This is a genomic window from Lysinibacillus telephonicus (assembly GCF_039654155.1).
GTDB classification, from domain to species: Bacteria; Bacillota; Bacilli; order Bacillales_A; family Planococcaceae; genus Ureibacillus; species Ureibacillus telephonicus.
In genome coordinates this window covers 4,230,344-4,288,014 of record NZ_CP155468.1, presented here as the reverse complement: position 1 = coordinate 4,288,014, position 57,671 = coordinate 4,230,344, and the positions used below count along the sequence as shown (strand labels likewise).

62 protein-coding genes and 1 pseudogene (2 of these 63 running past the window's edge) are annotated in these 57,671 nt (G+C 33.9%); 50 read left to right on the top strand and 13 right to left on the bottom strand.

Features of this window, described 5'->3' with window-relative positions; all coding sequences use genetic code 11:
• The 7 genes from MKY04_RS20670 to MKY04_RS20640 all read left to right on the top strand — a co-directional run.
• Positions 1-694, top strand: the 3' portion of a protein-coding gene (locus MKY04_RS20670; RefSeq protein ID WP_346235071.1) for a PLP-dependent aminotransferase family protein. Its footprint begins 716 nt before the window's first position; the window shows 694 of its 1,410 coding nt (coding positions 717-1,410); the start codon falls outside the window, past its left edge; its stop codon occupies positions 692-694.
• Between the two features lie 222 nt (positions 695-916).
• Positions 917-2,398: a serine hydrolase domain-containing protein gene (locus tag MKY04_RS20665; protein ID WP_126295865.1), complete on the top strand. Its 1,482-nt coding sequence runs from the start codon at positions 917-919 to the stop codon at positions 2,396-2,398.
• 565 nt (positions 2,399-2,963) lie between these two features.
• Complete coding sequence (locus MKY04_RS20660) at positions 2,964-3,698, top strand: SDR family NAD(P)-dependent oxidoreductase (protein WP_126295866.1); 735 nt, start codon at positions 2,964-2,966, stop codon at positions 3,696-3,698.
• Positions 3,699-3,846: 148 nt separating this feature from the next.
• Positions 3,847-4,329, top strand: a complete 483-nt coding sequence (locus tag MKY04_RS20655) for a hypothetical protein (RefSeq protein WP_126295867.1) — start codon at positions 3,847-3,849, stop codon at positions 4,327-4,329.
• Positions 4,330-4,836: 507 nt separating this feature from the next.
• Positions 4,837-5,706, top strand: coding sequence for a DUF1259 domain-containing protein (locus tag MKY04_RS20650; RefSeq protein WP_126295957.1), 870 nt, complete (start codon positions 4,837-4,839; stop codon positions 5,704-5,706).
• A 210-nt stretch (positions 5,707-5,916) separates the two neighbouring features.
• On the top strand, positions 5,917-6,264 hold the full coding sequence (locus tag MKY04_RS20645; RefSeq protein ID WP_126295958.1) for a PadR family transcriptional regulator: 348 nt from the start codon (positions 5,917-5,919) through the stop codon (positions 6,262-6,264).
• Positions 6,251-7,249: an HAAS signaling domain-containing protein gene (locus MKY04_RS20640; protein ID WP_126295959.1), complete on the top strand. Its 999-nt coding sequence runs from the start codon at positions 6,251-6,253 to the stop codon at positions 7,247-7,249. The genes MKY04_RS20645 and MKY04_RS20640 overlap by 14 nt, the downstream gene beginning before the upstream one ends.
• Before the next feature lie 157 nt (positions 7,250-7,406).
• Here MKY04_RS20640 and MKY04_RS20635 read toward each other — a convergent pair whose 3' ends face one another.
• Positions 7,407-8,072, bottom strand: a complete 666-nt coding sequence (locus tag MKY04_RS20635; RefSeq protein WP_185807814.1) for a YczE/YyaS/YitT family protein — start codon at positions 8,070-8,072, stop codon at positions 7,407-7,409.
• Entirely contained in the window at positions 8,072-8,512 is a 441-nt protein-coding gene (locus MKY04_RS20630; protein WP_346235070.1) for a GNAT family N-acetyltransferase, read from the bottom strand. The genes MKY04_RS20635 and MKY04_RS20630 overlap by 1 nt, the downstream gene beginning before the upstream one ends.
• Positions 8,513-8,626: 114 nt before the next feature.
• Between MKY04_RS20630 and MKY04_RS20625 the strand changes: the two genes are divergently transcribed.
• The 8 genes from MKY04_RS20625 to MKY04_RS20590 all read left to right on the top strand — a co-directional run bounded on the left by MKY04_RS20625 (position 8,627) and on the right by MKY04_RS20590 (position 16,549).
• On the top strand, positions 8,627-9,079 hold the full coding sequence (locus MKY04_RS20625; protein WP_126295962.1) for a MarR family winged helix-turn-helix transcriptional regulator: 453 nt from the start codon (positions 8,627-8,629) through the stop codon (positions 9,077-9,079).
• Positions 9,080-9,338: 259 nt separating this feature from the next.
• Positions 9,339-10,826, top strand: a complete 1,488-nt coding sequence (locus tag MKY04_RS20620) for a DUF5050 domain-containing protein (protein WP_126295963.1) — start codon at positions 9,339-9,341, stop codon at positions 10,824-10,826.
• A 46-nt stretch (positions 10,827-10,872) separates the two neighbouring features.
• The gene (locus tag MKY04_RS20615; protein WP_346235069.1) at positions 10,873-12,237 is read left to right on the top strand and encodes a stalk domain-containing protein; all 1,365 of its coding nucleotides are present in this window, start codon (positions 10,873-10,875) and stop codon (positions 12,235-12,237) included.
• 424 nt (positions 12,238-12,661) lie between these two features.
• On the top strand, positions 12,662-13,633 hold the full coding sequence (locus MKY04_RS20610) for a metal ABC transporter solute-binding protein, Zn/Mn family (RefSeq protein WP_126295966.1): 972 nt from the start codon (positions 12,662-12,664) through the stop codon (positions 13,631-13,633).
• On the top strand, positions 13,630-14,385 hold the full coding sequence (locus MKY04_RS20605) for a metal ABC transporter ATP-binding protein (protein ID WP_126295967.1): 756 nt from the start codon (positions 13,630-13,632) through the stop codon (positions 14,383-14,385). The genes MKY04_RS20610 and MKY04_RS20605 overlap by 4 nt, the downstream gene beginning before the upstream one ends.
• Positions 14,366-15,286 (top strand): metal ABC transporter permease, encoded by a 921-nt coding sequence (locus tag MKY04_RS20600; protein ID WP_346235068.1) that lies wholly within the window; start codon positions 14,366-14,368, stop codon positions 15,284-15,286. Before MKY04_RS20605 ends, MKY04_RS20600 begins: the two co-directional genes overlap by 20 nt.
• Complete coding sequence (locus MKY04_RS20595; protein ID WP_126295969.1) at positions 15,283-16,158, top strand: metal ABC transporter permease; 876 nt, start codon at positions 15,283-15,285, stop codon at positions 16,156-16,158. The genes MKY04_RS20600 and MKY04_RS20595 overlap by 4 nt, the downstream gene beginning before the upstream one ends.
• Before the next feature lie 16 nt (positions 16,159-16,174).
• Complete coding sequence (locus MKY04_RS20590; protein WP_126295970.1) at positions 16,175-16,549, top strand: metal-dependent transcriptional regulator; 375 nt, start codon at positions 16,175-16,177, stop codon at positions 16,547-16,549.
• Positions 16,550-16,955: 406 nt separating this feature from the next.
• Here MKY04_RS20590 and MKY04_RS20585 read toward each other — a convergent pair whose 3' ends face one another.
• Together MKY04_RS20585 and MKY04_RS20580 are read right to left on the bottom strand one after the other, a co-directional pair.
• Complete coding sequence (locus tag MKY04_RS20585; protein WP_126295973.1) at positions 16,956-17,666, bottom strand: Fe-S oxidoreductase; 711 nt, start codon at positions 17,664-17,666, stop codon at positions 16,956-16,958.
• A gap of 83 nt (positions 17,667-17,749) precedes the next feature.
• Complete coding sequence (locus tag MKY04_RS20580; RefSeq protein ID WP_126295971.1) at positions 17,750-18,703, bottom strand: rhodanese-related sulfurtransferase; 954 nt, start codon at positions 18,701-18,703, stop codon at positions 17,750-17,752.
• Between the two features lie 355 nt (positions 18,704-19,058).
• On the opposite strand from MKY04_RS20580, the gene MKY04_RS20575 reads away from it, so the two are divergent.
• Positions 19,059-19,235 (top strand): hypothetical protein, encoded by a 177-nt coding sequence (locus tag MKY04_RS20575; RefSeq protein WP_185807816.1) that lies wholly within the window; start codon positions 19,059-19,061, stop codon positions 19,233-19,235.
• Between the two features lie 125 nt (positions 19,236-19,360).
• Here MKY04_RS20575 and MKY04_RS20570 read toward each other — a convergent pair whose 3' ends face one another.
• Positions 19,361-19,849: an STAS domain-containing protein gene (locus tag MKY04_RS20570; RefSeq protein ID WP_346235067.1), complete on the bottom strand. Its 489-nt coding sequence runs from the start codon at positions 19,847-19,849 to the stop codon at positions 19,361-19,363.
• Positions 19,850-20,063: 214 nt separating this feature from the next.
• On the opposite strand from MKY04_RS20570, the gene MKY04_RS20565 reads away from it, so the two are divergent.
• From MKY04_RS20565 to MKY04_RS20530, 8 genes are all read left to right on the top strand, one after another.
• The gene (locus MKY04_RS20565) at positions 20,064-20,465 is read left to right on the top strand and encodes a hypothetical protein (RefSeq protein WP_126294563.1); all 402 of its coding nucleotides are present in this window, start codon (positions 20,064-20,066) and stop codon (positions 20,463-20,465) included.
• 187 nt (positions 20,466-20,652) lie between these two features.
• Positions 20,653-21,798 (top strand): diguanylate cyclase domain-containing protein, encoded by a 1,146-nt coding sequence (locus MKY04_RS20560; RefSeq protein WP_126294562.1) that lies wholly within the window; start codon positions 20,653-20,655, stop codon positions 21,796-21,798.
• Positions 21,799-21,896: 98 nt separating this feature from the next.
• The gene (locus MKY04_RS20555) at positions 21,897-22,664 is read left to right on the top strand and encodes an SDR family oxidoreductase (protein WP_346235066.1); all 768 of its coding nucleotides are present in this window, start codon (positions 21,897-21,899) and stop codon (positions 22,662-22,664) included.
• A gap of 652 nt (positions 22,665-23,316) precedes the next feature.
• Positions 23,317-24,279 (top strand): bile acid:sodium symporter family protein, encoded by a 963-nt coding sequence (locus MKY04_RS20550; protein ID WP_126294559.1) that lies wholly within the window; start codon positions 23,317-23,319, stop codon positions 24,277-24,279.
• Between the two features lie 121 nt (positions 24,280-24,400).
• On the top strand, positions 24,401-25,588 hold the full coding sequence (locus MKY04_RS20545) for an MDR family MFS transporter (RefSeq protein ID WP_185807727.1): 1,188 nt from the start codon (positions 24,401-24,403) through the stop codon (positions 25,586-25,588).
• Positions 25,589-25,845: 257 nt separating this feature from the next.
• Positions 25,846-26,082, top strand: a complete 237-nt coding sequence (locus MKY04_RS20540; protein WP_126294558.1) for a hypothetical protein — start codon at positions 25,846-25,848, stop codon at positions 26,080-26,082.
• A gap of 93 nt (positions 26,083-26,175) precedes the next feature.
• The gene (locus MKY04_RS20535) at positions 26,176-26,604 is read left to right on the top strand and encodes an SRPBCC family protein (RefSeq protein ID WP_126294557.1); all 429 of its coding nucleotides are present in this window, start codon (positions 26,176-26,178) and stop codon (positions 26,602-26,604) included.
• Complete coding sequence (locus tag MKY04_RS20530; protein WP_346235065.1) at positions 26,604-26,939, top strand: metalloregulator ArsR/SmtB family transcription factor; 336 nt, start codon at positions 26,604-26,606, stop codon at positions 26,937-26,939. The genes MKY04_RS20535 and MKY04_RS20530 overlap by 1 nt, the downstream gene beginning before the upstream one ends.
• Before the next feature lie 172 nt (positions 26,940-27,111).
• Here the strand turns inward: MKY04_RS20530 and MKY04_RS20525 are convergent, their stop codons facing one another.
• Entirely contained in the window at positions 27,112-27,363 is a 252-nt protein-coding gene (locus MKY04_RS20525) for a hypothetical protein (RefSeq protein ID WP_126294555.1), read from the bottom strand.
• Positions 27,364-27,468: 105 nt separating this feature from the next.
• On the opposite strand from MKY04_RS20525, the gene MKY04_RS20520 reads away from it, so the two are divergent.
• The gene (locus tag MKY04_RS20520) at positions 27,469-28,311 is read left to right on the top strand and encodes a DUF2268 domain-containing protein (protein WP_126294554.1); all 843 of its coding nucleotides are present in this window, start codon (positions 27,469-27,471) and stop codon (positions 28,309-28,311) included.
• 227 nt (positions 28,312-28,538) lie between these two features.
• On the opposite strand, the gene MKY04_RS20515 is transcribed toward MKY04_RS20520, so the two are convergent.
• Complete coding sequence (locus tag MKY04_RS20515) at positions 28,539-28,997, bottom strand: DinB family protein (protein ID WP_126294553.1); 459 nt, start codon at positions 28,995-28,997, stop codon at positions 28,539-28,541.
• 234 nt (positions 28,998-29,231) lie between these two features.
• Here MKY04_RS20515 and MKY04_RS20510 point away from each other — a divergent pair, with 234 nt between their 5' ends.
• The 5 genes from MKY04_RS20510 to MKY04_RS20490 all read left to right on the top strand — a co-directional run bounded on the left by MKY04_RS20510 (position 29,232) and on the right by MKY04_RS20490 (position 33,962).
• On the top strand, positions 29,232-30,209 hold the full coding sequence (locus MKY04_RS20510) for an aromatic ring-hydroxylating oxygenase subunit alpha (protein ID WP_126294567.1): 978 nt from the start codon (positions 29,232-29,234) through the stop codon (positions 30,207-30,209).
• Positions 30,210-30,557: 348 nt separating this feature from the next.
• Positions 30,558-31,715: a betaine/proline/choline family ABC transporter ATP-binding protein gene (locus MKY04_RS20505; protein ID WP_126294552.1), complete on the top strand. Its 1,158-nt coding sequence runs from the start codon at positions 30,558-30,560 to the stop codon at positions 31,713-31,715.
• Positions 31,712-32,359 (top strand): ABC transporter permease, encoded by a 648-nt coding sequence (locus MKY04_RS20500; RefSeq protein WP_126294551.1) that lies wholly within the window; start codon positions 31,712-31,714, stop codon positions 32,357-32,359. The genes MKY04_RS20505 and MKY04_RS20500 overlap by 4 nt, the downstream gene beginning before the upstream one ends.
• Positions 32,356-33,273, top strand: coding sequence for an osmoprotectant ABC transporter substrate-binding protein (locus MKY04_RS20495; RefSeq protein ID WP_126294550.1), 918 nt, complete (start codon positions 32,356-32,358; stop codon positions 33,271-33,273). Before MKY04_RS20500 ends, MKY04_RS20495 begins: the two co-directional genes overlap by 4 nt.
• On the top strand, positions 33,273-33,962 hold the full coding sequence (locus MKY04_RS20490; RefSeq protein WP_126294549.1) for an ABC transporter permease: 690 nt from the start codon (positions 33,273-33,275) through the stop codon (positions 33,960-33,962). Before MKY04_RS20495 ends, MKY04_RS20490 begins: the two co-directional genes overlap by 1 nt.
• Positions 33,963-34,014: 52 nt before the next feature.
• On the opposite strand, the gene MKY04_RS20485 is transcribed toward MKY04_RS20490, so the two are convergent.
• Positions 34,015-34,869: a manganese catalase family protein gene (locus MKY04_RS20485; RefSeq protein WP_126294548.1), complete on the bottom strand. Its 855-nt coding sequence runs from the start codon at positions 34,867-34,869 to the stop codon at positions 34,015-34,017.
• Between the two features lie 193 nt (positions 34,870-35,062).
• On the opposite strand from MKY04_RS20485, the gene MKY04_RS20480 reads away from it, so the two are divergent.
• From MKY04_RS20480 to corA, 3 genes are read left to right on the top strand one after another with little or no spacing between them, the layout of a single operon-like run.
• Positions 35,063-36,400 carry a hydroxysqualene dehydroxylase gene (locus MKY04_RS20480; protein ID WP_126294566.1) on the top strand — a complete coding sequence of 446 codons (1,338 nt, stop codon included), beginning with the start codon at positions 35,063-35,065 and terminating at the stop codon, positions 36,398-36,400.
• A gap of 36 nt (positions 36,401-36,436) precedes the next feature.
• Complete coding sequence (locus MKY04_RS20475) at positions 36,437-37,228, top strand: alpha/beta fold hydrolase (RefSeq protein ID WP_126294547.1); 792 nt, start codon at positions 36,437-36,439, stop codon at positions 37,226-37,228.
• A 30-nt stretch (positions 37,229-37,258) separates the two neighbouring features.
• Entirely contained in the window at positions 37,259-38,218 is a 960-nt protein-coding gene (gene corA / locus MKY04_RS20470; RefSeq protein WP_126294546.1) for a magnesium/cobalt transporter CorA, read from the top strand.
• Positions 38,219-38,236: 18 nt separating this feature from the next.
• Here corA and MKY04_RS20465 read toward each other — a convergent pair whose 3' ends face one another.
• Entirely contained in the window at positions 38,237-38,503 is a 267-nt protein-coding gene (locus MKY04_RS20465) for a YqhV family protein (RefSeq protein ID WP_126294545.1), read from the bottom strand.
• A 340-nt stretch (positions 38,504-38,843) separates the two neighbouring features.
• On the opposite strand from MKY04_RS20465, the gene MKY04_RS20460 reads away from it, so the two are divergent.
• On the top strand, positions 38,844-40,202 hold the full coding sequence (locus MKY04_RS20460) for an IS1182 family transposase (RefSeq protein ID WP_346235861.1): 1,359 nt from the start codon (positions 38,844-38,846) through the stop codon (positions 40,200-40,202).
• A gap of 166 nt (positions 40,203-40,368) precedes the next feature.
• On the opposite strand, the gene MKY04_RS20455 is transcribed toward MKY04_RS20460, so the two are convergent.
• Positions 40,369-40,596 carry a phosphate-starvation-inducible protein PsiE gene (locus MKY04_RS20455; RefSeq protein ID WP_126294544.1) on the bottom strand — a complete coding sequence of 76 codons (228 nt, stop codon included), beginning with the start codon at positions 40,594-40,596 and terminating at the stop codon, positions 40,369-40,371.
• A 183-nt stretch (positions 40,597-40,779) separates the two neighbouring features.
• Between MKY04_RS20455 and MKY04_RS20450 the strand changes: the two genes are divergently transcribed.
• Positions 40,780-41,280 (top strand): pyridoxamine 5'-phosphate oxidase family protein, encoded by a 501-nt coding sequence (locus tag MKY04_RS20450; protein WP_126294543.1) that lies wholly within the window; start codon positions 40,780-40,782, stop codon positions 41,278-41,280.
• 53 nt (positions 41,281-41,333) lie between these two features.
• Here MKY04_RS20450 and MKY04_RS20445 read toward each other — a convergent pair whose 3' ends face one another.
• Complete coding sequence (locus MKY04_RS20445) at positions 41,334-41,636, bottom strand: YunC family protein (protein ID WP_126294542.1); 303 nt, start codon at positions 41,634-41,636, stop codon at positions 41,334-41,336.
• 146 nt (positions 41,637-41,782) lie between these two features.
• Between MKY04_RS20445 and MKY04_RS20440 the strand changes: the two genes are divergently transcribed.
• From MKY04_RS20440 to MKY04_RS20420, 5 genes are all read left to right on the top strand, one after another.
• The gene (locus tag MKY04_RS20440) at positions 41,783-42,517 is read left to right on the top strand and encodes a sulfite exporter TauE/SafE family protein (protein ID WP_126294541.1); all 735 of its coding nucleotides are present in this window, start codon (positions 41,783-41,785) and stop codon (positions 42,515-42,517) included.
• 109 nt (positions 42,518-42,626) lie between these two features.
• On the top strand, positions 42,627-42,761 hold the full coding sequence (locus MKY04_RS20435) for a YpzG family protein (protein ID WP_185807730.1): 135 nt from the start codon (positions 42,627-42,629) through the stop codon (positions 42,759-42,761).
• A 151-nt stretch (positions 42,762-42,912) separates the two neighbouring features.
• On the top strand, positions 42,913-44,121 hold the full coding sequence (locus MKY04_RS20430; RefSeq protein ID WP_126294539.1) for an MFS transporter: 1,209 nt from the start codon (positions 42,913-42,915) through the stop codon (positions 44,119-44,121).
• Between the two features lie 133 nt (positions 44,122-44,254).
• Entirely contained in the window at positions 44,255-45,838 is a 1,584-nt protein-coding gene (locus tag MKY04_RS20425) for a BCCT family transporter (RefSeq protein WP_346235064.1), read from the top strand.
• A 96-nt stretch (positions 45,839-45,934) separates the two neighbouring features.
• Positions 45,935-46,072, top strand: coding sequence for a hypothetical protein (locus MKY04_RS20420; RefSeq protein WP_346235063.1), 138 nt, complete (start codon positions 45,935-45,937; stop codon positions 46,070-46,072).
• A gap of 47 nt (positions 46,073-46,119) precedes the next feature.
• On the opposite strand, the gene MKY04_RS20415 is transcribed toward MKY04_RS20420, so the two are convergent.
• On the bottom strand, positions 46,120-46,482 hold the full coding sequence (locus MKY04_RS20415; protein WP_126294537.1) for a hypothetical protein: 363 nt from the start codon (positions 46,480-46,482) through the stop codon (positions 46,120-46,122).
• 284 nt (positions 46,483-46,766) lie between these two features.
• Here MKY04_RS20415 and MKY04_RS20410 point away from each other — a divergent pair, with 284 nt between their 5' ends.
• From MKY04_RS20410 to MKY04_RS20360, 10 genes and pseudogenes are all read left to right on the top strand, one after another.
• Positions 46,767-47,324: a hypothetical protein gene (locus tag MKY04_RS20410; protein WP_126294536.1), complete on the top strand. Its 558-nt coding sequence runs from the start codon at positions 46,767-46,769 to the stop codon at positions 47,322-47,324.
• A gap of 136 nt (positions 47,325-47,460) precedes the next feature.
• The gene (locus tag MKY04_RS20405; RefSeq protein WP_346235062.1) at positions 47,461-48,723 is read left to right on the top strand and encodes a cytochrome P450; all 1,263 of its coding nucleotides are present in this window, start codon (positions 47,461-47,463) and stop codon (positions 48,721-48,723) included.
• A gap of 247 nt (positions 48,724-48,970) precedes the next feature.
• On the top strand, positions 48,971-49,492 hold the full coding sequence (locus tag MKY04_RS20400; RefSeq protein WP_126294534.1) for a YfiT family bacillithiol transferase: 522 nt from the start codon (positions 48,971-48,973) through the stop codon (positions 49,490-49,492).
• 374 nt (positions 49,493-49,866) lie between these two features.
• The gene (gene abc-f / locus MKY04_RS20395; RefSeq protein WP_346235061.1) at positions 49,867-51,504 is read left to right on the top strand and encodes a ribosomal protection-like ABC-F family protein; all 1,638 of its coding nucleotides are present in this window, start codon (positions 49,867-49,869) and stop codon (positions 51,502-51,504) included.
• A 218-nt stretch (positions 51,505-51,722) separates the two neighbouring features.
• Positions 51,723-53,332 (top strand): annotated as a pseudogene (locus tag MKY04_RS22335) (spore germination protein).
• Entirely contained in the window at positions 53,322-53,870 is a 549-nt protein-coding gene (locus MKY04_RS20380) for a GerAB/ArcD/ProY family transporter (RefSeq protein ID WP_346235060.1), read from the top strand. The pseudogene MKY04_RS22335 and the gene MKY04_RS20380 overlap by 11 nt, the downstream one beginning before the upstream one ends.
• Entirely contained in the window at positions 53,857-54,423 is a 567-nt protein-coding gene (locus MKY04_RS20375) for a GerAB/ArcD/ProY family transporter (RefSeq protein ID WP_346235059.1), read from the top strand. The genes MKY04_RS20380 and MKY04_RS20375 overlap by 14 nt, the downstream gene beginning before the upstream one ends.
• A complete protein-coding gene (locus tag MKY04_RS20370; protein WP_346235058.1) occupies positions 54,420-55,622 on the top strand; it encodes a Ger(x)C family spore germination protein in 1,203 nt (400 codons plus the stop codon). Before MKY04_RS20375 ends, MKY04_RS20370 begins: the two co-directional genes overlap by 4 nt.
• A 302-nt stretch (positions 55,623-55,924) precedes the next feature.
• The gene (locus MKY04_RS20365; protein WP_126294530.1) at positions 55,925-56,188 is read left to right on the top strand and encodes a CD3324 family protein; all 264 of its coding nucleotides are present in this window, start codon (positions 55,925-55,927) and stop codon (positions 56,186-56,188) included.
• A 152-nt stretch (positions 56,189-56,340) separates the two neighbouring features.
• The gene (locus tag MKY04_RS20360; protein WP_346235057.1) at positions 56,341-56,973 is read left to right on the top strand and encodes a FusB/FusC family EF-G-binding protein; all 633 of its coding nucleotides are present in this window, start codon (positions 56,341-56,343) and stop codon (positions 56,971-56,973) included.
• Positions 56,974-57,080: 107 nt separating this feature from the next.
• Here the strand turns inward: MKY04_RS20360 and MKY04_RS20355 are convergent, their stop codons facing one another.
• On the bottom strand, positions 57,081-57,671 hold the 3' portion of the coding sequence (locus tag MKY04_RS20355) for a TSUP family transporter (protein WP_346235056.1). 180 nt of this gene lie beyond the right edge of the window; only the last 591 of its 771 coding nucleotides appear in the window; the start codon falls outside the window, past its right edge — the gene reads right to left on this strand; it ends in the stop codon at positions 57,081-57,083.

Sequence of the window (57,671 nt, the reverse complement as noted above, 5' to 3'; positions counted from 1 at the left end):
AGAAAAAGGAAAAAATATTTTATATACTATTCCAACCTTTCATAATCCAACAGGTATTTTAATGGAAGAGAAAAGAAGAGAAGAGTTAATTGAATACTGTGTAAGAGAACAACTTCCTGTAATAGAAGATGATGTGTACCGCGATTTATGGATCGATAATCCGCCACCGGAACCACTGAAGGCAATGGATTTTCATGGGAATGTATTGTATTTAGGAAGTTTATCAAAAACATTAAGCCCTGGATTACGGATTGGTTGGATAGTTGGAACAGAATCAGTAATTAACCGGTTAGCTGATTTGAAAATGCAGTTGGATTACGGATCAAGTACGTTGTCTCAGCTTGTTGCAGCAGAGTGGCTATCCAGTGATTTGTATGACCTTCACGTTGGAAATGTAAGAGAAAAGCTTTGCATTCGTAGAAGAACGGCTTTGGATGCTTTAGATAAATATTTAGGTTTATATGCTACATGGGAAATTCCAAAAGGTGGTTTTTTCATATGGATTAGGATAAAATCACCTTTTAAAGTAAAGAGATTGTTTGAGAAAGCATTAGCCAAAGGGATTCTAATAAATCCCGGTAGTATTTATGCTGAGCACTCAGGACAGTTTATCCGGATATCCTATGGGTTTGCTTCACTGGATAACATAAAAAAAGGTATATTTGAATTATGTGAAATTATTAAAAATCAATAACTATTCAAGGAAAGCTTTATTTCGATCAATGTAATTGAAATGAAGTTTTTTTCGCTTTTTATGACCAAATTTTTAACTGTGCATTCAGTCTAAATATGTGCATGGTTAATAAAATACAAGATATTTACATAATATGCATAATTTGATAACGTTTTTTTGTAAAAATGATATATAGAAGTATATTAAATTTATGAAGTCAAGGTAAAAAACTTTGGAGGATTTATGGACATTATAACTCGGGGATTAAAGCATATAGGCATAAGAAAACTCATTCTAATAGTTAGTTTATTTTTGATTATTTCGGTAAATCAATCTACTTTGGCAGTGGGAACCGGTAACAGTGTAGATAGCTCTAAAATCGATGCATTTATTAATAGGGAAATAGAAAGGCTCAATATACCTGGTGCATCGGTAGCGATTGTTAAAGGTGATCAAATTGAATATTTGAAGGGTTACGGCAAATCTGGCCCCGACAAGAAAATGACTCCGCAAACTCCTATTGTCATTGGTTCAGTAAGTAAATCGTTTACGGCGCTCGCTATAATGCAATTAGTGGACCAAGGGAAACTCGAATTGACCGAACCTGTGAACACATATTTACCTGGGTTTAGTTTAGCAGATAAGGATGCATCAAAAGAAATAACAATTCAACATTTATTAAACCATACGAGTGAATTGTCTACGTATGACGGCCAACGCTCAATAGCTGAGGGTAATAAATCATTAAAAGAGCATATAGAAAGCTTGGAGAATATACAATTAGTAAACGGTGTAGGTGATACTTATCAATATTCAAATCTAAACTATGATATTTTAGGTTTAGTAATCGAAGATGTAGCAAATATGCCATATAAAGAGTATGTAAACAATCATATTTTTAAACCACTTCATATGAACAATAGTTACGCTGATCCTCGTGATGATGTGAATAACACTATTGCAACAGGGTATCAAACTATGTTTGGATTTAAAGTGCCAACAGAGCAATTAAATCATGAAGGAAATATCCCTTCTGGATATATCATCTCAAGTGCCGAAGATATGGCTAATTATATGATTGCACAGTTAAATAATGGGCAATTTAGTGGAGAAAGCATTTTATCAAAAGACAGAATGGACGAAATGCATCACCCCTCCTCTCTTATGTGGGAGGATACTTATTATGCAATGGGATGGACTGTAAATAATAATGTAATATCCCATGATGGCTCTACAGAAAATACTTATTCAAAGGTAGTGCTTGATGGTGAGTATGGGATTAGTTTACTTATAAATTCCCTAGATTACCTCAATGTTGATCAATATGATAACATCATGACGGGTTTAAATAATATTGTTCAAAATGGAGAGCCCTTAATCTCCAATGAAAGCAACCCTTTTACTATATATATCATTATCGATATAGTTATATTAATTGTTTTAGCTTTGATTGCTTTTTCAACTTACAGGATTTTTAAACAGAAAGAGCATAAAGCAACCCGAATCCGTACTATTATAAATATACTATCAATAACTTTAATTAATTTTTTTATACCAGTGATTATTTTATATTTTATTCCTAAAATAACTCCCTGGTCCACGGTAACATTATTTGTTCCTGGAATAGGACATGCATTATTCATAATCCCAATACTTTTATTATTGATAGGAGTAATGAAAGTTGGCAAGATGATTCGCAACAAAGTAAAAGTTACCTCACCTTAAAAATAACCTTCCTTTAATTTTGTACTCATAGAGTGCTATTGTCTTGATGCAGCAATTTGTTGGATACAGTGGAAAGGTATTTTACAAAGGAATTGTCTTAATATAAGGAGCTAAATTAAACATCAATGACCGATCAATCGCATGGATTTGCATGTGGTTGTTCGGTTTTTTTATGTAAAAAAACTTTATAAAAGTTGTATACTTTTTTATTTTACAATTGTTATATAGGCTAGGCTAGTAATCACTAAGAAGGAAAAATGAATATCCAGAAGTTGGTGAAGTTTTAAAAATGAGTAAGAGTAACTTAACGAATTTTTCTCTCCTATAGTGAAAAGTAGAAAAGCAGGAGAGTTCTTAACCGAATTTGCTCCTACTTTATTTATGTATTTAACATTTCAAGTGTAAGCATTGATAGGTATGGATGATTAATTCTTTTATATAAAAATAGCTTAAGAGGATAAATTTACCTTTAGATGGGTGCGATTATAAATAAGAATAGGTAATGCTATGATATAATTTAGTTAAATTTGGAAATTTTTATAGAAAGTGAGGGAATTTTTTATAAATGCTTAAAAATAGAAAGATAATAGTAACTGGTGCCGCTTCGGGAATTGGAAAAGAAATCGTGAAACAATGTTTGCATGAAGGCGCTTCAGTAATTGCATGTGATATTAATGAAAACTCCTTACATGAGTTAAAACGGTCAATGGACAATCAGGGGATTCTGCACACATACCAATTAGATGTAAGTAATTATGAAGAAGTTGCTAAATTTTTTATGCTTATTGAAATAGAACATCCTGATGTAGATAGTTTAGTTAATAATGCAGGAATATATTTGGCGAAGAATATTTTGGATTATCAAGTAGATGAAATTGATAGAGTATTAGATATAAACATTAAGGGATTTATATTTTTCTCACAATTGTTGGGAAGGAAATTACTCCAAAGTAAACGCAAGGGGGTAATTGTGAATATGTCTTCAGTGTCAGGCATTGAAGGCAGCTCAGATGCAATTTACGGGCTGTCAAAGGCTGCTATAATAGGCCTAACTAAGAGTTGTGCGATGAATTTCTCACCATTCGTTAGAGTTAATGCCGTTGCCCCTACAATGGTTAATACACCAATGATGGATTCAATTCCTAATTGGAGGAAAGAGGAGTATTTAAGTCATCAACTTATTGATACACCTGTAATGCCTGAAGATGTGGCTCATTCTGTCATATTCTTATTATCAGATAAATCCAGACACTACACTGGAGCAACATTCGATATAAATAATGGAGGATACCTTCGATAGCTCTAGCTTACCTAGAATAGCAAGAGCTAATGGAACAACATAGATAGAAAGTGTAAGAATTTGTTATAAAACTTAGACTTCATGGATAAGAATCCATTTTATTTTCAAAATGGGTTCTATACTAGGGTTTTACATAGGGGGAGATAGTTTGAAAATAGCTATTTTTCTATCCTTTATATTGTTTCTTTCATTCATTTTATTGTTTCTTTTCTTAAACAATGAAAACCGAAAAGAAGAAAATAAAGATAGTATACTGCTAATTATTTTTGGATCGCTTTTGTTTTCGTTAATTATTACAGCTGTAGTAGCATTCTTTTTATTTCTTGTTATAGGATCTACAAGAATTATGGATACATTGTTCTCTTTAAATATAACTACCAATCAATTAATTGTTATAGGAATATTTTTTCTTATTTATTGGCTTACAATTGATAATATCTTTGAAAAGTTATTTGAATATTTATTTGGCGAAAATATCTATGCGATTTTATCTGTAGCCTTAACTAGGATAGCAGCCTTCTACATAATTGGAATAATCATTAGTTTGAATAATAGCGTTAACATAACCATTTCAATAGGTGTATCTATTATTTTGTTAGTTATTGATGCGTTATTTATTTTCAAAAAATAAACAAGAATCGTAAAGGATTATGTAATATCTTTTATCTGATCTATCCAAGGATAACCGTAGTTATATACCGAATTATATTCAATAACTTACCTAATATAACCGTTTATAAGTCTTAAACTACAAAAATCGTTTTGCTTTAAAAATATTCTCCACTAAGAGATTAGGGCTTCCACTACCAAAAACAGTGTTTCGTATTGCAAATACAATTGTACTGCCACTTTTGCTGTATCATGATTATATTGAAAAGGTACCCTTCTCATAGGAACTGATGTTATGATGACCATTTTTTGTAATCCCAGTAAAAGAAGTATAGAAATTGTCTGTGCAAAGCAGGTTTTAATAGTTTTTATGAAATGCCACTAAATTTGCGAGATAAATAGTACAAAACAATTAAGACCAAACAGTTATCAAGGTATTTACTTAAGGCATTGTATCAAAGCCCTAGTACTATAAATTTACTTGAATAGTATTTACTATAAGTAAATTTATAGGAAAGGAAAATTAAACATGAATGATATGAATACTGTTCAGCCTAGTGCACTTTGCCAGGAATTTGCTAAAATTTTAGGTGCAACGCCATCTGTTATAAATGGAGTTTGTACAGCAACACGTTCTAGGACAAACTTACATCCAATAGTACTGGGACGTAGAGCTGAATCGTTTATGTTTGTACCACAAGCATTTTCATTTGAAAACATAGACCGTGAAGGTAGGGCGTTATGTCTAGGGGAGACTGTCATTCTCCAAGAAGAAATTAACCCATTTATTTCAATCTTGAGGGAAAATGGAATTATTGTAACAGCTTTGCACAATCATTGGTTATTTGACGAGCCTCGGCTTATGTATATTCATTTCGAATCCATTGATGAGCCGCTAACTTTTGCTAAAAAAGTGAGAGAAGCGCTTAAAGTATTGACTAATAAAGAGTTAGGCGGTCCGCGAAATGTTTTCCGACCTTCAAATAAAAACGCGGAAGAACTTTGCGAAGCATTCCATAAAATACTAGGTGGTATGCATACTTTCGAAAATGGAGTTTGTACAGTCATGGATTCAAGGCTGAATATAAAACCTTGTGTCTTAGGAAGGAGAGGCAGGTCATTTCTGCTATTACCTCAAATGTTTGTGTTTGAATCACTAACACCTGACGGGAAGGCACTTTGCAGCGGAGAGACTGTTATTCTTCAAGAAGAGCTAAACCCATTCATTAGTAAACTCCGAAAACATAATATTCTAGTAACAGCATTCCATAATCATTGGTTGTTTGAAGATCCAAGATTAATGTATATCCACTTTATAAAAATTGATAATCCAGTTAACTTTGCAAAAGATGTAAGAGATGCTTTAGAAGTACTTACTGACAAAGTTGTAAGGTTTTAAATAAAATTATTGATATTACAATGGGCATTGATCCATGTGAAAAAAGTAAGTAGGAGCCACATTTTAGACAATCTAATATGTGGTTTCTTTTTTTGCTTAACTACTTTATAAAGTTTTTTATTTCAATTGCTTTTGTAACAATAATAGTGTACGATGCATAGTATAAAACAAATACTGTATGACATATAGTAATGACGATGAGGTGGAGCAATGAGTAATTTATTGAATTCTTTAACGACAGAGCTTAGGAGGGGAACGTTGACATTAGCAGTTTTAAGTCAATTAAGAACCCCTCAGTACGGTTATTCACTCGTTCAGCTGCTGGAGGGTTCAGGTATTGCCATTGATCAAAGTACATTGTACCCATTGCTTCGTAGGTTAGAAAAACAGGAATTGGTATCAAGTAGTTGGGATACATCTGAGAGTAGGCCTCGTAAGTACTATGTTTTAAGTGGGTATGGGCAAGAAGTCTTTATGCAGTTAAAAGAAGAATGGATTAAAAGTTCAAAAGAGCTTTATAGCTTATTAAAAGAGGGGGAAGAAGATGAATTTAATTGAAGTTTATATTCAAGAAGTTACCCGAAGACTGCCTGAAAAAAATCGTGAGGATATATCACTTGAGTTAAGATCAACGATAGAGGATATGCTGCCTGATGATTACAGCGAAAATGATGTAAAGGGTGCTCTAGAGAAATTAGGAAGCCCAGTATCATTGGCTAGCGGTTATCTAGATCGTCCAATACACCTAATTGGTCCACGTTATTTTGATATATATTTAACGCTGCTCAAAATGATTTTACCAATTGCTGTTATCGTTTCGTTAATTTCTATTATTGCCGAATATTTTATTGGATACGATGGCAAGGAAGCTGTTCTTAATGTAGTTTTAGATGTATTTGCATTTGGCATATGGAGAAGCATTGAGGTAGGAATACATGTATTCTTTTGGTTAACACTTGTGATTGCTATTGCAGAAAGAACAGACAAAGGTAAAGATCAGCAGCCATTAACAACAAGCCTTAAAAAATGGACTCCTGATGATTTGAAAAATATAGCGTATATTCCTAAGAAAAAAGCCGTTTCAAAGTTTGAGGTATTTGGAAGTTTAATGTGGACTGCCATCTGGGCAACTGTTTATTTTTATGCAGATCGTCTTGTAGGTATATACGAAAACAACGGAGATGGACTTCAATTTGTAGCTCCGACTTTCAACCATGAAGTTTTGCTTCAGTATTGGCCAATTGTTATCATAATGGTTGGTCTTGAAATAGCATTGGCACTCTATAAATTGGTTCAGGGTCAATGGACAAAAAGAATGGCAATATATAATGCTATTCTTCAGCTAGTTGCAACGATTGGATTTATAGTAATAATCATAAATCCAAATCTACTAACCGAAGACTTTAATGTGTATACTGCTGAACTGTTTAACATTACTACACAGCAGTTAAATGCATGGATAGTTGGCGGTGGTATTTTTATCTTTATATTATCCGCGGCAATTAGTGTATATGATGGATTCCGTAAGGCTAGCATCTATTAATTTATATGTGCTTATACGTAAGGGAGTAAAGAATTGTCCCTATCGGTTTAAATACTTATCTAATTAGTGATCAGGATTAAATCGGAAGTAGAAGTAAATACAAAGGATGATCCAAAATGATTAGTCTTGGGTCATCCTTCTTTTGACTAAAGCCATCCTATATAGAATCGTTTTTTTCTGTATGATAATTAGATGATGTATAGGTATCTTCCTGTAAACATTCTAAAAAATTCTTAGTTAATGCCATAAAGTAATTTAGAATTACCCCTCCTAAACAAACGGTCAGTATAGTTCCAATACCAATTGGACCATTAAATAGTTTTGCCATTACCAAGAATACGAGGTAAATAACTGTTCTAGAAATAAATATATTTGTTCTAGTTAACTCTTGTATAATTAGTGTTAAACGGTCAATCGGCATCGGTGCAAAATGAGTTTGTAAATAAATTGCAGTCCCTAATCCTGTAACAACTAAGCCGACAACAAAAAATATGAGTTTACTAATCCAAAGCTCTGGGGAAATCAAATTGTGCAATAAAAAAAGCCACATATCAATACTAATGCCAGTGATAATGGCAGTTAACACCCCTAATAGTTCAGGTCTCTGTCTTCTTAAAATTGAATTAATACATATTAGTATTAAAGCGATTATAATTTCCCAGCTTCCAACAGTTAGCCCCACGCTTATAGATAGTCCTACTAAAAGTGCGTCATAAGGCGAAGTTCCAAGGTCCGATTGTATAGTAAAAGAAATGCCGAGGGTTAATATCAATATTCCTAATACATAAAGTGTATATTTCGCTTTTCCTGACATCTTCAACATTACACAGTTGACAATTCCTTTATCATTAAAACGTGTGGAATTCCATCCTCCATAAATGGATCAGATGAAGTACGATAGCCAAGTTTTATGTAAAAGCCCTCTGCCTGTGTTTGGCCATGTAATTTAACCTGGGATACACCCTTTTCTATTGCGATTTCTTCTAACGATTTAATAATTTCCTTACCTAGACCAAAATTTCGGTAAGGTTCTAAAATACAAATTCTCTCTAGTTTACCTAGACCTTCATGAATTCTAATTCTACCAGTTCCCACAGGCTGTTCATTGTAAAAGACCAATATGTGCTCACATTTTCCATTCAGTTTATCAAAATCATCAAATTCATCTTCATGTGGTACTCCTTGTTCCTCAACAAAAACTGCCTTTCTGATATGAAATGCTTTATTTAAGTCAATCTCTTCTGTTATTTTTTTTACTTTCAATTTACCTTCACCTTTCTGGATTTATTTAATTAGACAAGTCATAATTGAAGTTATTAATGAAAAGTATATACGAAATTTTGTTGTAAATGCAACAAAAAGTTGAGGGAGGTTTTTATGAAGGAAATTCTTCGTGAAATTGGTATGATAGCACGTGCGTTAGATTCTATCAGCAATATTGAATTTAAAGAATATGACCTTACTAAAGGACAATATTTGTACCTTGTTCGAATATGTGAAAATCCTGGAATAATTCAAGAAAAGCTAGCAGAAATGATAAAAGTGGATCGAACAACAGCAGCTCGTGCAATAAAGAAATTGGAAATACAAGGGTTTATAGAAAAAAAGGATGATGAGTTTAATAAAAAAATTAAAAAATTATTCCCAACAGACAAAGGTAAGAAGGTGTATCCATTTCTAAAAAGAGAAGGGGATTATTCGAATAAGGTTGCACTATCCGGATTTTCTCCGGAGGAAGCAGATGCTATTTTTCATCTTCTTCAACGAGTTAGGAAAAACATTGAGGTAGAGTGGGACTTTGTAAAAAAGGGAAACAAGAGAGAGTATTGAGACATATTTAAAATAAAGTTGCGTTGAACTGTTTTACCCTTTTGGTTGAATTGCCAAAAGGGTATTTATTATGTCAAAAAGAAGTTCTTTAATACTATTAAAATTAAATTATAGGAATTTTGCTGTGATAAAAGAGTTTAACCATATAAGAACTTATTACTAAAATAATATAAAAATAGATGGTTCTTTATATGTATAATTTAGTATAATTTTCAGGTGAGTCTTATTTAAAACAATATAAGTAGAGGGGCATTTGCTTATGAAAAAAGGAATTATATATACACTGATGATTTCTTTAGCTTTAGTTGGTTGTGCTGATTCTAAAGATACTAAAACTCAAGTAGAGGATAAGGATGAGAATTCAACTACTAAAGCTGAGGAACAAATAGTCGAAGAGGATGCTTTAGCTGTAATTACGGGGAATACAAGCGGCAATATTCAAAATGGTGGAGTAGCCGCAGAATATGGGAATATGGTTTTCTACTCGGACTCAAAAAGATTAATTGCCTCTCCTAGAGATGAAATTTCTGATATGGAGAATAACGGAGATGTACTTGATAGTGTAGAAAATGAAGAAGGGTTAATTGCCTCCATTAATGTAATAAATAACCGTGTATATTACGTTAAGAACGAAAAAATTTACAAAGTGGACTTGGATGGAGAGGGAAAGGAAGAAATACCAACTTCGGTTTCTGTATCACGCATGATTGTTTATAAGGAGCAAATTATTTTTTCCTCTTATGATAGCGAATATGATTCTTTTAATCTTTATACGATGGGGATTAATGGAGAAAATGAGAAGGAAAAGGCAACTGGTATTAAAAGCTTTTATATTGATCAGGGAAAACTATATTGGTCTGAAAAAGTTAAAAACCGTGACTATCGATTATACATAGATAATTTAGAAAATGCTGATGAGCCATTAGTAAAATCCCATTTCAACTTGGAGTCATTTCAGGTAAATGGTGATGATCTTTATTATCTAGAAAACGGGGATAATTTTAAAATGAGCATAGATGGAGATGGCGGGGATATAAGAAACTTAACTGCTAATCTTAAGGAAAACGGTGCTTCAATTGACATGCCTAATATTGCAGGTGACACGATTTATTATACAGAGAATCAAAAAATGTTTGCGATGGATTTAACTGGTTCAAAGCATTGGGAGGTTCCTACAAGCTCTGTCTATGCTTATAGTATTGCAGGTGGCCATTTATTCTATTGGGGCTTTGGGCAAGGACAATATTCGCTGGCGGTTTTTACTAATGTTATAGATGCCTATAATAGTGCAATGGATTCATATAGCCAATCAGCAGCAGCCACTGAAGGATGGGGAACACCACCGGAATTATTAAAACTATATGATGATTTGTTTTATTTAGAAGAGCCTATTTCAATTAGAGAATTAGAAGAACAGGAGAGTGCAATTGTTGGGGGAGAGATTCTTTTCCCACAAGAGCATGTAGTTGGTGCTACAAAAGCGCTGCTTTTTGGTCTTTCCAATCAAAATGAAGATCTATTAAAGACATTACTTACTGACCCGGAAGGCCAATATATTGACCTTTTTATGGAGGCATTAAGTTCTTCCCCGCTTAAGGGTGAGCCATATGGTGGCTATTACGATTATGAAATTACCGTTACCTCGGATAATTCAGTTTATATTTTTAGAGAAAAAGACGGTTTAAGTATTACTGCGGTATTTAAAGAAATAGATGGTAAATATTATTTTGATAAATTTATAGATTAGTAAATTTTCCATATTTGGTATTATGTTGGAAATTAGGAGATATTACATGAAAAAACTATTGATTGCATTTATTTTGTTATTTTCTTTAGTAGCACCCACATTTGTACAGGCTGAATCTGCGTCTGTACTTTTAATGGTAAACAATAAAAAAGTAGAAATCAGTCCGTTTACAAGCAATGGGAATATTTATGTCCCTTTAGATGAAGTTGCTAAACAAATGGGAGATGAAGTAACTTCTAGTTCCTATCAAAAGAAAGTGCATATTAAAGGAGAAACAGGATTTTTAGTTGTTATACAAGATGGACAAACTACTGGAATCGTAAATGGGAAGCTCTACCCATTAAAGACCAAAATGGTAGACGGCGAACAGGTAAATGCCAATGTGAAAGCCATCTATAAAAATGGACAAGTATATGTGCCGATCGAATTTCTTTCGTCCGGAAATGGTATGACATATCCTGTAGAGGTAGTAAAAGAAAATACGAAAACAATAATATATGTTGGAAAGCTTCCTGGAAGTTTACAACAATCAATTAGTAACACACCTATCGTTTTAAAAGTTAACAACAAACAAGTTAATAGCAAATATAATCCATTTATCAGCAATGGTACAACATATGTCCCTTTAAATGAAATCGCTAAACAAATGGGTGGTAGACCTATTTCTAGGTCGAAAGAAGTTACTGTTGAGCTAGACGGTCTAACTTTTGCAACTGTAACTGATGGTGAATCGAAAGCCGAGATCTATGATTCGCAATTGATGAGTAGAGAAAGAACTCATTTTGTTCCGTTGAAGACTGAAAAAGTAAACGGCAATACAAAGGATGTAGATGCGAAAGCACTTTATAAAAATGGCCAAGTCTATGTACCAGTAGAATTTATTTCTTCAGAAAACGGGTTAAATTATTACGTTGAGACAGTAAATGAAAAATCAAAGACAACGATTTACGTTGGCGAGCTTCCTGTTGAACTTGCAGAGACTGTTAAAAAGACAGGGTATGCAACGAAATGGGCGCTTGTCTCTCCAGCTCCAGGAAGTATAACAGATGTTACAGCACTAGTGAAAAATCAACAAGTATACATTGCTCGAGCACAGGGCAATTGGTATAAAATTAAAGTTGGAAATCAAAGTGGCTTCGTAAAGAAAGATGCACTTAAAATAGGGAAATCACCTGCTACAGGTAAGATGTATGATGATGGATGGTTTGCTTCTACCTTGAAATCAAAGTGGAGTAAAGACCCACAAGTAAACAAAAAAACACTTGAAAATGAATTAGGATTTGATAAAGGTGGAATAACTTATAGTATTTTTGGTAAATCGAAGGTTATCCAAGTAATTGATCAAGGACCAACTGCCTCATATGAGGTTGGAATATCGTTTTATGGATGGCAAAGTAGTGCTTTACAATAATCTTACCGCATCCCAATTGTAGCGAAAGAGCTGTTTAAATTATATTTTGAAAAGGATGCAAATCGTGTTTGGAACTACTTTAATAAAGGTGATATTCCAGAGCGTTTTACTGCAAATGGAAGAACAGTGACAGCAAGATTTGTAGAATCTACGGGTTCTATTTATCTAACAGTTGGCCACAAAAAATAATAATATAAAATTGTATGGTAGGAGGGCAACCTAAAATTTTTTAAGGTTGTCCTCTTTTGGTATTAAAATTTCTAATCAAAAAATGGAAAAAACTATTGACAATTGTTACCTTATGCACTAAATTTTCCTTAAGGAAACAATTTGTCTGTAAGGAAAGCTTGTCTGCTTTTCTATATTTTTTAGCCAAAAAGTTTCCCTAGTGCAACATTTGTGACCTAAACCAAGGAGGATGGAAATGAACAAATTAAAACTTTTTATTTTATTGTTTATTGTAATTTTAGGAATAGTTGCTTTCATTTTAGGGGGGTGTCAAGACTCGAAAGAGCAAAATAATACTGTGTCAAATGGTGAAAATTCATTAAAAGAACCAATTCAAATTGTTACAACAATTGCCCAAATTGGAGAACCAATTGAAATTATCGGTGGGGACCGTGTTGAAGTGAAGAGTCTGATGGGACCAGGTGTTGATCCACATTTATACACAGCAACTCAAGGGGATATTACTACCCTTCAAAATGCAGATATTATTTTATATAATGGGCTTCATCTTGAAGGAAATATGGATGAAATTTTCGCCAAATTAAAAGATTCGAAAACAACGTTTGCAATAGGAGAATCAATTAATGAAGAACAATTATTAAAAGACGAAAATGGCGCAATTGACCCTCATATTTGGTTCGATTTAGATCTTTGGAAAGATGCGTTAGAGAGCGCAACAGAATTATTAAAAGAATATTCACCTGAAGATGCAGATTACTTTGAACAAAATAAAGAGAGTTATTTTGGCAAAATTGATGAACTAAAAGCAGACGCTATAGAAAAGTTATCAAGCATTCCCGAGGAGCAGCGCGTTTTAGTAACAGCTCATGATGCATTTGGTTATTTTGGTCGTATGTTTGATATTGAGGTGGTCGGGTTACAAGGCTTAAGTACAGAAGATGAGGTTGGTCTATCGGAAATTCAAACTACTGTTGATTTGTTAATTGACAAGCAAGTCCCTGCAGTTTTTGTAGAAAGCAGTGTTAACCAAAATTCAATAAAAGCAGTAATTGAAGGGGCTGGTAAAGAAGGGCTAAGTGTTAATCTAGGGGGAGAACTGTTCTCAGATGCTATGGGTGAAACAGGAACTGAAGAGGGTACTTACCTTGGCATGTATCAACATAATGTAGTAACTATTTATGAGGGACTAACAGGGGGTACACAATGACGGATGTACTTCAAGTCGAAAAATTAAGTGCGGCGTATAGAAAAAACATTATTCTGAATGATGTTTCGTTCACAATCCCCCAAGGGACGCTAACATGTATTGTAGGACCAAATGGTGCAGGCAAGTCGACATTAATTAAAGTACTACTTGGTTTACACCCAAATCTATCAGGTGATGTTTCATTTTTTGGAGAGCTCTTAAAAAATGTAAAAAAGAAAGTAGGGTATGTTCCTCAGCGAGGTTCTGTTGACTGGGATTTTCCAACCGATGCATTAGATGTTGTAATGATGGGAATGTACGGTCAAATTGGTTGGGTAAAATGGCCGAATAAGAGTCATAAGGAGAAAGCACTTGATGCATTAAGGAAAGTCGGCATGGCGGATTATGCTAATCGTCAAATTAGTGAATTGTCAGGTGGTCAACAACAAAGGGTATTTTTAGCAAGAGCTTTAATACAGAATGCAGATTTATATTTTATGGATGAGCCGCTTGCTGGTGTCGATGCCGCAACAGAGAGAGCAATTATGGCAATTTTAAGGGAATTAAAAAAGGAAGGAAAAACCGTACTAGTTGTACATCATGACCTTCAAACAGTAGAAGATTATTTTGATCAAGTGTTATTTTTGAACCGAACTGTTGTTGCACATGGGGCCATTACCTCTACATTTACAGCTAATAATATTAAAAAAACGTATGGAGGAACCGTTCGCTGGTTGAAGGAGGGAATCGGAATTGTCCATTCTACTATCTAGCAACTATCAATGGGTACTTTTAAGTACACTCCTCCTCGGTTTTGCTTCTGGATTAATTGGTTGTTTAGTTTATTGGAGGAAGCAAAGTTTGATGAGTGATGCACTTTCACATGCTGCATTACCAGGTGTTGTAATTTCTTTTCTAATTTTTCAAGAAAAGGATTTTTTTCTACTAATCATTGGTGCTACTATTAGCGCACTACTCGGTGCATTTTTAATTATGCTTATTAAATCAACAACGAGAATAACTTCAGATACAGCGATGGGATTAATTTTAGCAGTATTTTTTGGTGGAGGAATTGTCCTATTGACTGTTGTTAATCGCAATAGTAATGGAAATCAAGCTGGGTTAGATAGTTTTATCTATGGCCAGGCTGCTTCTATGATATGGTCGGACGTTGTAATAACAACCATCCTTGCAGCCACTGTAATATTAATTATACTAATTGGTTTTAAAGAATGGAAATTACTTTTGTTTGATCCGAACTTTGCAAAAGGTTTAAACCTTTCAATTAAAGGGATGAATACAGTATATTTAATTATTTTAGTTTTAACTATTGTTATTGGGATTCAAGCAGTGGGTGTTATTTTGATGTCAGCATTACTTATTATTCCTCCAGTAAGTGCTAGATACTGGACCCATTCTTTTAAGAAAATGATGTGGTTATCAGGGCTATTTGGGGGAATGGCTGGTACGATTGGAACTACTATTAGCGCTTTAGGCTCCGGATGGCCAACCGGACCGTTTATTGTAATGATATCTGGTTTGATATTTTTACTTTCCTTATTTTTTGGAGCAAAAAAAGGAATAGTTGTTGAGTACCTAATTTTTCGAAATAAAAAAAATGAAGTACTTAAACTTATGCCTCCTGCTCAAATTGTAAGGGAGGGAAAACGATGACATATTCAGCATGGATACTATTGACAGCTTCACTAGTAGGAATTTCTTGTGGAATTGTAGGAGTGTTTTTAATTTTAAGGAGAATGGCAATGATGGCTGATGCTATTAGTCATTCCGTATTACTTGGGATTGTGGTTGCTTATTTACTTACACAAAGTTTAAGCGGTATACACATGTTAATTGGTGCAGCGTTAGCGGGTGTATTTACAACTTTTCTCGTTCAATGGCTCCATTCAAATAATGTACAGCATGAAGCATCAATTGGTGTTGTATTTACAATTCTTTTTGCACTAGGAGTCATTCTAATTGCAACTAAGGCTGGAAATGCACATCTTGATGTTCAACATGCTTTGATGGGAGAGATTGCATTTATTCCTTGGAATACAGTTGAAATTCCAATGTTTGGGGATATGCCTGTGGCTACTCTAATTTTATTACTTGTATTAGCGATAATAATATTAATCATTGGGCTATTTTATAAGGAGTGGAAAATTACGACTTTCGATTCTGCACTTGCAGCTAGTATCGGAATTCCAGTTCTTGGGATGCATTATTTGTTTATGACACTTGTTTCAGTCACAACTGTAGCAGCTTTTGATGCTGTGGGGGCAATTATGGTTGTTGCCATGCTAATTGCTCCAGCTGCCTCTGCCTATCTTTGGACAGATAATCTATTTAAAATGATTGTTATAAGTAGTATTTTTGGAATTCTTTCTGCTATAGCTGGTTATTATTTTGCAGTATGGATTGATAGTTCCATATCAGGTTCAATGGCGTTTGCAACCGGTATTGTCTTTTTCATTAGTTTTATCTTTTCACCACGACACGGACTGCTTTCTAATAAGATTAGACCTTCTACAATGAAATCATAAATAAGGAGGTTTTCAAATGGTGATTTCCGCTAATAAAGAGAAATATTTAATAGAGATCTATAGCAATCAGGATAACGAGGGCTATACTCGTGTTTCAGATTTAGCGAAATCATTACAAGTCTCAGTTCCTTCTGTTTCGAAAATGGCTAAAAAGTTAAAAGACGAAGAATTAATTGAATTTCAGCGATACAAAATGATAAAGTTGACAGAAAAAGGAGAAGAGGTATGTAAGCATCTACTTGAAAATCGACATGTGCTAGTACAATTTTTACGATATATCGGTGTAGATGAAGATAAGGTTGAGAATGAGGTTAAATCAATCGAAAATACTTTTAGTCGAGATGTTATTCATCTAATTGATCGCTTTTTAAAAAACACATCGATGGAATAATTTTCAAAGGTGTTTATAATGTTAACAAAAAGCTAGTATTATATATTTTCTCTTTCTTTAAAAGGCTTATTTAGCACCTAAACTGTAAGCAGAGAAATTATTAAATAGTTTCTCTGCTTATTTTTTGCCTAAATGTAGCTGAAGATTTAGGTCCAACATAATAACATACAACAACGAGAGGGTATAAGTTGAAACTAAAATTAAAAAAAGACTTTTATATTTATTTACAGGGAAAGAAGCTTTACTTGTTTTTTTATAAGCCTTTTAATTAACAAGATCTATCCAAACTTACGATTATATTCACTTTTGACATGTATCTCTTTTAGAATTTTCTCCTCGTTAATGCCCCTTATTACAAATAGAAACAGGGAGCACACAGCCAAAGGGTTTTTGTGCTTTTCTTTTTCTAAGCTCTTGGACAATAGCCGCATGCTGCCAGCCCAGGGATGTCCATAGAAAAGCAGCAACTTTTCCTTTTAGGATGACTAGCTAGTTGCGAAGGGTTTTTACCTTTCGTAAATTCATAGAAAAGCGATTTATCACTAAAGCGTTTCCATAACTCTGGGTTTTCCAGCAATTCAATATCATCCATAGCTTGGGTTGCGGTTGCTGGATTTTCTAACAACTTATCAAAAATATTAATCATATGGATAAAGAAGTTCTCCCAAATGGTTAATGGTGAGATTGTTGTTGTCTTCCTTAACTGCTGCACAATCTCATACCCTTGATAATACAAAATTGAGCTTATTTTATATTGCCGTTCCTCTGGTATTACATAACGGTAGTCATTCGGATTTATAAACATAGCAACCGTATGTGTGCCAAATTCTTCTGTAACATCAAATTGTAAATCAATGAATTTACCGTCCCAAACTAAATCGTAAGCAGCCAACATATGAAACTGCATAGCAAAAAACATTCCGTAGCGTTTGGCAAAGTGTGAAACAGCAGCTGTTGCATTTTTTGAGTCTGTAATTCCTTGCATGAGTGGAGCAAAGTCGTCATGGAAAAATTCCTTGCTTAAACGTTCCAGCGTAAAGAGCGCACGTTTTGGCGGAGTCGTATAAATTCGGTATTTATTTAACATCTCGACCTGTTCAAAGGTTAATGCGGGCATATTATCACCTACTAATAGAATGTTCGAAAGCAGCAAGTGGAGTGAAATTCCACTTGCTGCTTTATTTGTACAAAATTATTTAATTATTTTGCTACTTGTTCTAATTTTGCTATTTGTGCATCAACAAATTCTTTTGATAAATTATGCTTTGCAACATAGCGATTACGTTCATGTTTTGAACATTCAATTGTACAACCACCTAGGTGTTCGCGTTCATTTTCTTCTGAACATAAAATTTGTTTATTACATTCTGGGTTTGCACAATTAATATAACGTTCACATGGTGTACCATCAAAGTGGTCACGACCTACAACAACGTGTTCAACTTTGTTAACCGGAACAGTTAATCTTTCGTCAAATACATACATTTGACCGTCCCAAAGTTGCCCTTTTACGACTGGGTCTTTACCGTAAGTAGCAATACCACCGTGTAATTGGCCAACATCTTCGCCAATACCTTCACGTTTTAACCAACCTGAGAATTTTTCACAACGAATACCGCCTGTGCAGTATGTTAGTACACGTTTACCTTCAAATAATTCTTTGTTATCACGTACCCATTGCGGTGTATCTCGGAATGTTTCAACTTCTGGACGAATCGCTCCACGGAAATGACCAACATCATACTCGTAAGTGTTACGCACGTCTAATACAACTGTATCTTCGCGTTGCATTTCTTCAAAGAATTCTTGAGGTGTTAGATAACGGCCAGTAACTTCATGTGGGTTGACATCGTCTTCCAAGCTTAAGTTTACAAGCTCAGGACGCGGACGGCAATGCATTTTCTTAAATGCATGTCCCTCTGCTTCATCAATCTTAAACACAATACCATCGAACAAAGGATGATTTTTCATATAATCCATATAGGCATTCGTATCTTCAATTGTACCTGAAACAGTACCATTGATACCTTCGTGGGCTACTAAAATACGACCCTTTAAGTTCATACTCTTGCATGTCTCTAAATGTTCCGCTGCAAATTCAGCTGGATCATCTATTTTTGTATAAAAATAATATAATAAAACTCGATAATTCATTTTCTTTTCCACCTATCATTTATATTTACAGGATATACCTGATGGGTGAACTTCTGCTTTATGTGAGAAATTCATACTTTATATACCTTTTAGTATATAAATATAAAATACCACACTTTCGTACATTTGTTAATACTTCAATTGACCGAACTTAGTTACTTAATGATTCCCCTTTATTTTGTGATAAGTTAATTTAACATTGAAAAGAGGAATAGGTATGAATTTCTCTCAGTTTATGGGTATGTTTGCAAATATGAATCATTTCCTATAATTGAAGAATGTCATGAAAGGATTAGGGGTTTTTTTGAAAAAAATTTATAAAATATGCTGCTAAAACAAAGTTGAGGGGTTGTCAATGAAAATCAATACATATCTAATACAACTAGCAATTACAATCACTATAATATTCGGTGGCACATTTATAATCCGTTATTTTAGAACTGGAGAATTTCTTTTAGATCAAATAATTGGTGTTGGAGTAGGGGGCATTCTTTTAATTTCAGCACTCTTGTGGAGAGCGAGTAAAAAGTAATAATTATAGAATCCGCCTATTATTAACCATTGTGGAAGTTAAATGAAAAGTCTTTTTAAACTTCCACAATGATAGTAATATGAGAATTTCGATTTTGAGATAAATTATCTACGTATTCCCCTAGATTAGACTGCGACGAATGTCCCGCAATTTAATTTTTTAAGGGCACTTGAAATTCCTATAATATTAAAAATTTCATAAGCGGTTTGATTTGTAATAATTGATTTTATCAAAATACCATGACTTTTAGCTTCAGTAATTAAAGAAACGATAGATTCAACACCTGTTGTATCAAAAAAATTAAGATGGCTTAAGTCGATATAAAACTCTTTAATATCTCCCCATTTTTCTTTATTTACCTTAACGAAAGATTTCAGTTCGTCGGAAGTAATAATATCCAATTGCCCTTTAATTTCAATAAACAGTTTAGATTCCTCAACCCTATAGCTTACAACAAAATCAGAAAAATTCTTATTTTGGAACAGTGTAATAAAATAATCTAATTGTTGACTTTGGTGTAGGATCTCACTTGAGGTAAGGGATGTTGAGGATTTTGCTTTATTAAAAAGCTCTTCTTTTGTTTTTTCGAAAGCACTAGTCAATGATAGTAACATACACTTTTTTCCTCTTCAGAATTTTTTTGTAAAAAAGATTGTAATTTCATAAATAAAATTATATCTTTTCTTAAAAATTTAGGCAATTGTGTAATTGTGAAAATAATAGGAAAATAACTTGAAAAATTATAAATAGGATTCTTAATTTTTTCGTTAATGTACACAATAATAAGAATTAGAAAATAAGCTTTAGAATATTAAAAGGATGTTGTTCATGACTATTTTTCGTGGAGACGCACATAAAATATATCGTCGTTTAAAAAAAGAGCCTAAAAAAATTAGAGACATCAAGTTCTTAAATGAAATTCAAGAAATTCGTGATTTCTATCAATCAGTTGACAGCGATTTATTAAAGTTAATTTACTACCGAATGATTAAAGAGAAAAGCGGTACTGGTATGATTCCTGTTTATGTCGCTGCCGTTCCATGGCTGCTCTTTTTATTTTCCAGCCAATTAGAACATTTTCTATTTGCAAACGGAAGTTTGAAGTGGATCTTTTTTTGTTGTATATATTTAGTTTTTTTAACTATAGGCTTAATTCTTCATTTTAGAGAAAAGGCTTGGGCTGATTTTCATATTGAAATTATTCAAGATATATTAAAGGAAAGAAAATAGCTGTATGAGAAAGTCTGTCTCAGGTTGAGACGGACTTTCTGTTTTTAATGTAGTAAATATTTATTTTCGAAAAACAACAAAGAATTTTGTTTTTACTATTGCTGAAAATGGGAAGCATGGGTAATAGCAAAATAAATCTATTGGTAAATTTCAGATTAGCAGCCTTTACATAAGTAAGGAGAAATCGATGAAACAGATAAAGTCTAAAATAAATGTAACATTTTCGATTTTATTTTTCCTTATATTACTTATTTCGTCTTTTGAGGTATACAACATTTTTCAAACATATGAAAATAACCGAAACTTACAATCTAAATCTGTAAAAATTGTTAATACAGTATACCAATTAGAGACTTTAACCTTTAAATTAAATTTCTTAGGGCACAAGCATATTTTGACAAATAATTATAACGAAATGGATTATTTCAATAAAGAAATAGAGTCCACACATTTAGCCCTTGATAATTTAATTAATGACATCTCTTTAAATTTGGAAAAGGGAGAACGGGATGCGTTCATTGAAAAATGGAAAAGTTATTGGATTATTTTTAATAGGGCCATGCAGCTAAGCAGGGAAAACAATGATATTGAATCACAGAATTGGTTAATGAGAGCAAATAGCGAATTTGAGGATTTAAATTTACATTACTTACAACCCCTGGAAGATGATTATTACAATTCATTTTCAAAGATACTAAATAATCAAAATAGAAATTTTGAAAGACTGATACTTGATGGAATTATAATGCTTATTCTATCTGTTTTAAGTTTTATTTTTGCTTTCTTTTATTTGCAAAAAGTAATCAAAGAATCTCTAGCTTTAAAGAAGCGGTTAGAATTTTTAGCTTATCATGATGAACTGACTGGAATAGCGAATAGAAGAATGTTTCAGCAACAAGTGATAAATGAAATAGAAGGATCGGATGGAAAATTTGCTTTGATGTATATGGATATGGATAAGTTTAAATATATAAATGATAACTTTGGACATGATATTGGAGATATGGTATTAATAGCATTTTCAAAAAGGATTGAAAGATGTATTCGTAATACAGATGTTATTGGGAGGCAAGGAGGAGATGAATTTACAGTTCTTCTTAAAGATATAAGTGAAGAAAAGGTTGTTGATATAGCGAACCGTATTCTTCATGCCTTTAAGAAGCCTATTAGTATAGGAGGGCAGTATTTCCATATTACGACCAGTATTGGGATTGCTATTTATCCGACAAATGGTAAAGATTATTTAACACTTTTAAAGCATTCTGATGATGCTTTGTATGAAGCAAAAAAGAAACGCAATACTTTTGTGATTAGTAATTTGACAATACGATAAATTATAAATCCATTCTTTTGTTTAAAATTACTTGGATTTGCTATGATGGTAAAAACTATTTAAGTATATGCTTACTAATTTAACTTGGAGTGAAAATAATGAAATTATCAGGAAACACAATATTAATAACAGGCGGAGCGTCTGGAATAGGTCTAGCCTTTGCTGAGAACTTCTTAAAGTCAGGAAATAAGGTCATTGTTGTAGGACGTCAGGAAAACAAGTTAGCTGCGGCAAAAGAAAAATTTCCTGAATTACATACAAGAGTTTGTGATGTATCCAAGGAAGAAGAACGTATTCAGCTTTATGAGTGGGTGACAAAAAGCTTCCCGGATTTAAACGTCTTAGTAAATAATGCGGGCATTCAACAAAGAGTTAATTTACTCGATGCAAAAAATGAGTGGCACTATTATCAAAATGAAATTGCTATTAATGTAGAGGGCCCAATCCATTTATCCATGTTATTTATTCCTCACCTAAGAAAACAAAAACAAGCAACTATTCTTAATGTAACATCCGGCTTGGCAATCCAGTCTGGGGTTTGGGTGCCTATCTATAGTGCAACAAAAGCTGCTATGCACTCATTCACAGTAACTTTACGCCAACAACTAGAAAACACAAATGTTGAAGTGATAGAGGTTTTACCTCCAGCTGTTAACACGGATTTGGGAGGTGTTGGAGTCCATACATTTGGTGCACCATTAAATGACTTTATCCATGCGATATTTGAAGGGTTAAAGAATGGGCAAATTGAAATTGGTTATGGGGGAACGGAAAAACGGCTTACTGCTTCAAGGGATGAGCTGGATCAAGGAATGAAAAAAGCTTGGCATAACTTTTTGAATAATAATCCTGATTTTTTTAAATAATTACATTCTATGCTGGTAAAGGAAAGCGGAGGACGAAGAGGTTCTGGGCCCGCTCTGGATGAGCTTCCTTGGAACGGAAATCAATTTTGTTCTTGTCAATAAAGAGGCTGGGACAAAACTAAAAGACGCCATTTTTCTTGAAGAGAAAAATGACGTTTTTTTGCTAAGTGGAAAACTGATTTCCGTTCCGGGGACGCTTTCCGCGGGCCCGGCTCGAGCCTCCTCGTCGCTACGCTCCTGCGGGGTCTCGAGTCACGGGCTGTTCCCGCAGGAGTCGCCCCTTCACTCTAATCAATTTTCAAAAAATATCAAATTATTATTAATGATAAAAGCGAATTCTTACAAAAAATCCACTTATGTCCTAGCCCCTTTTTCGCTTTTCTCTCGAAAAGAGTAATATATAGCCTGCGATTTCACCAACAGTTGGTAATTTTTTTGCGCTACGGCTGTATCGCCCTATATTCATAGTTCGGGATTGATTAACTTTAATTGTAAGTGTCACTCTTCTTTCGCAGGGGTGGCGCCTTTTTATGTAACTAAAAAGTATATAAGGTTTCAATGAATGTTGAATGTTCAGACGAAAGGTTCATTAACAACCTAAAAAATAAGGTGTATAGTGAGTTTAGGATTTTATTAAGGAAGGGGGGCTTCTATGTTAGCCACTCTAAACAAGAATCTCCAAAAATTAATGCCAATCTTAACACCTCTTAGCTTAATAATCGGTGTGTTGCTGGATGATATTGGGGGATATTTGTTATTTTTAGTTCCTTGGTTATTTGCCCTAATGACATTTATAGGTAGCTTAAGCATGAATTTTCAAGGACTGCGCAGCTTTACAAAATATCCAGTTGTCATTCTAATAACCATTGCGTTTTTACATATCTTGATGCCGATTTGGGCGTATTTCGTAGCAACAGTAATATTTAATGATCATCTACTTACAATTGGCTTCGTATTGTCTGTTGCAGTACCAACTGGGGTTACAAGCTTTATCTGGGTTAGCATTTGTAGAGGCCATCTTGCCCTTTGCTTATCAATTATTTTAATAGATACAATGTTATCGCCTATTATCTTGCCATTATTAGTGCATGTTGTTGTTGGGCAAAATATTGAAATTGATACAATGTCTATTATGCTTGATTTATTATGGATGATCTTGCTGCCATCTGTTGCAGGGGTATTACTGAATGAATGGACAAAAGGAAATGTTGTAGAGACTGTTGGGAAGACACTTGCACCATTTCAGAAAATTAGTTTATTTTTGATTGTGATGATTAATAGTAGTGTTATTGGACCTTATATAAGAAACATTACGTGGGAGACGATTGGTATTATTATTGTCGTCTTGCTTTTATCAATTTCGGGCTATGTAATTTGTTTAATACTTGGTCATTACCTATTTAAAGATCCGAGTGTTATCACGGCAGTTGTTTTTACTGGAGGTATGCGCAATATCGCAGTGGGCGTTGTAATCGCAAGCACCTACTTCCCAGCAAAAGTAGTTATGCCTGTAGTTTTCGGTATGTTATTCCAACAAGTACTGGCATCACAATTTAATAGAATTATGGAAAAATATAAGGTGAAGTATGCTTTCAATTTAAAGGAATCGTCATAATGATCAGTAAGGTCAAGTAAGTAGTAGGGCTGAAGATCCTTTGACGCCCCTTATGCATATTTTTATGTAATTTTTTCATTTAAGTATTATAAAGTAGTGGGATAAATATAGAGGTGTTGTTTTGGGTATAATTAATTATTTTCATCCACTCGTTTGGAATATATTGTTTGGTACAATTTTTACTCGAGTCGCTAGTTTTATGACGATCCCGTTCCTTGCACTGTATTTGCAAAGGGAATTAGGTGCATCTCCATTAATCATTGGAATAACGCTTGGTGCTGCACAGCTTTTTGCTACTATTGGAGGAATATTCGGAGGTTTTCTTACAGATAAACTAGGAAGAAAACTTATTATACTATTTACTATTTTCATATGGAGTGCTGTCTTTGTTGGGTTTGCAACGGTTCATAGTGTAATGCTTTTCGTATTTTTAAGCGCTTTGAATGGACTATGTCGTTCATTTTTTGAGCCTTCGACACAAGCATTAATGATTGATTTTACCGAACAGGAAAAACGAAGAAGACTTTTTTCTGTACGGTATACAGCAATCAACATCGCCGCAGTTATTGGACCTATTTGTGGGGTTTGGCTTTTAAGTCTATCAAGCCCAACATTGCCATTTCTCATTACAGGAGGGATGTATGCATTATATGGCGTAGTCTTAGTAATCGCTTTAAACAATGTTGAAATGCGCCAGCAGATTAATAAAGAGAGACAAACTCTTCTTCAAATGTTCAAGGTTGTTGGTTCAGATACTAAGCTGCTTCTGTTATTAGCAGGGGGTATGCTAATTAATCTTGGTTATTCCCAATATGATTCAACATTGCCACAGTTTATTAATTTAACTGTAGAGAATGGCGTGAAATTGTATTCAATATTACTTGTAACAAATGCTGTTGTAGTACTGCTTTTACAACTGCCGATTAGCATTTATAGTGAGCGTATTTCTACCTTGAAGAGCTTAGTGATTGGAATTTGTTTTTTTGCAGCAGGATTTGTTCTTTTCAACCTAGCAACAAGCTGGATTGTTTTTATTGGGGCAATGGTTGTATTTACCATTGGTGAGATTTTTGCATTCCCAATGATGAATGCAATGATTGAAGAGATTGCTCCAGAAACAAAAAAAGCTACATATTTGGGAGCCTCTCAATTGAAAAATGCTGGAGGATTCATTGGACCGATCTTAGGAGGCTGGTTACTAATTCATTTTCAGGGAGAAGTTTATTTTGTTATAGCAATATTCATGTTATTAAGTATTGTGTTTTACAAAAATGCATTAACGAAACGCAATAATCTGGATAACGCATAAAAATGTAACTGCCATATATAAAGCGATGTACGAAAAAGCAGCGATAAATGGTTGGAAAAGTATGAGTGTCTGCTCCTAAAAAAGGAGTCGACACTTTTTTATTTTTCTTATAAGTTGGAATTTCATATCGATTATAAAGCAAGTTCACTTTTTATGGTTTGGATATAAAGATATATTTTCGTTGAAACTAGGGGAAAGAATCTTTTGGGAAATGAGTGCGTCTTGAATTAAATACGTCATAATAAAGGGAGGTACACATGATATTAAAAATTTATAGGATTATTCATCTTGTATGGACAGGGATATTTGCCTTTTACATTTCTATACCAATACTAGAACAAGGCAGCATGGAAAGAAAGTTTATAGATGAGGCTTTATTTATTGTACTTTGGATTATAGGGGTATTTTTATTATTTAATAAAAAACTTGCAAAATATGGCTTTTTATTAACTATATTGCCCTTTATTTTTGCAATATTTATTTATATTTTCTAATTCTATTTTGACATAACACCTTTAAGTTATATATACTTTGAAAGTAACACCGAATGGTTATGTATAGATGTTGCAGTAAAGGAGCAATTGAAAATGACAAATGATCAAAAGAAATTACCTGACATTATTCAAACAGTAACTGTACAAGCACCAATACAAAAAGTATGGGATTATATATCCACTGCTGAAGGGATTGCAGAATGGTTTATGCCAAGCGATTTTCAACCGGAGGAAGGGTTTGCATTTACAATCCAATCTCCATTCGGACCATCTCCTTGTAAGGTAATAGAAGTTGATAAACCATATAAAATATCTTTCGAATGGGATACAGATGGCTGGATTGTGACGTTTTTATTAAAAGAAATTGACAATGAAACAGAATTCACAGTTATTCACGGTGGGTGGAAAGACGAAGGTGCAATCGTACCGAAAGCTCAAAGACCAAATACTGAAATTCGAAATACGATGAATCAAGGTTGGGCAGGAATTGTTCTTAAGTTTAAAAAAGTGGTGGAAGTTTAATGTGCGCTGCCACACAAAAGTATGATGTTTTTCAAGCAATTGCTGATCCAACAAGAAGAAGAGTTCTTCATTTACTTTCCGAAAATAAACAATCTATAGCTGAAATTTCTTCGCATTTTGATATAAGTAGAACTGCAGTGGTCAAGCATTTAAATATATTATCTGAAGCAGGTCTGGTTCGAGGAGAAAAAAGCGGCCGTGAAAAAATATATTTTTTACAGCCAGAGCCTTTTGAAGAATTAAGCGGTTGGCTTAAATATTACGAACAGTTTTGGAATAATAAATTAACAAAATTTAAGTTTGTAGTGGAAAATGATACATTAAAAAATCGGTGAAATAGACTTCCGAAAAGGACATAGATGGCTAACTCAACGCCGCTTGCAGAGGACTGCATAAATACAAACTGAAGGGCAGTTCAGAAAATTGCTTCTGGACTGCCCCCTTTTAAGAACTATTTTGGACTATACTACCTTAAGCGGATTTTTATAGAATAAAAGTGTTCGCAATCTACCACCAGAAAGCGTTGGCAAGAGCAATACCAGCGATTGCCCCAATTGCAATACCAATTCCGAATCCGCTTCCGCCAAAGCCCCAGTAGCCAATTCCATATCCACCAAAGCCGCCATCAGGCATAATCCATACCATATGTCGATCTACTCTAGTAATTCTTCCAACATGTTTTCTGCCATTTTTTTCAGTAATACAAACTCTTTTACCTAAATAGCGGCAGCATAGATTGTATACTTTATGAGGATGCATAGTTTTCCCCCCTTTTAATATTACTGTTAATTAATATATGTTCCTATTTTTAGTCGACACGAGTTAGGAGTCTAAAACATATCTTAAATAAAAAGGAGGAAATAGATGCCAGTAGTATATAATCTGCCACAACTTTATAAATTGTGTGAAAAGTCTAGTCAAAGCGCAAAAGATAATTTAATAAAAGTTCACCGAGAATTGCTATGCAACCCTCTTAAAACTATTTTTCCAAAAAGGACAATTGAAGAAATTCATTTCGAGCTTTTAAGGAATGGGCTGTTTGATCCGTATGAAGGATTAGATATAGCTGCCACTATAAAAGAATTGGAACAGCAAAATGTATGGGGTATAGTTCAAAAAGAATTTGAGAAACTGCGAAGCTTATGGAGGGGGCCTGATATACCTATTTACATTTTTCCCCTAACAAAACATAGACCGATGATTGATGGGATGGAAGTAAAAAAGAATGGCGTAGCATATAATGATGCAATATTTTTATTTATTTCAAAAGAACTAGTAGAAATTGAATTAAAAGCTTTGCTTGCCCATGAGTATCATCATATTTGTAGACTTTCTCATATAAAAAAAGCACCCCAGGAAATAGAATTAATAGAGTCATTAATTATAGAGGGAATGGCAGAGTGGGAAGTTGAGAAATTGTATGGGGAGGCAGGGCTATCTCCATGGACGAAACAATCTTCTTTTGAAGAACTAAAAGAACAATGGCAAAAGTACTATGCTCCGAATATGTATTTACTTGGTGTAGAAAATCATTACTCGTTTTTATATGGAGATGAAAGTTTAGGTTTACCGAGTTGGATAGGCTATTGTATAGGATACCGAATTATCGAATCCTACGTAAAAAATGTTGGTTCTGTAGAATCTAGCGTGTTTTATCGAATTTCTTCAGAAAAAATTATCCAGGGGTCTGATTTTAAACCATCATAATTAGAGGAAAAGGGAGAGTTTATACAAATCTTTCACATGTACAAAAGCCAATGAGAATAATCATCTGTTAAGTGGATAAATAGTGTCCTAAAATAGCAAAGGCTGTTTGAACTTTTGGATTTAAATATTGCCTTCTCCCTTTTATATAGGTCGTATGTGCACCATCAAAATTCATTAAGATTCCCATTGTAGTATTAAAAAAGGAATCCATCGATTAAATAAAATATTTATATAAACTTTTTTATATCCAAAATTGCTTGTAAATGCATCCCCTCATGGAAAATGGTTCGAATTAAAACTTGTTCTATCGTGTACATTCCCATTTCAACTGTTGGAAATTCTTCTTCTAATCGATTACTATAGGCCTCTCTTATTTTTGCAGGCTGTATTTTTAATAATTCCTTTAGTTCATGGAAAGATGGAGTATCAGCATTGAAATTAGCTGGTGAAGTGCCAAATCCAAACCAATAATTAAACTGCTCAGGTACCTCGCTTTTTTCCTTTGTTAGTGCTTCAATCCATAAGTATTGATCTAGCAAAATATGCCCCATATTCCATCGAATATTATTATTAAATCCCTTAGGCACTATTTCCGACTGTTCTTCAGTTATATTTTCGAGAACATTGATTATATTTCCGCGATAGCTCTCTAATTGCTGAAATAACACTTTATGACGTTGCTTCATTTATTTCCTCCTTTCTTTTATTAATTTATTTTGACAACATACTTATTTTTCCTCTAAATCAACTCTAAGTTTATCTATTTTAATTTTGATGTCAGGCCAGATTCATAAGAATGTTCTAAAATATCTGTAATTATGGTTTGAATATTCAGAATATATTGACTTTAGATTGGTTAGTACATAAACTAAGAATTATATGAAAACTATATTGAAAAAATAGGGAAGGAAGTGACTGAGTTGTTAATTGAAGATAGAATTTTACGAAATCAATGGATTGTTGCATGCAGGGAAGTCGATTTGGGAGAAGAGCCAATTCAAGTCACAATACTAGGAGAAAGAGTTGTTATTTTCAAAAATGACGAAGGTACCTATGCATTTAAAGATTTATGTATTCATCGAGGTGCAGCATTGTCGCTTGGACAAGTAAAGGACGGCTGTTTAGTTTGTCCATATCATGGCTGGATATATAATTCAAATGGGCAATGTGTAAAAATCCCCCAATTGCCAGAAGGAGCCCCTATTACCTCAAAGGCAAAAGCAATTCCTTACGGTTGTAAAGTTGCATATGGTTTTATTTGGGTGAACTTAAACAATAATGAACCTGAATTATTCAATTACCCTGAATACATAGACTTACATCACCGAAATGTTATTTGGGGTCCACAAAATGTAAAAGCAAACCCGCCTCGCATCATAGAAAACTTTTTAGATGTTAGCCACTTAGCATTTGTCCACGAAGGATTTCTAGGTATTCAAGATAAACCTCTTATTAATGATTACAAAGTGCATACAGTAGATAATCGGATATTTACAGATGAAATAATCGTATATCAACCAGATTCCGATGGGACAGGCATTGCAAAGGATGTGCTTTATACATATGAAGTATTAAATCCTTTAACTGCTCGATTTACGAAATGTGATCCAATAACAAACAATCGATTTTCGATGTTTATGACAGTTCTTCCAGTTGGAGAACGTGATTGCATTGTATTCGGTGTTGAGTCATTTAACTATGACATTGCACAAACCGATGAAGAAGTAATTGAATTTCAAAATATAATTTTTGCTCAAGATAAACCTATAGTAGAAAATCAAAAACCTGAAGAATTGCCCTTGGATTTACAGGTAGAATTATCATTAAAATTCGATCGTTTAAGTATTGCGTATCGTAAATATTTAAAACAACAGGGTGTTAAATTAGGTGTTGAATAACAGACTTTCAGTAGCACAGACTTAAGTTGTAGTTTGTGCTGCTTTCTCGTTTCGTTAAGATTTTTTAGCGAAAATGGCAGTTTTATCTGTCAACCCATTATAAGTTCAAATATTCTGAAAATAAAACAATGACTTTCTAATATTAACTTTTTCCAAAACTCTCCTAAAGTTTATTATACCAGTATTCTATACAGTCTTTTTTTGCTTTAATTAAAAGTAGAAATAGTCACATAAAATATATAAAAAGTTCACAAATTTGTAACATTTATATATTGCAAAATGGTTTTTTCTTTATATCAAGGGGGAAACCCATGTAACATAATAGTAGTGAAAGGAGGAATTTTATTGATGTTACAGATTGAAAATTTAACAAAAGTATATCGTGGAGGTAAGGTTGCTGTAGATAAACTAAACCTTACGATAGAACAAGGAGAATTTATTGCATTTATAGGAACTAGTGGGAGTGGGAAAACAACAGCACTTCGGATGATTAATAGAATGGTAGAGCCTACAAGTGGCAAGCTTACACTTAATGGAAAAGATATTACTAAAATGAACGCCGTAACATTACGAAGGAGTATAGGCTACGTTATTCAACAAATTGGTTTAATGCCGCATATGACAATAAGGGATAATATTACACTCGTCCCACACTTATTAAAATGGCCACAGGAAAAGAAAGATGCAACAGCTCGCCGTTTAATTGAACTTGTAAATTTACCCCCATCCTATTTAGACTACTACCCAACACAACTTTCAGGTGGTCAACAGCAGCGTATTGGTGTTTTACGCGCACTTGCTGCAAATCAAGATATTATCTTAATGGATGAACCATTCGGTGCACTTGACCCCATTACACGCGATACACTTCAAGATCTCATCAAAGATATTCAGCAACGTTTAAATAAAACGATTATTTTCGTTACGCATGATATGGATGAAGCGATTAAACTTGCTGACCGCATTGCAATAATGCATGATGGAAAACTAATTCAATTTGATACACCAGATAATATTTTAGCAAATCCGGCTAATGATTTTGTTAAAGAATTTATCGGTTCACACCGACTTATTCAACAAAAACCCAATATTAAAACAGTTGATGAAGTTATGATTAAACCTATATCAATTACAATTGAAAAAAGTCTCGATGAGGCCATTCGTTTAATGGTGGAAAAGCGAGTAGACACGTTATTTGTAACAGATGGCGACAATCGACTACAAGGCTATTTAGATGTAGAAAGCTTTACGGGTGCACGTAAGACAAAGAAAAGTGTTTCAGAAGTTTATGAAAAAGAAGTCTTTTACGTAAAAACCGGTTCTAAATTACAGGATTCTGTCCGCAGAATTTTAAAGCGTAACTTAAAAAATATCCCTGTCGTCGATGAGGAGCACCGATTAGTCGGTTTAGTTACTCGTGCGAACATTGTTGATATCGTTTATGACACTATTTGGGGAGATGCAGAAACAGAAGTGGAAGAAAAGAAGGAGTTGATTCGTGAATGATTTCCTTTTTCACTGAAAACAGCTCTGAAATTTTATTAAAGACATGGGAACATTTTTATATTTCGATGATAGCTCTATTTCTTGGAGTTGTTGTTGCAGTTCCTGTTGGCATTCTTTTATCGAAATCAAAATATACAGCAAAAATTGTTTTAAGTATAACAAGCGTATTGCAAACCGTTCCTTCACTAGCATTACTCGCAGTCATGATTCCTTTTTTGGGTGTTGGAAAAGTACCTGCCATAATAGCGCTGTGTATTTATTCTTTACTGCCGATATTGAACAATACTTTTATAGGAATGCAATCGGTTAATGAAAATACAAAAGGTGCGGGCATAGCGATGGGGATGACAAGTTTCCAGTCTATTTTACTTGTAGAACTGCCACTAGCAATACCGGTAATTATGTCAGGTATACGACTTTCAGCGGTATATGTGATCTCATGGGCAACTCTTGCATCCTATATTGGAGCGGGTGGTTTAGGAGACTTCATTTTTAACGGATTAAACTTATACCAAACTGAGTTGATTGTAGGTGGGGCAATTATTGTAACATTGCTTGCGCTACTGGCAGATTTTCTATTATCGAAGCTCGAAAAATGGGTAACACCAAAAGGACTGAAAATTGAAGGAGGGCGTACATCATGAAAAACAAACTCCTGCTTCTAATTGTGTCAGTTGCAGCAATCTTAATAATAAGCTTCTTTTCGTTAACAATGAATCGACAAAATGACTCTATCAAGATTGCATCGGTCGTTACAACAGAAGGGCAAATTTTAGCCTATATGATGAAAGATATGATTGAACATTATACGGATGAAAAAGTGGAGCTTATTAATAATCTAGGTTCAAGTACTGTTCTACATCAAGCGATGCTGAATGGCGATGCAAATATATCAGCAGTTCGGTATACGGGGACGGATTTAACAGGGGCTCTGCAATCAGAGCCGATAAAAGATCCCGAAGAGGCTTTGGCCTATGTTCAAAAAACATTTGATGAACGTTTTAACCAAACATTCTTTGATTCCTATGGATTTGAAAATACGTATGCCTTTATGGTGACTAAAGAAACAGCAGAAAAATATAATTTACAAAAAGTGAGTGATTTAGCTAATGTTGCCGGTGAACTGGAGGCAGGAGTTGATACATCATGGATGAATCGTGAGGGGGATGGCTATAAAGCGTTTGTTGAAGCATATGGCTTTGATTTTGCAAGAACATACCCAATGCAAATAGGGTTAGTCTATGATGCAGTTGATTCTGGTGAGCTCGATGTTGTTCTTGGTTATACAACTGATGGGCGCATTGCTTCTTACGATTTAGTAGTTTTAGAGGATGATTTGAATTTCTTCCCCCCATATGATGCAAGTCCATTCGCTGATACGGCTTTATTAGAGGAAAAACCTGAAGTGAAAAAAGCAATTGAACGATTAATTGGTAAAATTTCTACGGAAACGATGCAAGAATTAAACTACTTAGCAGATAATAATTTAATAGAACCAGCAGTTGTAGCAGAACAATTTTTAATTGAACATAACTACTTTTCAGGGGGTGATGAGTAATGCAAGATATGACCCAGATGTCTAAAGTAGAGCAATTTTTCTTTTATATGCAGGAAAATGGCTTTTACGTGTTTAGTCAATTTATTGATCATTTTTTAATTTCAATATATGGAGTATTACTTGCAGCAGTCATCGGCATCCCGCTTGGAATTCTTATTGCAAAGTATGCGAAAGTATCAAGTGTCGTTATTACACTGGCAAATATTATTCAAACAATCCCGGCACTTGCCTTAATGGCAATTCTCATGCTTGTTCTCGGATTGGGAAAAACAACGGTTATTGTTACGGTGTTTTTCTATTCATTATTACCAATTATTAAAAATACTTATGTTGGTATTACTACGATTAATAAAAGTGTCACCGATGCAGGTCGAGGCATGGGCATGACAAAGGCTCAAGTATTATATATGGTTGAACTGCCGTTATCACTTTCGGTAATTATTACAGGAATTCGGATTGCGCTAGTCGTAGCCATCGGTGTTACTGCTATCGGTGCATTTATCGGTGCCGGTGGTCTAGGAGATATTATTATACGTGGTACTAACGCAACAGATGGAACTGCAATTATTTTAGCAGGTGCATTGCCAACGGCGTTAATGGCAATCCTATCTGATATTATATTGGGAATGATTGAAAGAAGATTAGATCCAGTAAAACGACAGCAAAAGAAAACCATTCAAACGATTTAATCGAGGATAAAGAAATAAGTGCTAGTCTCATCGATAGAGGCTAGCACTTATTTTAGTTCATTAAATCTTTAAGGCCAGGGCTATGTTCATTTGGCATTTCGGGTAAATCTGGAACAGGGTGCGGTGTGGGCGGATCGACAATTTGCAGTTCACTGTTATTTCGACTCGGTGTTTCCCCTTTAAATATTTCACCAACTCTGTGATCATCTAACCTGAAATTAAAGAATGCATTATGAAAGCCCATATCAATATATTTTCGACATTCAGGATATTTCGTAATGTCGTAGTTCGGAATTGGCAATAATTTTCCCCATTCTACTCCAAGGGTTTCGAGCGCTTTAGCAAATGCGTTTTGATGGGCATTATCTCGAACAATTAAAAAAGCCAATGTTTCCCGTAAAGTTTTGTTGGAACTCATTTCATAAATTCTTGTTTTTTGAAGCACACCAGTGGATTCAAGTACGAGGTTGTCAAGTAAATCTGCTATTAAATTCCCATGGGAGTAAACATAATTACCCATCCAAGGATTTCCTGCTGCATCTACAGGCAAGGAGCTTTGCGCACCCATGATAAAGTGGTGAGGATTAGCGTGTTTAATCGCTTCATCTAACGGTGCTTGATCGACTCCTGCATTACCAACTCCGGATTCTCCAGCACCGTTTAATAATTGGTTAATAGTTGTTTGGACTAGCTCAACATGACTAAGTTCTTCTAAAAAAATACCGCGGATTAGATCTCGATATTGCTTTGCATTACCACGAAAATTGGCACTTTGAAACGAAAACTGCATCATTGTTCGCATTTCCCCGAAGCGCCCACCAAGAGTTTCTTGCAGTACCTTTGCTGCTGCTGGATCTGGTTTATCCGGAACAATCATGTTAATTAAATCTTCTTTATAAAAATACATAGATTTTCCTCCCTTTTAAGTATGTTTTCGATGAAAGTATGGGTTTGTACAATTTTTTTATTCACATACAGGAGTATTAAAACTTTTTAATCGACTAGAAACATGACTTTATCGATTGTCGCTTAAAAAAGAAGAGAAATGATAAAACTTTATGTAGTGTATGAAAACATTTGAAGGTTGGGAATGGTACAGGATGGAACATTACGATGTAATCATAGTAGGCTCAGGATTAGCGGGTTTAACTGCGGCTTTAGAGTTAACCACTAATGGAAAGAAGGTGCTTATACTTGAAAAGGAAAAAGTAATTGGAGGAAGAACATCTTCGTGGGATGAAGATGGAATGGTAGTTGAATCGGGATTTCATCGTCACATCGGGTATTATAAAGCGTTGCCACAAGTCTTAAAAAAGGTAGGGGTAAATATAGATGCTATTGTTCAATGGGAGGAGAATATTGATGTTCGTATTAAAGGGAAAAAGGATGCTATAACGTTTGGGGTATCTCCTATCTTTGGACCGTTGGACATGATTAAAGGAATTCTAGGGAATAATGATATTCTTTCATGGAAAGACAAATTGTCATTATTGAGGTTTTTTACAAGTGGTTTTTTGCAATATCTAAAGAATCCAGATGCATTAGATCAATTTAATATAAGAGACTATGCAACTAAACATAATGTTAGTGAAAATGCATTACATTATGCTGTTATTCCATTAAGCGCGGGTATTTTCTTTTTACCACCTGAAAGATACTCTGCAAAAGTATTTTTCGGTTTATTCTTTCCAGCTATACCACGTTTTTATCGAATGAGAGTTGGCGCTTACTTAGGGGGAATGACTGAGCTTTTAGCAAGACCGATTGCTCAATTTGTTGAATTCCAGAATGGTGTTATTAAAACAGGTACGAAGGTACTAAGCCTAGTATTTGAAAACGAGGCTGTAATAGGAGTGATTTTAGAAGAAGGCTCCAAAATTTATGCGAAGGATATAATATTAGCCACTCATTTAGGGGGAACGAAGGAAATATTAAAAAAACATTTTATTGATCATCCTTCATTGGAAAATCTGTTTAAGTTGCCTACTATGCCAGCTGTAACAATACAAATGGAATTTACAAAACCTGTACTTCCTTATGATCGTACGACATTTGGACCATTAACTTCACTTGCAAGTTTTGCGGAACAATCCCGCTCAACGTTTACACATGTTCAAGGAAGGCTCTCTATCATTTTAACTCCCCCAGAAGCATTTTTAAATATGGAGAGCAAGGATATTTTAAAGCATGTACAAAAGGAAGCAAGAGAGTTAGGGCTGGATTTAGAGACAAATTTGATAGACTACCGGATCGTCAGCCGCTCGGATGACTTTTATAGTTTGGAACCAAACCTTGATCATTTAAGGCCAAATCAGAAAACGGAAATTAAAGGTTTAACCTTAGCTGGAGATTATACGCGGCAGCCTTATTATGCAACGATGGAAGGTGCTGTTGTGTCAGGATTGAAGGCTGCGAACCTAATATTAAAAAAGAACTAATTATCCAAAAGTATAGAATATGAGAGGTGTAGTACATTGCCGCATATAAAAATCAACGGGGGTAATTTGTATTATGAAACAAGGGGAGAGGGAATTCCTATTGTTTTTATTCACCCTCCGTTACTAACTGGTATAAATTTTATGTATCAATTTGAGCATTTATCGAATAAGTATAAAATCATTACATTTGATATACGCGGTCATGGGCAAAGTGGATACTCAAGCCGGGTAATCGACTATTCTCTTATTGTTGAAGATATAATTTTACTTTTAAATGAGTTAAAAATAAAGAAGGCATTTCTTTGTGGTTATTCAACAGGAGGATCAATTGTTCTAGAATTTTTGCAAATGCATTCTGAACGGGCTTTTGGAGGAATAGTGATTAGTGGAATGTCTGAAGTAAACGATTATTATTTAAAGTTAAGAATTCTAACAGCAGCCGGCCTTTCAACTAAAAAAACATTTCCCCTTTTAACATATGCTATTACGAGGGGGAACGCCAACACACAACAATGTTTTAAAAGGATGCAGCAAGCATCATCAAAAGGAGACATACGTAATATTAAACAATATTATCAATTTAGTTTAAAATATAACTGTACGAATCAGCTCCATAAAATATCGGTGCCTATATTGCTCGTATATGGAGCAAAAGATAAGGTATTTCATAAATATGCCTACATTCTTCAAGAAAAACTTCCGGAAAATGAGCTAGTGTTATTAGAAAATGAACATCATCAAATTCCAACGAAAGCACCTCAAAAATTACATGATGTAATGCAAAGGTTTATTCAATCGTACATAAGGGAAAACCCATTTATGGTTTAACGTATTGAGTAAAAAGAAGGGTTTTAAAAAATGATTAATTTTATAGGAATAACACATGATAACAACTTTGAAAATGTAACGATTGATAACGCCATATTATCTAACTATAAATGGTTTTGGGTAGATTTTAGTGAGCCAACAGATGAAGAACTAAAACACTTATCTAATACGTTTCATTTTCATCCCCTTGCAATAGAAGATTGCGTTCAAGAATTTCAGCGGCCAAAGTTAGATTACTACAATAATTATACTTTTTATGTAACGCATATTGTTCGAGAAGAGCGTAACGAAATTATTAAAGAAGAATTAGATTTTTTTGTAGGAGAAAGCTGTATTGTAACATTTCATAAGGTTCCTTCAATAGAAGTAACAAAAGTTTGGACTCGTTTTTTATCACAAGAATCTATAGAAAATTGGGATCCATACTATATCTTTTATGAAATACTGGATAAAATCGTCGATAATTATTTTCCGCTTGTCTATCGAATTGAGGACGAATTAGAAAAGATGGTTGAAAATAACCAAAGTCATTCAATGAATTTTCTAATGAACGAGTTGTTTGAAACGAGAAATATGCTCCTAAACCTTTTGCATACGATAAATCCAATGCGGGATTTACTTTATCGAATGTTAAATTCACATCATTTAAATTTAAATAGGATTAGTGAAAGAAGAGAGTATTTTTCAGATATTTATGATCATCTTCTAAAGCTTTCTGAAATGGTAATGACAAATCGAGAAGTCACTGCGGACATAAGAGATAGTTATTTATCTTTAAGTTCGCAACAAACGAATAACGTCATGAAATTGTTAACTATTATAACTTCTATTTTTGCACCTTTAACTTTTATTGCAGGAATTTATGGCATGAATTTTGAAAATATTCCTGAACTATCATGGAAGTATGGATATTTTCTATCACTCGGATTAATGGCTCTAATTGGCGTCACAATGCTTCTTTGGTTTAAAAAGAAAGGCTGGTTTAAATAGGTTTTGTAAAAACATTATTCATTTCATTTTTAAACTCAATAGAATAAGCAATACCCCGCTAAATAAGCAAACCATTTTTAAATAAGATATTTTTTCGCTTATGCCAGCGATGCCAATCCCTGTCGTAATAATTAAAACAGTAGGCCCTACTAAAGCTAGTAAAGAGTTAATAGCTAAAGCTTTTTCAAGATCATTAAATTTAAACATTAATCCTGCTGCTGTTATTTCAAGACTTCCAGATAAGATTCGCAATAAGACCATATAAATTAGTGCACTTTCCAACATTCACCCTCCATTTAGCATTACTTATATGAAAGTGTATGTTTGTCCAAGAAAGTTTAGTATAAAAAAGGAGGTGCTCCAAGACTAGGAGCACCTCCTTTCAGACTGTAGACAAACTCGAAAATTCGAGTTTGCCTACAGTCTTTTTTCTTTTAAAATAAAATTAATAACCCTTTTTGAATAAGTTAGTTGATTTCCGTTTCGGCGGACGCTTTCCGCGGGCGTGGGCCAATCCTCCTCGTCGCTACGCTCCTGCGGGGTATCGGCCGTCACGCTTTTCCCGCAGGAGTCGCCGCCTACACTACAATCAACTACTTCTAAATATACGTTGAGGTGAATGGAAATGATGTCGAAAAATCAAATAAATGAACGCGATCAAATTGAGATGATTACGATTGAAGAACTTGTACCAAAAGACCATCTTGTTAGAAAGCTTGAATCAGCCATTGATTTTTCTTTCATCTATCCACTAGTAGAACCGCTGTATTCTAAATTAGGTCGCCCGAGTGTTGACCCAGTCGTATTAATCAAAATGACATTTGTTCAATATGTATTTGGAATCCGTTCAATGCGTCAAACAATAAAAGAAATCGAAACGAATATGGCGTATCGATGGTTTTTAGGATTTGGCTTCCATTCAGAAGTACCACACTTTTCAACCTTCGGTAAAAACTATGAACGTCGTTTTCAAGACACAGATATCTTTGAACAGATTTTCTATCGAATACTTAAAGAAATTGCTGATAAAGGATTACTAAGTGCTGACCATGTTTTCATCGATTCAACGCATGTTAAAGCGAGTGCGAATAAACGTAAATTCGAGAAGAAGATGGTACGTAAAGAGACTCGGGCATATGAAGCTAAACTTCAAGAAGAATTGAATCAAGATCGGATTGATCATGGGAAGAAACCATTCCCACCAGATAAATTTGAAAAAGAAGAGATAAAGGAAATTAAAGAAAGTACGACAGACCCTGAAAGTGGCTACTATGTAAAAGATGAACGAACTAAGCAGTTTGCTTACTCATTTCATGCGGCAGCTGACCGCTATGGATTTATACTCGGATCAATTGTGACACCTGGTAATGTTCATGATAGTCATATGCTTCAACCACTTGTTGAAAAGGTAATGGAAAAAGTGAAAAAGCCACTTGCTGTTGCTGCCGATGCTGCTTATAAAACACCTGCGATTACTAAATTCTTATTTGAACATGATATTCAACCAGCACTTCCTTATACACGACCAAAAACAAAGGATGGATTTTTACGCAAACATGAATATGTCTATGATGAGTATTATGATTGCTATCTTTGCCCGGAAGGGCAAGTCCTTAAATATGCGACAACGACTAAAGATGGGAAACGCCAATATAAATCAAACCCTACTCAGTGTGTAAACTGTCCTTTACTTACTCAATGTACAAGTAGTAAGGATCACAGAAAAATCATTGAACGTCATATTTGGGCACATCATGTAGAGGAAGCGGATCATCTTCGTCATCAAAGTGATATCAAACAAATATATGCTAGACGTAAAGAAACGATTGAACGTGTCTTTGCAGATGCAAAAGAAAAGCATGGTATGCGATGGACAACCCTACGTGGAATTAAAAAATTGTCTATGCAGGCGATGCTTACTTTTGCTGCCATGAATTTAAAAAAGCTTGCTAATTGGACGTGGCAAGCTTCAGAAATGGCCTAAAATATAATACTCGAAGAGTGTTTTTACCCCAAATAAGTCGGTTAAATACCCAATAATCTATTAAAATTACAAAAGACCTTCAGAATAAGCCCATTCTGAAGGTCTTTTGTCAACAACCTGAAAGGAGGTGCTCCAAGACTAGGAGCACCTCCTTTTGATAATAAAATTAAAGTTTATTAATTACACCGTGTAAAGTTTCTTTCAACTCTGCATCGTAGTCAGCTAGTTCAACAAGGTTTGCTAAACGTTCACGTAAAATTGGACGTTCAATAACTAATTGCTCATCTAGTACACCAACTAATAATTCGATAATTAATCGGTCGCGGATTGTTAAAGCTTCATCAACGCGTTCTGGTGTAATTTTTGCATCTAATTTTAATGATTTACTGCCCATTGTTTTACCCCCTAGTATTTACTAAAAACCATTTTAGCATAATATTTAAGTTTAATAAATAACGGCGATAAAATGATATTAATATAGTTTTTCTCATCGTTTTTCTGAAAAAATCTATTAAATTTAAAGGGATTTAAAAGTAGTATTTAGAATATATATTTAATAGAAGGGAGAGAGAAAATAATGAGAGGAACAATTAATAACAAAAAACGAGAAATATCTGAAGAAAACGCATATCATTTTTTAAAACATGCACAAGTTGCTCATGTTGCTACAGTGGGAGAGGACGGCTATCCATACGTAATTCCTTTTGTATTTGTATATGAGGGGGGAACAAAACTTTATCTTCATATAGGAAATTTACGTGAAAGTCATTTTTGGTCAAATATTAAAAATAATCCAAGGGTGAGTATTGAAGTGTGTGAAATGGGCGATATCGTTCCTGGGAGAAAATACGCTTGTCAGTCCGCATTGGGGTACACAAGTGTAGTATTATTCGGAACGGTTAAACATAATGAGGAAATCCCGCGAAAAGAATGGTTTTATGATTGTTTATGGAGAAAGTATGGAGACCCAAATTGGACTTTCGAAAAAGATGGCTATCCAGCTTTACCTAAAACAGAATTATTTGAAGTAGAAATTGAAAAGATAACAGGTAAATATAGTGATGCTATTGGTCACTAAAATTATCGATTAACATAAAAAACCAGAGAGCAGTGCATCTCTGGTTTTTCACATTAAATCATTTTTAATAATGCCTCTTCGCCGATTGTACCTTTTATAATGCCGAGTTTTTCTGCTTCGTACGTAACAGATTCAAGCGGAGCTTTTAATAATTCATCAATTGTTCTTACCCCAACCGCTCTGCCTGCAATAATTTTACGATCTGCCAATTTACTGTTTAACAGACCAACGTCTAATGCGCCACACATAATATAGCCATTCTCATTTGATACTGTTAACAATGTTGTTTTAGGTAAACGTACAGTGACAGCGGTAAACATATGACCATGTAATTCGATTGGTTCTATTGAAACCATATTGATCGCCCCCTCACTCTATAAAATATGGGGATGGGAAAAAAGTGTTCGTAGTATTTCTATCTAAATACGATTTAACTAAAAATAAAACCATTTTTACAATATGATTGGACCATAGTATTCTTTTATAAAGAGGGTGTAAGCATATGTATAGTGTTTTATCTGAATTAAGCCAAATTATTAGTTATCCCATCACTGTTTTTTTAAACTCTTATAATCATTCTCCAATAATAATCGCAATCTTGTTAGGTTGTATTAGTGCATTTGCTCCTTGCCAAATAACAGGAAATATTAGTGCGATATCTTTTTATGGCAACCGGACAATACAAAAGGAAACAATATGGATTGAGATAACTTCTTTCATTTTTGGGAAGGTTGTTATTTTTAGTTTAATCGGTTGGTTCGCTTGGATCTTTGGTCAATCCTTTGAATCAGAAATGACAAAATACTTTCCTATTTTCCGTAAATTAATCGGACCATTATTAATAATTACTGGATTAGTGCTTATTGGGATGTTAAAACTTAAATTTATAAACCGTCTAACAATACATATACCAGTAATTATGAAAGAAGGGAAAATTGGCTCTTTTTTATTAGGAGCTACTTTTTCGCTGGCTTTTTGCCCAACAATGTTTGTGTTGTTCTTTGTATGGCTAATGCCGACAGTTATTTCGAGTTCATATGGTTTTTTCTTGCCTGCTGTTTTTGGAGTTGCAACATCAATGCCACTGCTTATTATTTTTGCTTTAATTGAAGTATTTAATGCAAAACGTTTGATAATGAAGAAGAGCAAAATTATCGGAAACCTAATTCAAAAATTGACCGGGGCGATTCTTCTTATAATTGGCTTTTTTGATGCTATCACCTATTGGGGAATATGATTTTAAATAAAGCGCATAAAATGACCAATTTCATTCATACTAATAAAGATTTCACATAAGAAATCTAACATGATGAATAGGGGTGTGACGAGTGGACAGAAAGGGTTTTATGAATCCTGGTTCAAAGAAGACATACCAAAACTGGGAAAAGCCGAAGATTCAGAAGTCTCAAATGAATGGTCAAACGGAGATTTCACTCCACAACCAAATATTGAGATCAGAAGCGAAAGCTAGACAGTTTTAGAACATCATGTAAGATTTAAGTGAATCATGGCCCGGAATTTATTCCGGGTTTTTTTATTTTATATTCTTCCATGTTCTGCTAATCTATATGAAATATAATATAAAACTTTTTGAAACATATAATATTACAAAGTAAAGAGGGGGACTTTGCTTTGAGTAATAAAAGAATATTATGGATAATGTCCATCGCTCAATTTTTAGCAATGCAAGTATGGTTTAACTTTTCGGCTGTAATGCCAGTTATAGAGAAAGAATGGGATTTAACCTCTACACAATCCGGAGTTATTATAACTTTTTTTCATATTGGTTATGTGGCGGCGATAATTTTATATAGTATTTTGATTGATAAATATAATCCCAAATATTTTTTTGTATATGGTGCATTAGCTGCTGGAATTTCTGGTCTAATTTTTGCTATGTTTGCGCAAAGTTTTTGGTCAATTTTACTATTACGCATGATCTCTGGAATAGGAATCGCAGGAGTCTATGTACCGGGGATGAGAATGCTAACAAATCTATTTGAACCTAATGAGAGAGGCTCAGCATTAGGCGTCTATGTAGGGTCTTTAGTAGTTGGTTCGGGTTTTTCGCTGTTTATTTCAGGTCTACTCATTGATATTATCGGCTGGGAGGGCGTGATATTTGTTACTTCGAGCTTCAGTTTAGCTGCAGCTGTATTAATGTATCTTTTAAAGATTCCGTCTATAAAAAATAATACGTCGATAACATTAAAAAAAGATATTTTCAAACGAGTATTTCGCAAAGAAAACCTCCTTATAAATGGAGGCTATGCAGGGCATACTTGGGAGCTTTACTCTATGTGGGCATGGATTGGTCCATTTTTAGTTTATTACTTTTCTATACATGGTTATTCTCAATCGCAGTCTATACAATTTGGTAATTTATTAGGTGCGATTGTTATTATGATTGGTGGAGTAGCTACATATATCGGAGGTAAATTATCTGATTCATTTGGAAGAATAAAAATGGTAAATGTTTTTTTAATAATTAGTATTACATGTTCATTATGTATAGGTTGGCTCTTAGAAATTCCGTTATTAGTCATGCTTTTCCTTGTAGTTATTTATGGATTTACAATTGTAGCAGACTCACCTATTTATAATGTAGCAATTTCTGAAGTATCTGATCCTGAAGTGATTGGTCTAGCATTAGGTGTACAATCAGTATTAGGTTTTTCAACAACGATTTTTTCACCGCTTATTTTTGGGATAGTTTTGGAGTGGTTTAATTGGGGAATGGCGTTTTCAGTAATAGGAATAGTAACAATAACCGCACCAATCTGTATGTTTTGCTTGGGTCGTATTCAAAAAAACCGCAATACAAAAAGTGAAGCAACTTAGAAAAGGAAATTAATAATTAAATGAAAAATCTCAAGCCCAGAAAATTTTTCTGGGCTTTTTTATTTTATCCCCTAGATAAAAAATTATAATGATTAGTTCAGATTGAAATGGAGAATTATAAAGTTAAGTCCTTATGAGGAGTTGTATTTTTGTGAAAGATATTTTAAAGAATCCAGTATTTACTATAGCCGCAATAATTATTACGATTTTAGTTGTAATAGGAGCTTTATTTCCGAAACAGTTTGGTGATGTAGCAAATAAAATTTTTAATATGACTACTCAAAACTTTTCTTGGTTTTATTTGCTTTCAGTCTTCGCTATTGTTATATTTCTAATATTTTTAGCAGTAAGTAAATATGGCTCTATTCGCCTTGGTGGAAACGAGGCAAAACCTGAATTTTCATTTTTGACATGGATCTCAATGCTGTTCTCCGCCGGGTTGGGTGTAGGATTAGTATTTTGGGGTGTTGCTGAGCCAATGAGCCATTTTTATACTACCCCGTCTGCTGATACAGAACCTCTTACAACAGAAGCGGCAAGGTTGGCAATGGGGTATTCGTTCTTCCACTGGGGAATTAGTCAATGGTCTGTATATGCATTAATGGGACTTGTGATGTGCTATATTCAATTTAATAAAAAGAAAGACTTATTAATTTCAACATCATTGGAACCTCTTATAGGGACAAAAAAGAGTTTGAAAAATTTAATTGATATTTTAGCTGTTATTGCAACGGTAATGGGTGTTGCTACATCTGTTGGTTTAGGAGTATTGCAAACAAACGGTGGATTAAATGCGGTCTTCGATTGGCCGGTAAATTTTGCATTACAGCTTGTGATAATTGGTGTTATGTTTATTGGCTACATGTTGTCTTCTACTACAGGTATACAAAAAGGAATTAAGTATTTAAGTAACCTAAACATGGGATTAGCAATTTTGTTGCTTGGCTTTGTTTTTATAATGGGACCGACTGTATTTATTTTAGAAACATTTACGTTGGCTATTGGTGATTATATTACTCATTTTGTGGAATATAGTTTACGTTTGCAGCCGTATCAAGAAGGAGAATGGGTGAAGCATTGGACGATCTTTTACTGGGCTTGGGCAATCTCCTGGTCACCATTTGTTGGTACATTTATTGCCAGAGTTTCAAGGGGAAGAACAATCCGTGAATTTATTGTAGGTGTGCTTATTATCCCTCCGGTGATATCTTGCTTTTGGATTGCAACCTTTGGTGGAACTGCACTATGGTTTGATTTACACAAAGGAACAAATATTGCAACTTTAGTTAATGAAGATATTACAGTAGCGTTATTTGAAACGTTAAACAACTTACCCTTATCATTAATTGCTTCTATAATCGGTATAATATTAATCTTTACTTTTTTAATTACATCTGCGGACTCAGCTACGTTTATAATGGCAAGCATGACATCTAAAGGCTCTATGAATCCCGCGGTTATTACAAAATTAACTTGGGGAGTATTAATGGCAGCTATTTCAGCAGTTTTATTATATGCTGGTGGATTAGATGCTCTACAGACTGCCTCATTAATTGCAGCACTGCCATTTACGGTAATATTATTGATGCTGGGAGTAACATTATGGAGAATGTTAATCAAAGAAGTGATTCCAATAAAGAAAAATGAAATTAAGCGCCTAAAAAAAATGCGCGAACATATAGAACGTGAAAATCAGCAAAAAAACACCAAAAAATAAAATGGATTCTATGCCGAGTATAAATGCTATTATTGAAGCAATACTATAAATGATTTCACTTAACAATTCGAAATGATCCATTAGGAGGGATTTGCGATGATTAACGCAGAAGACAATTCAGAGTCTGAAAATCCGCCTCAAAACTTGTTTGGAAAAGCATCTATCTCTAAATTTTCGTTACAATCGAATATTGAGATTAAGCCTAAGCCTGACAGTTTTAATCATGAGAATTAGTGAAATCAGCCCGGAAATTTTTCCGGGTTTTTTTATGACTCTGCAAGTTAATTTTTAGGAGGTGCAATTAGAGCCTTAGCATCAGCATTTAATGCATTATATATTTTAGGATTTGAAAGCAATTCCTTTTGTAGAAATGAAAATCGCTTAATTTCCGCGAATCTGAAATCACGTGCTAAAGAATTAATATGTTGAATAATTAACTGTGTTTCTCTTGAATAAAGCTCATTATTGTCATCATTAAAATCGACAACACAATTTACTAAAGTTAAAGCTTCGATACTTAATTTTGTACGGATATATGTATTTTTAAATTTATCAAAGTTTAATTCGATAATTTTACGTGCTTGAGGATAGTCGCTTTTACTTATGGCCCTTTCTAACAATAAAACATCGCGGTCTATTTTCATATATATCACCTTCCTGAAATAGAATAAAAGTAACATTTTCTAAAGGATTATACCATGAAAAAAGTTCTGTTTGTATAATCGTTATTACATAAATTTGATAAAAAACTACGAATTTACTTTAGTATATCTCTTGGTTTATTATTTTGTTTTCCATTTTTATACTTTTAAGTATGATTTTTGTGCAAATACGTCTCTAGTCTTATACCAATTTATTTCTAAAGTCGGTTACCTAACTAAAAGAAAACCCCTATTATAAAAGCAAGAATAAATAAAGGGGAAAGTTTATGGGCAGGAAAAAAGTCTACTTATTGTTAACTGACACAGGAACAATATTTACACGGATGATAAAGCTATATACAAAAAAACCATATAATCATGCTTCTATAGCTTTTGATAATAAGTTTACGGAAGTTTATAGCTTCGGCCGCAAAAAGCCTCGTAACCCGTTTATTGGTGGATTTGTTAATGAAGATGTTAGAAAGGGATTATTTAAAAATGCCAGATGTGCTATTTATAGTTTTGAAGTAACAGATGAGCAAATTTCCAGTATGAAATATTTTATTAATAAGATTGACAATGAAAAACATCTTTACAGGTATAATCTTTTAGGATTAATTACTTTTATTTTAAACAAACCTTATCAAAGAAAGCGTGCATATTTTTGTTCCGAATTTGTTGCAAGAGTTTTAAATGAAGGAAAAATCATTGAATTTCAAAAGCCTTTGTCTCTTGTTTCTCCACATGACTTACAGAGTATTAAAACGATTGAATTAGAGTTTGAAGGTCAATTAGCGGATTTACTTGAAAGTGATGCTCCGACAATGTATCCAATTGTTTCCTAAAATTTTATAGAGGCATATACACCCTTAAATTTATTATTTTAAGGGTGTTTTATTATGCATGTATTTAATGAAAAATAGCATAAAGTAAAAATCATTTAGAAAGAATAAAAAAAGAATAATAAAAGAGGTGACAGATTTGGAAAATCAGATGCCGCGTGAAGAAGGAATTGATCATAGTTTAGGACTATTAAAGGAAGGATACAATTTTATATTAAATAGGCGACAAAGCTTACAATCCGATATTTTTGAAACAAGAATTTTAGGTAAAAAAGCAATCTGTATGATTGGAGAAGAGGCAGCTCAAATCTTCTATGATCCAAAAAAATTTCAAAGGAATGGTGCTGCACCCAACCGTATTGTGCAAACGTTATTCGGAAAAAATAGTGTTCAAACATTAGATGGTGAAGAACATAGACAACGAAAAGATATGCTTATGTCAATAATGACAAAGGATGAGATAAATAGACTATTGGATATTACAAAGCTTCAATGGGAGCAATCACTTGATAAGTGGAGTCAAATGGATCAAATTGTTCTTTATGAAGAAATGAAGGAATTATTATGTAAAGCGGCTTTTAAATGGGTTGGCTCGCCATTGCATGAAGATGATGTGAAAAGAATGACAAGAGATTTAGGAGCGATGTTTGAAACTCCGGCAGCAATTGGACCTGCTCATTGGTTAGGTAGAGGTTTTCGAAATCAAGCGGAGAAGACAATACAGGAACTAATTCAAGCTGCCCGGGAGAAAAAAGTACAATTTCCTCAAAATACACCCTTGCATCAGTTTTCATTTTATCAAGATAAAGATGGCCATTTATTAGATATCGAAACAACATCGGTGGAAATACTAAATTTGTTAAGGCCAATTGTTGCAATTGCAATTTATATAAACTTTACAGTGCTGGCATTGTATCAGTATCCGGAACAAAAGGAAAAATTAAAAACGTATAACGATTATCAAAAAATGTTTGTACAAGAAGTAAGAAGGTTTTATCCATTCTTCCCGTTTGTTGCGGCACGGGTGAAGCAGGACTTCACATGGAATGGATATCAATTTACCGAAGGAACATTAACTCTTTTAGACCTTTACGGGACTAATCATGACCCGAAACTGTGGGAACATCCGAATATGTTTTATCCAGAACGTTTTGCACAATGGCAAGGAAGTCCTTTTAGTTTCATACCACAGGGTGGTGGAGACTACTATTTAGGACATCGCTGTGCTGGTGAACAGATTACAATTGATATAATGAAAATAAGCATTGATTACCTAGTAAATAAAATGGATTATGATGTACCAGAGCAAGATTTAAGCTTCAGCATGGAAGATATACCAAGCATCCCCCAGAGTAAAATCATATTAAAAAATGTGAAGCGAAAGAAAGAAAATATCCAATAATAGAAAAAACAAGGGGCCGTCCAGTTTACTGAGCGGCCCTCTGCTTTTTTAGTTACGTATATGATAAAAGGTCAATCAGAACAGTTTACGGGATATTTTGTATTTACTGGTTTATCGCGCTTGCATATAAAATTATTACTACACTACGTTAATGTTTAAAATTCCCTTCAAGAAGGAATTTCAGCTTTCCTCTCGAACATAGAGTAGTAGAGGCTATAAAACTTAAGGAAAGTGAGAGAAGTCAAAAATGATTAATGAACGATACCCAATAGGACAATATGAGGCTCCTGAAAGCATTACACAAGAAATTCGAGATAATTGGATTGAAGATATCTCCACATTTCCAACGAGATTAAAAGAAATAGTAGAGTCGATAAATGAGGAAGATCAACATCTGACATATCGTGAAGGTGCATGGTCTATCCGACAGCTCGTTCATCACATTGCTGATGCCCAAATAAATGTTTATACTCGAATTAAATTAGCTTTAACAGAAGAGAATCCAACAATTAAACCGTTTGAAGAAAATGGCTGGGCAGCGTTAGCAGATTTAAATATAGAACTTGCTTCATCTTTAAGTATTATTCAAGGTTTACACGCTCGTTTAAGCTATTTATTAGCAAACTTAAGTGAAGAACAATTAAAAAAGACATTTATTCACCCTGATACTGGCATTCAAACAGTTGAGAAGACAATGGGATTTTGTGTGTGGCATGTAAATCATCATTTAGCACATATAAAAAATGCATTAGAAAAAAGAAATCATTAACTTTAGGATTTTGATTTAAGTTAAATTAAATCTTGTGATATAATGAAAAAACTATGAACAGAAGGGAAGATGGGTGGCCAATGCGCAAATAATCTTATTTTTGATGTAATCTAAAAAGATTTCGAAACAAAAATAGGATTAGTCTGCCCATTTTCTATAAGTATAAGAAAGCTATTTTTAACGGTAATAGCTTATTTGTATTGCTTAAAAGCGACTAATCCTTCCAATGTAATTTGGGAGGATTTTTTTAGTGGATTAGAAAGTATAAGTTTTTATTTTACAGTAATCCACATAAGGAAAGACACACCTGCACTATTTTAGTGCAAGATATGTTTTTGAATCCTCCCTACTAACTAAAAGAAGGGAAGATATATATGCGGGAAATATTAAAATTGCAAAATATACATTATGAAATAATGGAGTCCGTTATTTTTGAACAGATACATGCAACAGTTCATCAAGAAGATGTTATAGGCATTATCGGTAAAAATGGTGCTGGGAAATCCACGCTGCTTCAAATTATTTCTGGAACTATACAAGCAACTAGCGGAAGCTTACGTTGGCTTCAACAAAATATTTCGGTTGAGAGCGTTGAACAAGAAATCGAAGCTTATAAATCAGCAGGAGTTACAGCTGAGGAGGCTTTATTATTATCACAGTGGCATGTTCCTGCCAATGAATTTAAGGAATTAAGTGGTGGAGAAAAGCTGAAAGCAAGACTTGCTAAAGGGTTTTCAGAGAATGCCCAAATTTTATTGTTAGATGAGCCAACGAATCATTTAGATGAACAAAGTGTACAATTACTCGTAGAACAAATCAAACATTATAAAGGGACAATTATACTTGTTTCTCATGATCGTTATTTTTTAGATGAAGTTACAACGAAAATATGGTCAATTGAAAATAAAAGACTAATCGAGCACAAAGGAAATTATTCAAGCTACATGAAGATGCGGGAGCACAAAAGACTCTCCCAACAACGGCAGTATGAAAAGCAGCAGCAGATGGTGCAACGAATTGAAGGCCAATTAAAGGAATTAACTTCTTGGTCTCAAAAAGCCCATGCACAATCAACAAAGCAGGAAGGTTTTAAAGAATTTTACCGTGTTAAAGCAAAACGTATGGATACACAAGTTAAATCCAAAAGGAAAAGGCTTGAAAAAGAACTAGAAAAAGCAAAAGTAGTGCAGGTTGAACCTGAATATGAAGTGAACTTTACATTGAAAGCAAAAGAAAAACATGGCAAACGATTTTTAGAAGTAAAAAATTTAAAGAAGACTTTTGGAAATAAAACTTTATTTAAAAATGTAAATTTCACAATTCAGCATGGGGAAAAGATTGCATTAGTAGGTCCAAATGGCAGCGGCAAGACTACACTATTAAAAATTATTATGGGTCAAACGAAGGCAGAAGGGGATGTTTGGATTTCACCTTCTGCAAGTATCGGATATTTAACGCAAGATGTATTTGATTTACCCCTTACGAAAACACCTGAAGAGTTATTCCACCGTGACACTTTTGAAGAAAGAGGCAAGGTTCAAAATTTCATGAAGCACTTAGGATTTTGTAAAGCTGCATGGAAAGAGCAAATTCAATATATGAGTATGGGGGAACGTATTAAATTTAAATTAATGATCTATATATTGGAAGAAAAGGATGTGCTCATTTTAGATGAGCCAACGAATCATTTAGATTTACCTACACGCGAGCAATTGGAAGAAACCTTGTTCAATTATAATGGTACATTGATAATTGTCTCTCACGACAGATATTTTATTAACAAAACTACTACTGGTAAACTTGAAATTAAGAATGGCCATATTTACAAAAAATTAAATGAAGTCACAGAAAAAAAGGACACAAAAGAAGAAGTCCTATTGAGGCTGGAAACTGAAAGACAAGAAATTTTAGGAAAACTTAGTTTCATGACTTCAAAAGATAAACAATATCAGGAACTCGATCAAAGATTCAATGAATTAACAAAACAAATAAATATGTATAAAGAAAAGTAGCTAAATTTTAATATCTAGTAATTAATTTCTGATTATCTTACATCACTTAATTTAGTTACAGTTGCATCATCCCCGCAATAAAGCCGTCCAATTAAATTTTATGGACGGTTTTTTAGTTGAGTTTTTAAATTAAGTTACTAGTGGAAATTGTGTATGATTATGGTTATTTATCACATACTACTCATGCTATTTCTAAAACGATAGCATGGAAGGAAGGTATGAATATGTCCCCGTTCTTTAAAAAAAGAACGAAAAAAAATAAAGTACCAACTATACCTGAAAGCAAAATCCTAGAAAATTCCACAAAAATAATCTCCCCAAAGCTAGAAGATAACATATATGAAATTAATAAAATTTTTCAGAAGAACATGGATTTCTTAATTCGAAAGTTTAATTTATTCGGTAAGACTCCTGCAGTACTTATATGTTTGAAGTCATTAGTGAGCACTGAAAAAATTGACCGTGATATCATTAAACTTCTTCAAGAGGGCGAGCCTTTAAGTGATCCATCACAGCAAGTAACTCAATATATTATAAATAACATACTTTATTTTTCAGACGTAAAGGAAGTATCAGAACTATCATCTTTTATTAAAGCTATTTCATCTGGAAAAGCTCTTATTTTAATTGAAGGCGAAGAATATGGAATTGAACTGGATGTAGTAGAAAAGGAAAAAAGATCGATTGAAGAACCCGCTACTGAAAGAGTTGTCCGCGGTCCAAGAGATGGTTTCATTGAGCAAATTATGACAAATATTTCACTATTACGCTATCGCCTCCCAGTTCCTGAGTTTCAAATTGAGGAAACAGAGGTGGGAAAAAGAACGAGAACAAAGGTTGCAATTTGTTATATGGACGATATTGTAAGTGAAGATTTATTAAAAGAAGTGAAGATGAGAATTGATGCAATAAATATAGACAGTATTTTAGATGCTGGTTATATCGAACAATTTATACAAGACCGTCCTACTCACCTTTTCCTCAAGTCCAAAATACCGAAAGACCGGATAAAGTCATAGGGAACATTTTAGAAGGAAGAGTTGCGATATTAATAGATGGAAGCCCTTTTGCATTGATTGTGCCTGCAACATTTAACCAATTTTATCAAACCAGTGAAGGTTATTATGAAAGATGGATAATTTCTTCTTTTGTTCGAATTGTTCGTATGGCAGCTTTAATTTTTTCATTAACCTTTTCATCCTTTTATATAACGGTTCTATCCTTCCATCCTGAGCTTATTCCTGCAAATTTTGTTGTTGCCGCTGCGAGTGGGAGGCAAGGTGTCCCATTCCCTGTTATTTTTGAGGTACTAGTTATGGAATTTGCAATGGAAATATTACGAGAAGCAACGGTAAGGATGCCCCAGCAAGTAGGGGGCGCGTTATCGATAGTAGGAGTTCTTGTAGTCGGTCAAGCAGCGGTACAAGCAGGGTTTGTAAGTCCGATCACAGTAGTTATTATTGCTCTGTCAACAATCGGTTCTTTTGCAACTCCTTCATACAATGCAGCAACTGCATTTCGTATGCTAAGATTTTTACTTATTATTTTGGCAGGTACATTTGGCCTCTTAGGGTTGGCAGTAGGAATTATGTTAGTTTTGAACCATATGCTTTCCCTTCGTTCCTTTGGAATACCTTATATGACACCATTCTCTCCAGGGAACATTAAATCATTAAAAGATTCAATATTTCGTGCTCCTTTTTATTGGCTAAAAGAACGGCCAGCTGAAAATCATGTAAGAGATGCTCAGCGTATAGGCAAAAAGGTAAAAGACACAACGAAAAATAATTTTCTTGATAATAACGGAGGAGATTTTGATGAAACATAGTGATCCAATTTCCTCCATACAATTCGCTTCTATTGTTACTGGTACAATGGTAGGAATATCATTATTAGGCCTACCAAGATTTGTAGTGCAGGAAGTGGGAAATGCAGCTCCTATTGCAAGTTTATTTGGGATTTTGTGTTCACTTGTTGGAGTAGTGGTGGTTACAATGTTGGGTAAGAAATTTCCAAAACAAACAATTATCAGCTATAACAAGATAGTTTTAGGGAAGTTTCTAGGCAATTTTTTTAATATTATATTGATTGTTTTTTTTCTTTTGTTAATGGGTCTTGAAACTAGGCAGTTTGCAGAAGTTATGGTAGGTGCACTCTTACCTAGCACCCCTATACAAGTATCAATTTTTTTAATTATTTTTCTCTGTTCAGTAATTAGTTTCCAAAATGTTTCGTCTTTTGCTTTTATCCATTTTTTCTATTTACCACTAAGTATCATACCATTATTTTTAGTATTGATTCCTTCCTTTAGAGATATAGAGATATATCATCTATTGCCGATTTTTGGCCATAATGTGTTCAATTAATGATTTCTTAAATGGATCATTAAGAATAGGACAGGCCATCTCCAATTTCCTAGTAATTGCTATGATAATCCCATATATGAAAAATCCAAATAAATCTGTTAAAAGTGGAGTTTGGGGGTTTCTATTAGGCGGTCTTATAGTTTTTTCATTAATTACAATAACACTTGGCGTTTTTGGTGAAGTAACAATTTTGGAGATGTTTTGGCCGGCCCTGGTGCTTGGTCGAATGGTTCAAGTTCCCGGGGAAGTTTTGGCACGTATAGATGCTATTCTTATCATTTCATGGATATTTGCAGTTTTTACTTCATTACTTTCCTATTTCTTCTTTTCAGTTAGAGGGATAGCAGAGATGTTAAATACGGAGAAGCATAGAGTAATTAAGATAATTGGATTTTTAGCAGTGTTTTGTATAGCATTGATTCCGCAAAATATTTATGAAATGTATGATTATATACTTAAGATAACTACGGTAGGTGTTCTCCTTATTATTCCTTATCCACTGCTAATACTAATGATTGCAAAGCTAAGAAAGAAAAAGGGAGATACTATATGAAAAAACTATTTATCATTATCTTTTTTTGTATATCGTCACTTTTTCTAACCGGATGCTGGGATCGATATGAATTAGAAGAGAGAGCAAATATTTTAGGATTAGCTGTAGATATAGCAGAAGAGGAGGAAGGAAATTCTGTTCCCAATGTCACACACGAAGAAGGTGGATACCCAGGCAATGATAAAGATACTCTTTATAAAGTAACTGCACAATTAGCTATCCCTGGGAAAATTAAATTAGGTCCTGAAAAGGGAGGAGAAGAATCTCAGAAAACAGCTTGGGTATTGGAATCATATGGATATACAATGAAGGATGCTATGGCAAATTTACAACAACAACTTGCAGAGAAAATCTATTATGGGCACTTGCAAATTATTGTTGTAAATAAAAAAATTGTTGAAGAAGACATTACAGATATAAATGATTTCTTAAAACGCGAGTATGAAGTAAGACGAACCGCTTGGATGGTTGTAAGTGAAGAAGCAGCATCAAATATAATACAAGCTGCACCACCGCTTGAAACTGTACCTTCATTGTACTTATCAAATACATTGGATAATTCAGTGCGATTGGGGAAATTACCAAGAGAATTCTTCGGAAAATTTTGGGTAGACCTTTCTGATATAGGTGTTGATGCAGTTTTGCCTATAGTAAAAAATATCGATAATGACCGAATTATGGTTAGTGGCCTAGCATATTTTAAAGGTGATAAAATGGTTGGTAGAACCAATCCATTGCAAATCGGCCAATATTTGGCGGTAAAAGGTCAAAATCCAGGTGGTTATTCCGTTGCAATAGCGACAGAAGACGGTGCCAACTATATGGTTGAATCGTATGAGAGGAACTCTAAATTCAAGGTCAAAGTAACCAATGGAAAACCATCTGCTTTTATAAATGTGGAAATAAACGGCATGATTGAAGAAGAAACACAGTCGAATAATTTATCAGAAGAAAAACTTTATGAAATAGAACAAAAACTTTGTGAATTGTCTGATAAGGTTTTTAATGAATTTAAAGAAAAGTTGCAGCAGGATCAGTCTGATATTTATGCTATAGGTGCAAGAATAAGAGCCCAATACCCAAAATATTGGAATGACGAAGTGAAAACAGATGAAAAATGGTCAGAAATCTACAAAGATATGGATATCCAAATAAAAGTAGATTTTAAAATTAAGCGTTCAGGAATGGAATGGAAGTAAGTATTATAAAAATTGCTAAATTAAAATGCTGTTAATATGATAATCGAGTGGAAAAAAACTTGGGTTTTCCATTCGATTTTTTTCTTGTTCCTTGTATAATAATTACAAAAAACGTCTTTAAAGAGGATGTGATGAAATTGGCAATTCGGATAAATTCGCCACTTAATGCATCTACTCATGCAAAGCCTATGAATGTTATGGCGATACTTTGCGTGAGGAGATATTTATAATAATCGCCTAAGTTGCTATGCATTCAAACGCTTTGCCCTTACTTTGAACGATAAAGTAAAGGAGAGTTGCAAATGCGTTATGTAAATGCACATGATATATTACCAAAAGAATTACTTGATGAAATACAGAAGTATGTTCAAGGTGACTTAATCTATATTCCAAAGCCTGAAAATAAACGTGTACAATGGGGCGTCCTTTCTGGGGAGAGATTAAGGCTGCAAAAACGAAATGAACATATTAAAATGTTATTTCAAGAAGGGACGCCTATTCAAAGCTTGGCAGAGCAATATCATTTATCGATTGAAACGATCAAAAAGATTGTTTATCGAAAATAAAGAACTTAAGGTTATTAGGTTATTTATGATATTGATTAAAGGGTTGCAAAATTTTAACCCTCTTTATGTTATGTATAGTTTAATTTAAAAAAATGTCTCCAATTGCTGAGTTTGTACATTTTCTGTACGCTATAGCAAAAGGAGTGTTCTAAATGAATTTCATGAATGTTGAGCAATATCAATTTGTTAAAAAACAAGCAAAGAAAATCTTAAGTGCATATACATCATCAAAGGACCAAAACGTCATACAAGCGATTCAAGCTCTCGTCCAAGAAGAAATAAATAATAAGTTATATTTTAGCGATGTTGAACAACAGCTGTTATTGCAGCCAATTTTTGGTTTGCGTACAAAAGAACAGCTGGAAATTTTTATTGTTGATATTAAACAATATGTAGAACCTTTTAAGCGTCCAACAGAAAATGAGTTGAAGAAGCTTTTCCCAAAGGATAAAAAATTAAGAATTCCAAATCTTGAACAAATCGATTGGAAAGAGATTACTTATTTAAGCTGGGTTGACTCTGGTACTAATCGTAAGTATATCGTCTATAGAGAAGATGGAAAATTGAAAGGGTTGCGCGGCGTATTTAGTAATACTGAAAAAGTAGGGATATGCACAGTTTGCAACCGTCAGGCGAAAGTAGGAATGTTAATGACTTCAAAAAGTGGCCCTACTCTTGGAACATATACAAAACGAGGAAATTACATTTGTGAAGATAGTGTAGCTTGTAATGAAACATTAACAGACATAAGTAAATTAAATGACTTTGTAGAAACTCTACTATAATAGTTGGGGGGATGTTCAGTAATCATCATGTGAACATCCCCCTTTCTTTATATTATAGGCTTTAAAATGATGCTCTTTAGGTGGTGACCACTATTTTTTGAACCTTATCAACTAAAGAAATAATCATAAGTATTTTTTGCTAATAGGAGTACTGTGACAACAATAAATAACACTCGAACATAGCCACTGCCGCGCTTAATAGCAAATTTTGAGCCGCAAACTGCACCTATAATTTGTGCAGTCCCCATGATTAGACCATATGCAAAATTAATTTGACCTAAAAATAGAAACATAACAAGTGCTCCAATATTACTAGCAAAATTTAAAAACTTTGCATTTCCTGCTGCTTTTAAGAAATCAAAGCCTATCATTAAGAAAGCAAAGATTAAAAACGAACCTGTTCCGGGTCCTAAAAAGCCATCGTAAAATCCAATTGTAGAAACTAGTATAATAAAACCAATTAATTTCTTAGTAGTAAGTTTTTTGAAGGTTGAAATGCTGCCCCAATCTTTTTTCAAAACAGTATATACACCAACTACCGCGAGCATGAAAAGCATTAATGGCTTTAATACATTTGGATCCATTAGGTGAACGATCCAAGCTCCAACCATGGCAGAAATAAAAACAATCGGGAAAAGCTTTGCAATTGTTTTTAAATCAAGTTGACCAGAACGATAAAATGTAATGGCGCTTGTCAG

Bases quoted from the DNA above. Each gene is read 5' to 3' on its own strand.
- MKY04_RS20665 (WP_126295865.1), top strand. From the start codon at position 917: ATGGACATTATAACTCGGGGATTAAAGCATATAGGCATAAGAAAACTC.
- MKY04_RS20660 (WP_126295866.1), top strand. From the start codon at position 2,964: ATGCTTAAAAATAGAAAGATAATAGTAACTGGTGCCGCTTCGGGAATT.
- MKY04_RS20650 (WP_126295957.1), top strand. From the start codon at position 4,837: ATGAATGATATGAATACTGTTCAGCCTAGTGCACTTTGCCAGGAATTT.
- MKY04_RS20645 (WP_126295958.1), top strand. From the start codon at position 5,917: ATGAGTAATTTATTGAATTCTTTAACGACAGAGCTTAGGAGGGGAACG.
- MKY04_RS20640 (WP_126295959.1), top strand. From the start codon at position 6,251: ATGAATTTAATTGAAGTTTATATTCAAGAAGTTACCCGAAGACTGCCT.
- MKY04_RS20635 (WP_185807814.1), bottom strand. From the start codon at position 8,072: ATGTTGAAGATGTCAGGAAAAGCGAAATATACACTTTATGTATTAGGA.
- MKY04_RS20625 (WP_126295962.1), top strand. From the start codon at position 8,627: ATGAAGGAAATTCTTCGTGAAATTGGTATGATAGCACGTGCGTTAGAT.
- MKY04_RS20620 (WP_126295963.1), top strand. From the start codon at position 9,339: ATGAAAAAAGGAATTATATATACACTGATGATTTCTTTAGCTTTAGTT.
- MKY04_RS20615 (WP_346235069.1), top strand. From the start codon at position 10,873: ATGAAAAAACTATTGATTGCATTTATTTTGTTATTTTCTTTAGTAGCA.
- MKY04_RS20610 (WP_126295966.1), top strand. From the start codon at position 12,662: ATGAACAAATTAAAACTTTTTATTTTATTGTTTATTGTAATTTTAGGA.
- MKY04_RS20605 (WP_126295967.1), top strand. From the start codon at position 13,630: ATGACGGATGTACTTCAAGTCGAAAAATTAAGTGCGGCGTATAGAAAA.
- MKY04_RS20595 (WP_126295969.1), top strand. From the start codon at position 15,283: ATGACATATTCAGCATGGATACTATTGACAGCTTCACTAGTAGGAATT.
- MKY04_RS20590 (WP_126295970.1), top strand. From the start codon at position 16,175: ATGGTGATTTCCGCTAATAAAGAGAAATATTTAATAGAGATCTATAGC.
- MKY04_RS20585 (WP_126295973.1), bottom strand. From the start codon at position 17,666: ATGCCCGCATTAACCTTTGAACAGGTCGAGATGTTAAATAAATACCGA.
- MKY04_RS20580 (WP_126295971.1), bottom strand. From the start codon at position 18,703: ATGAATTATCGAGTTTTATTATATTATTTTTATACAAAAATAGATGAT.
- MKY04_RS20575 (WP_185807816.1), top strand. From the start codon at position 19,059: ATGAAAATCAATACATATCTAATACAACTAGCAATTACAATCACTATA.
- MKY04_RS20570 (WP_346235067.1), bottom strand. From the start codon at position 19,849: ATGTTACTATCATTGACTAGTGCTTTCGAAAAAACAAAAGAAGAGCTT.
- MKY04_RS20565 (WP_126294563.1), top strand. From the start codon at position 20,064: ATGACTATTTTTCGTGGAGACGCACATAAAATATATCGTCGTTTAAAA.
- MKY04_RS20560 (WP_126294562.1), top strand. From the start codon at position 20,653: ATGAAACAGATAAAGTCTAAAATAAATGTAACATTTTCGATTTTATTT.
- MKY04_RS20555 (WP_346235066.1), top strand. From the start codon at position 21,897: ATGAAATTATCAGGAAACACAATATTAATAACAGGCGGAGCGTCTGGA.
- MKY04_RS20550 (WP_126294559.1), top strand. From the start codon at position 23,317: ATGTTAGCCACTCTAAACAAGAATCTCCAAAAATTAATGCCAATCTTA.
- MKY04_RS20540 (WP_126294558.1), top strand. From the start codon at position 25,846: ATGATATTAAAAATTTATAGGATTATTCATCTTGTATGGACAGGGATA.
- MKY04_RS20535 (WP_126294557.1), top strand. From the start codon at position 26,176: ATGACAAATGATCAAAAGAAATTACCTGACATTATTCAAACAGTAACT.
- MKY04_RS20530 (WP_346235065.1), top strand. From the start codon at position 26,604: ATGTGCGCTGCCACACAAAAGTATGATGTTTTTCAAGCAATTGCTGAT.
- MKY04_RS20525 (WP_126294555.1), bottom strand. From the start codon at position 27,363: ATGCATCCTCATAAAGTATACAATCTATGCTGCCGCTATTTAGGTAAA.
- MKY04_RS20520 (WP_126294554.1), top strand. From the start codon at position 27,469: ATGCCAGTAGTATATAATCTGCCACAACTTTATAAATTGTGTGAAAAG.
- MKY04_RS20515 (WP_126294553.1), bottom strand. From the start codon at position 28,997: ATGAAGCAACGTCATAAAGTGTTATTTCAGCAATTAGAGAGCTATCGC.
- MKY04_RS20505 (WP_126294552.1), top strand. From the start codon at position 30,558: ATGTTACAGATTGAAAATTTAACAAAAGTATATCGTGGAGGTAAGGTT.
- MKY04_RS20500 (WP_126294551.1), top strand. From the start codon at position 31,712: ATGATTTCCTTTTTCACTGAAAACAGCTCTGAAATTTTATTAAAGACA.
- MKY04_RS20495 (WP_126294550.1), top strand. From the start codon at position 32,356: ATGAAAAACAAACTCCTGCTTCTAATTGTGTCAGTTGCAGCAATCTTA.
- MKY04_RS20490 (WP_126294549.1), top strand. From the start codon at position 33,273: ATGCAAGATATGACCCAGATGTCTAAAGTAGAGCAATTTTTCTTTTAT.
- MKY04_RS20485 (WP_126294548.1), bottom strand. From the start codon at position 34,869: ATGTATTTTTATAAAGAAGATTTAATTAACATGATTGTTCCGGATAAA.
- MKY04_RS20480 (WP_126294566.1), top strand. From the start codon at position 35,063: ATGGAACATTACGATGTAATCATAGTAGGCTCAGGATTAGCGGGTTTA.
- corA (WP_126294546.1), top strand. From the start codon at position 37,259: ATGATTAATTTTATAGGAATAACACATGATAACAACTTTGAAAATGTA.
- MKY04_RS20465 (WP_126294545.1), bottom strand. From the start codon at position 38,503: ATGTTGGAAAGTGCACTAATTTATATGGTCTTATTGCGAATCTTATCT.
- MKY04_RS20460 (WP_346235861.1), top strand. From the start codon at position 38,844: ATGATGTCGAAAAATCAAATAAATGAACGCGATCAAATTGAGATGATT.
- MKY04_RS20455 (WP_126294544.1), bottom strand. From the start codon at position 40,596: ATGGGCAGTAAATCATTAAAATTAGATGCAAAAATTACACCAGAACGC.
- MKY04_RS20450 (WP_126294543.1), top strand. From the start codon at position 40,780: ATGAGAGGAACAATTAATAACAAAAAACGAGAAATATCTGAAGAAAAC.
- MKY04_RS20445 (WP_126294542.1), bottom strand. From the start codon at position 41,636: ATGGTTTCAATAGAACCAATCGAATTACATGGTCATATGTTTACCGCT.
- MKY04_RS20440 (WP_126294541.1), top strand. From the start codon at position 41,783: ATGTATAGTGTTTTATCTGAATTAAGCCAAATTATTAGTTATCCCATC.
- MKY04_RS20435 (WP_185807730.1), top strand. From the start codon at position 42,627: ATGAATCCTGGTTCAAAGAAGACATACCAAAACTGGGAAAAGCCGAAG.
- MKY04_RS20425 (WP_346235064.1), top strand. From the start codon at position 44,255: ATGAGGAGTTGTATTTTTGTGAAAGATATTTTAAAGAATCCAGTATTT.
- MKY04_RS20420 (WP_346235063.1), top strand. From the start codon at position 45,935: ATGATTAACGCAGAAGACAATTCAGAGTCTGAAAATCCGCCTCAAAAC.
- MKY04_RS20415 (WP_126294537.1), bottom strand. From the start codon at position 46,482: ATGAAAATAGACCGCGATGTTTTATTGTTAGAAAGGGCCATAAGTAAA.
- MKY04_RS20410 (WP_126294536.1), top strand. From the start codon at position 46,767: ATGGGCAGGAAAAAAGTCTACTTATTGTTAACTGACACAGGAACAATA.
- MKY04_RS20400 (WP_126294534.1), top strand. From the start codon at position 48,971: ATGATTAATGAACGATACCCAATAGGACAATATGAGGCTCCTGAAAGC.
- abc-f (WP_346235061.1), top strand. From the start codon at position 49,867: ATGCGGGAAATATTAAAATTGCAAAATATACATTATGAAATAATGGAG.
- MKY04_RS20380 (WP_346235060.1), top strand. From the start codon at position 53,322: ATGAAACATAGTGATCCAATTTCCTCCATACAATTCGCTTCTATTGTT.
- MKY04_RS20375 (WP_346235059.1), top strand. From the start codon at position 53,857: ATGTGTTCAATTAATGATTTCTTAAATGGATCATTAAGAATAGGACAG.
- MKY04_RS20370 (WP_346235058.1), top strand. From the start codon at position 54,420: ATGAAAAAACTATTTATCATTATCTTTTTTTGTATATCGTCACTTTTT.
- MKY04_RS20365 (WP_126294530.1), top strand. From the start codon at position 55,925: ATGCGTTATGTAAATGCACATGATATATTACCAAAAGAATTACTTGAT.
- MKY04_RS20360 (WP_346235057.1), top strand. From the start codon at position 56,341: ATGAATTTCATGAATGTTGAGCAATATCAATTTGTTAAAAAACAAGCA.